The sequence below is a fragment of the Lacinutrix sp. WUR7 genome (assembly GCF_016864015.1).
Taxonomy (GTDB): domain Bacteria; phylum Bacteroidota; class Bacteroidia; order Flavobacteriales; family Flavobacteriaceae; genus Oceanihabitans.
This window is the reverse complement of record NZ_CP045067.1, coordinates 842,400-900,070: the sequence shown is the minus strand read 5'-3', so window position 1 is coordinate 900,070 and position 57,671 is coordinate 842,400. Positions and strand designations below refer to the sequence as shown.

Annotated in this window: 59 protein-coding genes (2 of these 59 cut by a window edge); 37 read left to right on the top strand and 22 right to left on the bottom strand. The window is 32.7% G+C overall.

Annotated features, from left to right (window positions below; translation table 11 throughout):
* Positions 1-231: the 5' portion of a pitrilysin family protein gene (locus tag FG167_RS04040; protein ID WP_203460145.1), read on the bottom strand. 1,833 nt of this gene lie to the left of the window's left edge; only the first 231 of its 2,064 coding nucleotides appear in the window; it begins with the start codon at positions 229-231; the stop codon falls past the left edge of the window.
* A gap of 19 nt (positions 232-250) precedes the next feature.
* Positions 251-1,570 (bottom strand): pitrilysin family protein, encoded by a 1,320-nt coding sequence (locus FG167_RS04035; RefSeq protein ID WP_203460144.1) that lies wholly within the window; start codon positions 1,568-1,570, stop codon positions 251-253.
* Between the two features lie 185 nt (positions 1,571-1,755).
* On the opposite strand from FG167_RS04035, the gene FG167_RS04030 reads away from it, so the two are divergent.
* The 10 genes from FG167_RS04030 to FG167_RS03985 all read left to right on the top strand — a co-directional run bounded on the left by FG167_RS04030 (position 1,756) and on the right by FG167_RS03985 (position 13,134).
* A complete protein-coding gene (locus FG167_RS04030) occupies positions 1,756-2,211 on the top strand; it encodes a DUF4199 domain-containing protein (protein ID WP_203460143.1) in 456 nt (151 codons plus the stop codon).
* Positions 2,212-2,308: 97 nt separating this feature from the next.
* Entirely contained in the window at positions 2,309-2,947 is a 639-nt protein-coding gene (rplU, locus tag FG167_RS04025) for a 50S ribosomal protein L21 (RefSeq protein WP_203460142.1), read from the top strand.
* A 41-nt stretch (positions 2,948-2,988) separates the two neighbouring features.
* Positions 2,989-3,249: a 50S ribosomal protein L27 gene (rpmA, locus tag FG167_RS04020; RefSeq protein ID WP_055442756.1), complete on the top strand. Its 261-nt coding sequence runs from the start codon at positions 2,989-2,991 to the stop codon at positions 3,247-3,249.
* Positions 3,250-3,529: 280 nt separating this feature from the next.
* Positions 3,530-5,041, top strand: coding sequence for a sodium/pantothenate symporter (locus tag FG167_RS04015; RefSeq protein ID WP_203460141.1), 1,512 nt, complete (start codon positions 3,530-3,532; stop codon positions 5,039-5,041).
* The gene (locus FG167_RS04010) at positions 5,016-6,521 is read left to right on the top strand and encodes a class I adenylate-forming enzyme family protein (protein WP_203460140.1); all 1,506 of its coding nucleotides are present in this window, start codon (positions 5,016-5,018) and stop codon (positions 6,519-6,521) included. Before FG167_RS04015 ends, FG167_RS04010 begins: the two co-directional genes overlap by 26 nt.
* Positions 6,518-7,462 (top strand): alpha/beta fold hydrolase, encoded by a 945-nt coding sequence (locus FG167_RS04005; RefSeq protein WP_203460139.1) that lies wholly within the window; start codon positions 6,518-6,520, stop codon positions 7,460-7,462. The genes FG167_RS04010 and FG167_RS04005 overlap by 4 nt, the downstream gene beginning before the upstream one ends.
* 44 nt (positions 7,463-7,506) lie before the next feature.
* Complete coding sequence (locus FG167_RS04000) at positions 7,507-8,922, top strand: hypothetical protein (protein ID WP_203460138.1); 1,416 nt, start codon at positions 7,507-7,509, stop codon at positions 8,920-8,922.
* 159 nt (positions 8,923-9,081) lie between these two features.
* Positions 9,082-11,577 (top strand): TonB-dependent receptor, encoded by a 2,496-nt coding sequence (locus FG167_RS03995; RefSeq protein ID WP_203460137.1) that lies wholly within the window; start codon positions 9,082-9,084, stop codon positions 11,575-11,577.
* An 11-nt stretch (positions 11,578-11,588) separates the two neighbouring features.
* The gene (locus FG167_RS03990) at positions 11,589-12,371 is read left to right on the top strand and encodes an alpha/beta fold hydrolase (RefSeq protein WP_203460136.1); all 783 of its coding nucleotides are present in this window, start codon (positions 11,589-11,591) and stop codon (positions 12,369-12,371) included.
* Entirely contained in the window at positions 12,364-13,134 is a 771-nt protein-coding gene (locus FG167_RS03985; protein WP_203460135.1) for a 3-hydroxybutyrate dehydrogenase, read from the top strand. The genes FG167_RS03990 and FG167_RS03985 overlap by 8 nt, the downstream gene beginning before the upstream one ends.
* A 654-nt stretch (positions 13,135-13,788) precedes the next feature.
* On the opposite strand, the gene FG167_RS03980 is transcribed toward FG167_RS03985, so the two are convergent.
* Together FG167_RS03980 and ahcY are read right to left on the bottom strand one after the other, a co-directional pair.
* Positions 13,789-14,253 carry a DUF1569 domain-containing protein gene (locus FG167_RS03980; protein WP_203460134.1) on the bottom strand — a complete coding sequence of 155 codons (465 nt, stop codon included), beginning with the start codon at positions 14,251-14,253 and terminating at the stop codon, positions 13,789-13,791.
* A 937-nt stretch (positions 14,254-15,190) separates the two neighbouring features.
* Positions 15,191-16,507, bottom strand: coding sequence for an adenosylhomocysteinase (gene ahcY, locus FG167_RS03975; RefSeq protein WP_203460133.1), 1,317 nt, complete (start codon positions 16,505-16,507; stop codon positions 15,191-15,193).
* A gap of 133 nt (positions 16,508-16,640) precedes the next feature.
* Here ahcY and FG167_RS03970 point away from each other — a divergent pair, with 133 nt between their 5' ends.
* The 8 genes from FG167_RS03970 (at position 16,641) to FG167_RS03935 (ending at position 24,199) form a co-directional block, all read left to right on the top strand.
* Complete coding sequence (locus tag FG167_RS03970) at positions 16,641-17,270, top strand: 4'-phosphopantetheinyl transferase superfamily protein (protein WP_203460132.1); 630 nt, start codon at positions 16,641-16,643, stop codon at positions 17,268-17,270.
* Between the two features lie 86 nt (positions 17,271-17,356).
* Entirely contained in the window at positions 17,357-18,082 is a 726-nt protein-coding gene (locus FG167_RS03965) for a geranylgeranylglyceryl/heptaprenylglyceryl phosphate synthase (protein WP_203460131.1), read from the top strand.
* Between the two features lie 85 nt (positions 18,083-18,167).
* Entirely contained in the window at positions 18,168-18,428 is a 261-nt protein-coding gene (locus FG167_RS03960; protein ID WP_203460130.1) for a hypothetical protein, read from the top strand.
* Positions 18,412-19,044, top strand: coding sequence for a nicotinamide riboside transporter PnuC (pnuC, locus tag FG167_RS03955; RefSeq protein ID WP_203460129.1), 633 nt, complete (start codon positions 18,412-18,414; stop codon positions 19,042-19,044). The genes FG167_RS03960 and pnuC overlap by 17 nt, the downstream gene beginning before the upstream one ends.
* Entirely contained in the window at positions 19,005-19,574 is a 570-nt protein-coding gene (locus FG167_RS03950) for an AAA family ATPase (RefSeq protein WP_203460128.1), read from the top strand. Before pnuC ends, FG167_RS03950 begins: the two co-directional genes overlap by 40 nt.
* Positions 19,571-21,127, top strand: coding sequence for a DUF4301 family protein (locus tag FG167_RS03945; protein WP_203460127.1), 1,557 nt, complete (start codon positions 19,571-19,573; stop codon positions 21,125-21,127). The genes FG167_RS03950 and FG167_RS03945 overlap by 4 nt, the downstream gene beginning before the upstream one ends.
* Positions 21,127-21,534, top strand: coding sequence for an alternative ribosome rescue aminoacyl-tRNA hydrolase ArfB (arfB, locus tag FG167_RS03940; RefSeq protein ID WP_203460126.1), 408 nt, complete (start codon positions 21,127-21,129; stop codon positions 21,532-21,534). The genes FG167_RS03945 and arfB overlap by 1 nt, the downstream gene beginning before the upstream one ends.
* Before the next feature lie 481 nt (positions 21,535-22,015).
* Positions 22,016-24,199 carry a TonB-dependent receptor gene (locus FG167_RS03935; RefSeq protein ID WP_203460125.1) on the top strand — a complete coding sequence of 728 codons (2,184 nt, stop codon included), beginning with the start codon at positions 22,016-22,018 and terminating at the stop codon, positions 24,197-24,199.
* Between the two features lie 624 nt (positions 24,200-24,823).
* Here FG167_RS03935 and FG167_RS03930 read toward each other — a convergent pair.
* Complete coding sequence (locus FG167_RS03930) at positions 24,824-25,267, bottom strand: hypothetical protein (protein WP_203460124.1); 444 nt, start codon at positions 25,265-25,267, stop codon at positions 24,824-24,826.
* A 258-nt stretch (positions 25,268-25,525) separates the two neighbouring features.
* Between FG167_RS03930 and greA the strand changes: the two genes are divergently transcribed.
* Entirely contained in the window at positions 25,526-25,999 is a 474-nt protein-coding gene (greA, locus tag FG167_RS03925) for a transcription elongation factor GreA (protein ID WP_055442735.1), read from the top strand.
* Between the two features lie 197 nt (positions 26,000-26,196).
* A complete protein-coding gene (locus tag FG167_RS03920; RefSeq protein WP_203460123.1) occupies positions 26,197-26,586 on the top strand; it encodes an HIT family protein in 390 nt (129 codons plus the stop codon).
* Between the two features lie 138 nt (positions 26,587-26,724).
* On the opposite strand, the gene FG167_RS03915 is transcribed toward FG167_RS03920, so the two are convergent.
* Positions 26,725-27,087 carry a hypothetical protein gene (locus FG167_RS03915; protein WP_203460122.1) on the bottom strand — a complete coding sequence of 121 codons (363 nt, stop codon included), beginning with the start codon at positions 27,085-27,087 and terminating at the stop codon, positions 26,725-26,727.
* A 2-nt stretch (positions 27,088-27,089) separates the two neighbouring features.
* Positions 27,090-28,265, bottom strand: coding sequence for a PAS domain-containing sensor histidine kinase (locus FG167_RS03910; protein ID WP_203460121.1), 1,176 nt, complete (start codon positions 28,263-28,265; stop codon positions 27,090-27,092).
* Positions 28,266-28,423: 158 nt separating this feature from the next.
* Here FG167_RS03910 and FG167_RS03905 point away from each other — a divergent pair, with 158 nt between their 5' ends.
* From FG167_RS03905 to ppk2 (FG167_RS03885), 5 genes are all read left to right on the top strand, one after another.
* Positions 28,424-29,278, top strand: coding sequence for a flavin reductase family protein (locus FG167_RS03905; RefSeq protein WP_203460120.1), 855 nt, complete (start codon positions 28,424-28,426; stop codon positions 29,276-29,278).
* Between the two features lie 45 nt (positions 29,279-29,323).
* The gene (locus FG167_RS03900; protein ID WP_203460119.1) at positions 29,324-29,701 is read left to right on the top strand and encodes a DUF3127 domain-containing protein; all 378 of its coding nucleotides are present in this window, start codon (positions 29,324-29,326) and stop codon (positions 29,699-29,701) included.
* A gap of 99 nt (positions 29,702-29,800) precedes the next feature.
* Positions 29,801-30,427 (top strand): leucyl/phenylalanyl-tRNA--protein transferase, encoded by a 627-nt coding sequence (aat, locus tag FG167_RS03895; protein ID WP_203461049.1) that lies wholly within the window; start codon positions 29,801-29,803, stop codon positions 30,425-30,427.
* Positions 30,428-30,483: 56 nt separating this feature from the next.
* On the top strand, positions 30,484-31,332 hold the full coding sequence (gene ppk2 / locus FG167_RS03890; protein ID WP_203460118.1) for a polyphosphate kinase 2: 849 nt from the start codon (positions 30,484-30,486) through the stop codon (positions 31,330-31,332).
* Position 31,333: 1 nt separating this feature from the next.
* The gene (gene ppk2, locus FG167_RS03885) at positions 31,334-32,116 is read left to right on the top strand and encodes a polyphosphate kinase 2 (protein WP_203460117.1); all 783 of its coding nucleotides are present in this window, start codon (positions 31,334-31,336) and stop codon (positions 32,114-32,116) included.
* Positions 32,117-32,204: 88 nt separating this feature from the next.
* Here ppk2 (FG167_RS03885) and FG167_RS03880 read toward each other — a convergent pair whose 3' ends face one another.
* Positions 32,205-32,768 carry a DNA-3-methyladenine glycosylase I gene (locus tag FG167_RS03880; protein WP_203460116.1) on the bottom strand — a complete coding sequence of 188 codons (564 nt, stop codon included), beginning with the start codon at positions 32,766-32,768 and terminating at the stop codon, positions 32,205-32,207.
* A 182-nt stretch (positions 32,769-32,950) separates the two neighbouring features.
* Here FG167_RS03880 and FG167_RS03875 point away from each other — a divergent pair, with 182 nt between their 5' ends.
* Entirely contained in the window at positions 32,951-33,547 is a 597-nt protein-coding gene (locus FG167_RS03875; protein WP_203460115.1) for a thioredoxin family protein, read from the top strand.
* Positions 33,548-33,681: 134 nt separating this feature from the next.
* On the opposite strand, the gene FG167_RS03870 is transcribed toward FG167_RS03875, so the two are convergent.
* The 6 genes from FG167_RS03870 to FG167_RS03845 all read right to left on the bottom strand — a co-directional run bounded on the left by FG167_RS03870 (position 33,682) and on the right by FG167_RS03845 (position 37,531).
* Complete coding sequence (locus FG167_RS03870) at positions 33,682-34,350, bottom strand: hypothetical protein (RefSeq protein WP_203460114.1); 669 nt, start codon at positions 34,348-34,350, stop codon at positions 33,682-33,684.
* A 96-nt stretch (positions 34,351-34,446) separates the two neighbouring features.
* A complete protein-coding gene (gene truB, locus FG167_RS03865; protein ID WP_203460113.1) occupies positions 34,447-35,139 on the bottom strand; it encodes a tRNA pseudouridine(55) synthase TruB in 693 nt (230 codons plus the stop codon).
* A 1-nt stretch (position 35,140) separates the two neighbouring features.
* Positions 35,141-35,935 carry an undecaprenyl-diphosphate phosphatase gene (locus tag FG167_RS03860; protein WP_055442722.1) on the bottom strand — a complete coding sequence of 265 codons (795 nt, stop codon included), beginning with the start codon at positions 35,933-35,935 and terminating at the stop codon, positions 35,141-35,143.
* A 59-nt stretch (positions 35,936-35,994) separates the two neighbouring features.
* Positions 35,995-36,264: a DUF3098 domain-containing protein gene (locus tag FG167_RS03855; RefSeq protein ID WP_055442721.1), complete on the bottom strand. Its 270-nt coding sequence runs from the start codon at positions 36,262-36,264 to the stop codon at positions 35,995-35,997.
* Between the two features lies 1 nt (position 36,265).
* The gene (locus FG167_RS03850; protein WP_203460112.1) at positions 36,266-36,598 is read right to left on the bottom strand and encodes a hypothetical protein; all 333 of its coding nucleotides are present in this window, start codon (positions 36,596-36,598) and stop codon (positions 36,266-36,268) included.
* A 57-nt stretch (positions 36,599-36,655) separates the two neighbouring features.
* Entirely contained in the window at positions 36,656-37,531 is an 876-nt protein-coding gene (locus tag FG167_RS03845; RefSeq protein ID WP_055442719.1) for an ABC transporter permease, read from the bottom strand.
* Positions 37,532-37,771: 240 nt separating this feature from the next.
* Here FG167_RS03845 and leuS point away from each other — a divergent pair, with 240 nt between their 5' ends.
* The 5 genes from leuS (at position 37,772) to FG167_RS03820 (ending at position 43,220) form a co-directional block, all read left to right on the top strand.
* Entirely contained in the window at positions 37,772-40,600 is a 2,829-nt protein-coding gene (gene leuS, locus FG167_RS03840) for a leucine--tRNA ligase (protein ID WP_203460111.1), read from the top strand.
* Positions 40,601-40,682: 82 nt separating this feature from the next.
* Positions 40,683-41,201, top strand: a complete 519-nt coding sequence (locus FG167_RS03835) for a hypothetical protein (protein WP_203460110.1) — start codon at positions 40,683-40,685, stop codon at positions 41,199-41,201.
* A 34-nt stretch (positions 41,202-41,235) separates the two neighbouring features.
* The gene (locus FG167_RS03830) at positions 41,236-41,595 is read left to right on the top strand and encodes a hypothetical protein (RefSeq protein ID WP_203460109.1); all 360 of its coding nucleotides are present in this window, start codon (positions 41,236-41,238) and stop codon (positions 41,593-41,595) included.
* Positions 41,596-41,692: 97 nt separating this feature from the next.
* Positions 41,693-42,403, top strand: coding sequence for a zinc metallopeptidase (locus tag FG167_RS03825; RefSeq protein ID WP_370568401.1), 711 nt, complete (start codon positions 41,693-41,695; stop codon positions 42,401-42,403).
* Between the two features lie 91 nt (positions 42,404-42,494).
* Complete coding sequence (locus tag FG167_RS03820) at positions 42,495-43,220, top strand: Bax inhibitor-1 family protein (RefSeq protein WP_203460108.1); 726 nt, start codon at positions 42,495-42,497, stop codon at positions 43,218-43,220.
* 47 nt (positions 43,221-43,267) lie between these two features.
* Here FG167_RS03820 and FG167_RS03815 read toward each other — a convergent pair whose 3' ends face one another.
* The 4 genes from FG167_RS03815 to FG167_RS03800 are packed head-to-tail and all read right to left on the bottom strand — an operon-like array spanning position 43,268 to position 45,834.
* Positions 43,268-43,945, bottom strand: a complete 678-nt coding sequence (locus FG167_RS03815) for a response regulator (RefSeq protein ID WP_370568399.1) — start codon at positions 43,943-43,945, stop codon at positions 43,268-43,270.
* A complete protein-coding gene (locus tag FG167_RS03810) occupies positions 43,938-44,726 on the bottom strand; it encodes a sensor histidine kinase (RefSeq protein ID WP_203460107.1) in 789 nt (262 codons plus the stop codon). Before FG167_RS03810 ends, FG167_RS03815 begins: the two co-directional genes overlap by 8 nt.
* Positions 44,708-45,364, bottom strand: a complete 657-nt coding sequence (locus FG167_RS03805) for a hypothetical protein (protein ID WP_203460106.1) — start codon at positions 45,362-45,364, stop codon at positions 44,708-44,710. The genes FG167_RS03810 and FG167_RS03805 overlap by 19 nt, the downstream gene beginning before the upstream one ends.
* 8 nt (positions 45,365-45,372) lie before the next feature.
* Positions 45,373-45,834 carry a hypothetical protein gene (locus FG167_RS03800; protein ID WP_203460105.1) on the bottom strand — a complete coding sequence of 154 codons (462 nt, stop codon included), beginning with the start codon at positions 45,832-45,834 and terminating at the stop codon, positions 45,373-45,375.
* A gap of 176 nt (positions 45,835-46,010) precedes the next feature.
* On the opposite strand from FG167_RS03800, the gene FG167_RS03795 reads away from it, so the two are divergent.
* The gene (locus tag FG167_RS03795) at positions 46,011-46,538 is read left to right on the top strand and encodes a phage tail protein (RefSeq protein WP_203460104.1); all 528 of its coding nucleotides are present in this window, start codon (positions 46,011-46,013) and stop codon (positions 46,536-46,538) included.
* 83 nt (positions 46,539-46,621) lie between these two features.
* Positions 46,622-50,482 (top strand): T9SS type A sorting domain-containing protein, encoded by a 3,861-nt coding sequence (locus FG167_RS03790; RefSeq protein ID WP_203460103.1) that lies wholly within the window; start codon positions 46,622-46,624, stop codon positions 50,480-50,482.
* 54 nt (positions 50,483-50,536) lie between these two features.
* Here FG167_RS03790 and FG167_RS03785 read toward each other — a convergent pair whose 3' ends face one another.
* Together FG167_RS03785 and FG167_RS03780 are read right to left on the bottom strand one after the other, a co-directional pair.
* Entirely contained in the window at positions 50,537-51,007 is a 471-nt protein-coding gene (locus FG167_RS03785) for an Lrp/AsnC ligand binding domain-containing protein (protein WP_055442709.1), read from the bottom strand.
* Between the two features lie 182 nt (positions 51,008-51,189).
* Positions 51,190-52,554 carry a saccharopine dehydrogenase family protein gene (locus FG167_RS03780; protein WP_203460102.1) on the bottom strand — a complete coding sequence of 455 codons (1,365 nt, stop codon included), beginning with the start codon at positions 52,552-52,554 and terminating at the stop codon, positions 51,190-51,192.
* A gap of 77 nt (positions 52,555-52,631) precedes the next feature.
* Between FG167_RS03780 and FG167_RS03775 the strand changes: the two genes are divergently transcribed.
* From FG167_RS03775 to FG167_RS03765, 3 genes are all read left to right on the top strand, one after another.
* Positions 52,632-53,024 (top strand): DUF423 domain-containing protein, encoded by a 393-nt coding sequence (locus FG167_RS03775; protein WP_203460101.1) that lies wholly within the window; start codon positions 52,632-52,634, stop codon positions 53,022-53,024.
* Between the two features lie 63 nt (positions 53,025-53,087).
* Positions 53,088-54,701, top strand: a complete 1,614-nt coding sequence (gene pckA, locus FG167_RS03770; protein ID WP_203460100.1) for a phosphoenolpyruvate carboxykinase (ATP) — start codon at positions 53,088-53,090, stop codon at positions 54,699-54,701.
* A gap of 91 nt (positions 54,702-54,792) precedes the next feature.
* Complete coding sequence (locus tag FG167_RS03765) at positions 54,793-55,761, top strand: T9SS type A sorting domain-containing protein (RefSeq protein WP_203460099.1); 969 nt, start codon at positions 54,793-54,795, stop codon at positions 55,759-55,761.
* A gap of 72 nt (positions 55,762-55,833) precedes the next feature.
* On the opposite strand, the gene FG167_RS03760 is transcribed toward FG167_RS03765, so the two are convergent.
* Both FG167_RS03760 and FG167_RS03755 read right to left on the bottom strand, forming a co-directional pair.
* A complete protein-coding gene (locus FG167_RS03760; protein ID WP_203460098.1) occupies positions 55,834-56,583 on the bottom strand; it encodes a uroporphyrinogen-III synthase in 750 nt (249 codons plus the stop codon).
* Between the two features lie 21 nt (positions 56,584-56,604).
* Positions 56,605-57,255 (bottom strand): DUF4271 domain-containing protein, encoded by a 651-nt coding sequence (locus tag FG167_RS03755; protein ID WP_203460097.1) that lies wholly within the window; start codon positions 57,253-57,255, stop codon positions 56,605-56,607.
* 107 nt (positions 57,256-57,362) lie between these two features.
* Here FG167_RS03755 and FG167_RS03750 point away from each other — a divergent pair, with 107 nt between their 5' ends.
* Positions 57,363-57,671, top strand: partial view of a polyprenol monophosphomannose synthase gene (locus FG167_RS03750; RefSeq protein WP_203460096.1) — the 5' end (the start) only. Its footprint extends 414 nt past the window's final position; only the first 309 of its 723 coding nucleotides appear in the window; it begins with the start codon at positions 57,363-57,365; its stop codon lies off the right edge, out of view.

Below are 57,671 nucleotides of genomic sequence, written 5' to 3'. Positions count from 1 at the left end.
TCCTTCTTTAATAGGCTTATTATCTATGGATAAACTGTAAGAAACACGAGGTAATTTATGGTTTTCTACAACAAGTACTTTTAAACCGTTTGGTAATTCAAATTCTCCAGGTACTTCTAATGCGATTTTTGGAGCTGGTCCTGCTTTTGGTTGTTTTGATCTGTCTATTTGCGCTTGTAGGCCAATGGACATTAAAAACAATGATAATATGGTAAATATTTTTGTCTTCATTTTGTATGAATTTAATTTTTTATTGCTCTTTTTCTTCTGGTAAATATTCCATTTCTAATCGTTGATTAGCGTTTAGGTATTTTTTTGCTACCGCTTGAATATCTTCTCTAGTAATAGATCTATAGATTTCAATTTCTTTATTAATTAAAGCGGTGTCACCATATAACATGTAATATGTTGCTAATGATCCTGCAATACCTTCTACACTAGAATTGGAGTTTACAAATTGGTTTTCAGATATGTTTTGAAGTTTTTGGTAGTCTCTTTCAGAAATCAATTCATTTTGAACTTTCACAATTTCTTCATCTATTTCTTTAAGTAAATCTTCAAGTTTAACATCTCCTAAAGGCATTCCGTATAAAATATATGTTCCATAATCTTCTTGACTGTTATTAAACGCTCCAACTTGTAGTGCCATTTTTTTCTCGTCAACTAATTTCTTGTATAATACAGAACTCTTACCGCTACTTAAATAAGTAGATAACATATCTAACGCATAAGCGTCTTTATCTTTCATTGAAGGTGTTCTGTAAGCAGCAACAATTGCAGGTATTTGAATGTTGCTATCGTAAGCAGTTGCTTTAATAGGCGTTGTAATAGGGTCTTCTTTAGGGAAGTTTCTTGTGATTTCTTCTCCTCTAGGAATTGGGCCAAAATAATCTTGAATCATTTTTTTTACAGCAGGAACATCAATATCTCCAGCTACCACTAAAACAGCGTTGTTTGGTACATAGAATTTCTTGTTGAAAGCTTGAAACTCTTCTAGAGTAGCAGCGTCTAAATGTGCCATTTCTCCAATAGTTGTCCATCTGTATGGGTGTTTTTTAAACATGTTTTTCTTTACATTTTCAAAAAACTTACCATATGGAGAATTGTCTACACGTAAGCGTTTTTCCTCTTTAACAACTTCGTTTTGGGTGTCTACACCAACTTGATTAATAATAGGATGCATTAATCTTTCCGATTCCATCCATAAACCAAGTTCTACACTATTAGAAGGAAATACTTCGTAGTAGTATGTTCTGTCGTCTGTGGTGTTGGCATTGTTGCTTCCTCCATTAGAGGTAACTATGTTAAACCAATCTCCTCTTTTAATGTTTTCGGTTCCTTCAAATAAAAGGTGTTCAAAAAAGTGAGCAAAACCAGTACGTTCTGGGTTTTCATCTTTTGCACCTACATGATACATTACAGAGGTTGTTACTACAGGAGCAGAGTTGTCTTTATGTAAGATAACGTGCATGCCGTTATCTAAGTCGTACTCTTCATACTTAACTTCTTGAGCGGTTGCTGTTAAGCCAGCTAAACATAAAGAAGCTAAAGCTAAAATGTGTTTTTTCATTGTGTCTTTGGTTTATATAATTTTAATGATTTGTCCTTAACTATTAAGAATAGTTACAGATTTTCAAAAGTAATATTTAAAAATATTTTTAACGTTAACAATATCAAAAAGTTAGTATTAAATTGTATTAATTGGAATTTTTTCACGAAATTTAAAAAGAGTATAACCCTTAAAGCTTTATTGATATGAATTCTTCTTCATCTGTGGCTGTTAAATATGGCGTTTTTACAACTATAGCGCTTATAGCATATTTTCTAATTATTAAATTGTTAGGACTGCATACTAATCCCTGGTTTAGAATGGTAAACGGATTATTTATGGGGTACGGAATTTATCTATCTATTAAAAAGTATAAAACGATATCACATGGAGAATTTGACTATGGAAACGGCTTTAAGGTTGGAATAATTACTGGTTTTTTAGCAACGTTTCTTTTTGCCTTGTTTATGGGGATTTATATGTTTCATATAGATATAGAATTTAAGAATACCTTATTGAAAGATTGGTTTAATGATGGTGGGTATGGTGGCGGAATTTTAATCTTTGTAATTCTTGTTGAAGGTTTAGCATCTTCAACAATTTTAACACTTACTTTCATGCAGGTTTTAAAAAACAGCACAAAAGTTGTTCAAAAGCAATAAAACGTTTGTAGTTTAATTAATTAGCAGTATATTTGCATCCGTTTTCTAAGGAAAATGAGATTATTTTATATAAATTAATTAATAAAAACGTTACGCTATGTACGCAATTGTAGAGATAGCAGGGCATCAATTCAAAGTTGAAAAAGACCAAAAAGTTTTTGTTAACCGTTTAGCATCAGAAGAAGGAAAGACAATGTCTTTCGATAATGTTCTTTTAATTGCAGATGGTAGCAATGTAACTGTAGGCGCCCCAGCTATAGATGGAGCACAAGTAAGTGTGAAAATCTTAAAGCACCTTCAAGGTGATAAAGTTATTGTTTTCAAAAAGAAAAGAAGAAAAGGTTACCGTGTAAAGAATGGACACAGACAAGCCTTAACTGAAATCGTGATTGAAAGCATTGTAGCTTCAGGAGCTAAAAAAGCTGCTCCAGCTAAAAAAGCCGCTGCTCCAAAGGCAGAAGCAAAACCAGCTGCTAAAAAAGCAACAGGTAAAGCAGATGATTTAAAGAAAGTTGAAGGTATTGGACCTAAAATTGCTGAAACATTAGTAGAAGCTGGAATCGCGACTTTCGCAGATTTAGCTAAAACAGATGCAGCAAAAATTTCTGAAATCATTGCAGGTGTTCGTGGTAATCACGTAACAGATACTTGGCCAGCACAAGCTAAATTAGCTGCTGATGGTAAGTGGGACGAGCTTAAAAAATGGCAAGACGAATTAGATGGTGGTAAAGCTTAATTGCGAAACTACTGAAGTATAACAAATAAAACCTTAAGACAATGGCTCATAAAAAAGGAGTTGGTAGTTCGAAGAATGGTAGAGAATCAGAATCAAAACGTTTAGGCGTGAAGATATTTGGTGGACAAGCTGCTATTGCTGGAAATATCATATTAAGACAAAGAGGTAATACGCATCACCCAGCGGAGAACGTATACCAAGGAAAAGATCACACTTTACACGCTAGAGTAGATGGTCTTGTGAAATTCACTAAAAAAAGAAACAATAGATCTTATGTATCTATTGAGCCTTTCGAAGTTTAAGAATTTTATAAATCCTTAAAAATTTAAAACACCTTTACTTATCTAATAAGTAAAGGTGTTTTTTTATGCGCTATATGTAAAAAAGATAAAATGGAATACTAATAATATTCCTGTAATAATAGTTGTTGTTATAAAAGTCACATAATCTATTTTTGTATATAATACAATGTGTTTGGTTATTTCTGTGTTTTAATTTATAAAAGTCATACCTTTATTAAGATGAATATTTGAAATCAAAATAATATAAAGTTTGTTATTTGTTTTAAAGACAAAAATAGAAATGATAGCATCAGACAAGTTAGTGACTTATATGTGGATTTTATTAGCAGTGTATGCTGCAGTAATATTATTTTTCGTCATACGTGGTGCTCGAAAAAACACAAGCATAAAAGATTATGCCGTTGGAAATATAGGTTTCCCTTCTTGGGTAGTTGGTTTGTCTTTGGCGGCTTCTATGACAAGTGCTGCAACCTTTATTATTAATCCCGGATTTATTGCGCTATACGGAATTTCAGGAGTAATCTCTTTCGCTATTGTATTACCAATTGCTGCATTTGTATCGCTTATTGTTTTTACCAAAGGTTTTGTAAAGCAAGGTAATTCTGTGAAAGCCACAACCATGGCACAATGGATAGGGAAACGGTATAAAAGTAAAAGCTATGCGTTTTTCTTCGGTATTATAGCACTCTTACTCATTACTTTTATTGTGCTAATTAATGTTGGATTAACACAGGTTATTTCTAAATCCCTAAATGCAGATCCTTTTTATGTGCTTATGGGAATTACCACATTTGTGTTTGGTTATATGATGTTTGGTGGGGCAAACTCTATGGTGTATACCAATACTATTCAGGCGATCATTATGTTTGTTGTTGCTATTATTTTAATTAGTTCTGGGTCTGAATATTTTACTGATGGTATTTCTGGTTTCTTCGATAAATTAAATGCTATAGACCCTAATCTTACTAAACCAACAAACCCATCAAGCTTTCTTTTTCGAGATTATTTTGAAATTATTTTTACCCAAATAGTAATTGGTGTTGCTATTGTTTGTCAGCCACACATTATTACAAAATCACTATTATTAAAAGATTCTTCAAAAATAAACACCTATTTGTTTAGCGGGATTGCTTTTATGATTGTTTTCTTTTTAGTGGTAATTGTTGGTTTGTATGCTCGAATTAGTTTTCCTGACTTTATGGTCAATGGAGAAAAACTAAGAATGGATGAAATTATACCAACCTACGTTGTTACTAAGTTTTCTGTAGGTATTGGTTTAGTTATTGTTGTGGGTTTAATTTCGGCAGGATTATCGACCTTAGAGAGTTTGATTCAATCGTTGTCTATTACCATTACTTCAGATATCATCAATCCTTTGTTTAAGGATAGGTTTACCGAAAAAACAATTTCAATCAATAAAGCAGTTATTGTTGTCCTTGGTGTTGTGAGCTTTTTATTAAGTTGGCAACAAATTAAAAACCCAGACGTTAGTGTGGCTATTTTTGCTCAAAACGGGGTCTATGCTTACTTTGCAGCTGCTTTTGTGCCTGTTCTGTTTGGAACATTTTTAGATAATGTTTCTTTAAGGGCTGTTTTTATAGCAAGTGTTACGGCAATAGTGGTACATTTTGGTATTTACTACGGAAGGATAACACCGTACATGCAAGAACCGGTTAATAATCCTGGGGTTTCTGCGGCAATAGGAATAATAACATCCCTAGTGATTGGGTACATTATATATAAAATAGATTTTAATAAAGAAGCAAGTGGACGCACTAGATTGGACAGCTAAATGGGCAGATTATACGCCCGACAAAATTGCATTAACATCGTATGACACTAATATTAGTTATACGTATAATGACTTGCATATCTACGCCAATCGGTTAATCCATAAATTTACAGAGCTTCATTTGGAAGAAGGCAATAGAATCGCTGTTTTAGCAGAGCATAGCCTGGAATATATGGTGCTCTTTGTGGCTTGCCAACGTATGGGATTGGTAATGGTTCCTTTAAATTATCGCTTACCGGTAAGTGAAATAGCAAAACTTCTTGTAGACTGTATACCTTGTTTATTTATATATAATGAAAATCATCAAGATAAATTAGCGCAATTACCACTAGAAAAGATACAAACAATCTCTGTGGACAAACTAGAACACTTTTTTCATAATGAAGAAAATCATGCAGTAAAAACTTATTCTATTAAAGAGGATAATGCCTTATTTATATTTTATACTTCGGGAACTACAGGTGCGCCAAAAGGGGTTATTTATACCAATAAAATGTTGTTTTGGAATAGCTTAAATACATCGATGCAGTTGGGGATTACCTTTCGAGATTCCACAATAAATACCTTGCCGCCGTATCATACATCTGGATGGAATGTTTTTATAACGCCACTTTTGCATAAAGGAGCACATATTGGTATGTTAGAAAAGTTCGATGCAGAAAACATATTATGCCTTTTAGAACGCAACAAAACGACTTTGTTTATGGCTTTGCCAACCATGCTATTAATGATGCAGAAAACGGCAGTTTTTAAAAATGTAAACCTAGAAAAAATGCGTTACATTATTTCTGGTGGTGAAAAAGTGCCATCCGAACTTGTTTCTTTCTGGAAAACAGAAAAAAATATTTACATAAGACCAGGCTATGGTTTAACCGAAGCTGGTCCAAGTATTACTTCGTTACATCATAAAATGGCAGTGCTTAAACCAAATTCTATAGGAAAGCCTAATTTTTATTTAGATCTAAAAATTGTGAATGCCAAAGGAGAGACCGTTAAGACAAATGAAGTTGGTGAACTCTGTATTAAAGGGAATATAGTAACTCCGGGATATTGGAATAATTCCGTTAAAACCAGCAGTAAAATAAAAAAAGGATGGCTGTTTACTGGCGACTTTGCGTATAGTGATGCAGAAGGTTTTTTGTATATGAAAGGACGCAAAAACGACATGTATATTTCTGGTGGAGAAAATATTTATCCGCAAGAAATTGAGGTGCAGTTGGAATTAATAAAAGGAATAAAGAAAGCAGTAGTTTTAAGTGTGAAGGATGAAAAATGGGGAGAATGCGGCATAGCATTTGTAACCACAGAAAATGAAGATCTTTCCGTGACCGCAATTCGGGAAGTTTTAAAAACGAATCTGGTAGCTTTTAAGCATCCAAAACATCTTTTTATTTTAGATGAAATTCCGCTAACCAGTTTGGGTAAAGTTTCTAGAAAAAAATTATATAATTATTTTAATACTATTAAATCAGAACAATGAAAAGACTTACGCTATTATTTATTTTCACTTTAATTAGCACCATTATGTTTTCGCAAAAATCAGATAAACTTATGAAAGAAATAATTTCTCAATATGATTTTAAATCACATGCAGTGGTAATTGACAGCACGGAAATAAGTTATATTAAAGAAGGAATTGGTGAAAAAACAATCTTGTTTGTACATGGATTAAGTAGTAATTCGGATGCATGGTCTGAAAATATTAAGGACTTAAAAGATCATTACACCTGCGTTGCTTTGGATTTACCAGGATACGGAAGATCCTCTAAACCTGAAGTAGATTATACGCCAACGTACTTCGCTGAAATTTTACATAAATTCATAGCGGAATTAGAATTGAAAAATGTGGTTCTTGTTGGACATTCTATGGGCGGACAAGCAAGTGTTAAACTAGCGACTTCTTATGCAGCAGATATTGAAAAACTAATTTTGATTGCTCCAGCAGGATTAGAACAGTTTTCGGAAGCTGGTTCTAATATGCTAAAAAGTTTTTTCACTGTCGATATGGTGAAAAACACAACAGACGAGCAAATTGAAAAAAACTATGCCTTAAACTTTTACCAGTTGCCAGAAGAGACATCTAGAATGATTGCGGATAGAAAGGAAATTAAATTAGCTACAGATTTTGATGCACATTGTACCGCTATTGTGAGTAGTATTTCTGGAATGCTAAACGATCCGGTGTATACAGATTTAGAGAATATTGCAAAAAAGACATTAGTTGTTTTTGGTAATAAAGACATGCTTATTCCTAACCGTTATTTAAATCCCACCTTAACTATTGAAGATGTTGGTGAGATAGCTTCCCAAAAAATAAAGGAAGTAAAAGTCGCGTATGTAGAAGATGCTGGTCATTTTGTGCAATTTGAAAAACCGATAGAGGTTAATCAGCTTATTCAACAATTTATGAATGCTAATTAATACAAAACTAGAAATAATAATTACTTAATTTCATTTGGTGTTTAATGAAAACAAAGCTTAAAAAATTTACAGAATTTAGTAAAACCATACTGCCAAATGAAGCCAAATATCTGCAAACTAGATATCAGTTTACAGATGTAGAAAAACTTCAAATTATGGAGTTGATCATCTCTAATGCTCTATCTCAAAAGGCATTTGTAGATTTTGATACCACCATTAACAAGCGTAAATATTCCTATATTAAAGATTGGATTGAAAAAAAATTAGCCAATATTGATGTAGATGCAACCATTGGTTGGTTAATGTCTTTAAAGCAAAAAATACTTACCGATGCCATTGCGTCTAGTGAAGAAAAAGAATTTCTACATTACATTTCAGGATACAAAAACATTGAGTTTAATTTTCAGAATTTATACGACTTAGCTAAAGAATATAAGTCTTATTTGTTGGTTAGAATGCGCTATAAAGACCATCAAATAATAGCAGATTTCATTGAAACCTATAAAGAGAATTATACAGAGGTTAAAGAAATTAGCGAAAAACTCTACACAGCAACTACAGAAATCACCAATCAATATACGCTAAATAATAACGAGACAAAGCACTTAGAAACTTGGTTGCTCGCTGTTTTTAATGATAAAAATATTGATGGAAAAAACAGGTATCAAGCATTTGTTTTGCTCGCTTTTATCTATACAAATTATAATGAAAATGATAAGTTAAAAGTCATTTTCGACCAAATTGACTATTATTTTAGTCAAGGTGAAATGTATTCTAGACGCTTGCTTTCTAATTATTATGCAAGTCGAGTATTGTTGCATTCTAAACAAGACGAATTTGAAGAAGCAGAATTTTATGGGTATTTGTCTATCCGTCAAAATAATAATGATACCCTAATGTATTTGAATAATTTGGTCGCTATTTTATTGCGAAATAACAGACCAGATAGAGCTTTTACATTATTAGAAGCGTATCAAGAATTGTATAAAGAAACACATAATTACCATCAAAAAATTGGGTATTGTTCCTATCAAATACGTGTATTATCCGAACTTCAAAAAAACGATCTAGCCGAAGCGACAGCAAAAACATTTTTAATAAAATATAAAAAGGAAGTGCTGAAGCATCGTTGGCATCACTTTTTTACATCGTATATCAATGTGCTAGTAATACAAGAAAAGTACGAAGAAGTGCTGAAGCTTGCTGCAAAATTCAATTTGATAGAAAAGGAAAGCGAACGACAAAAGCAAAGTAACTATGTGCCTAATATTTCATGGAGTATTTCGCTTTCAAGATATATGGAAGGCAAAATAAATTCTACACGTTTGTTAGACGAAATTAAAGCACCAATTAAAGGGGTACAGCCTACAAAAAATCAGAAACAATTGATGATAAAGGTGATAGATACGCTTTCAAATAATTTACCGGAAGCGTTTTTTAAACTAAAGTCATACATTTAAAATTCTGCTCTAAAACTCCCTTGTATATGGGTTTTTTTGATGTATTTTTTTGTTTTTTAATCCAAAGTCATACTTCTCATTGCTAATTTTTAGTACTGTTTATTTTCTTTTTCACAATAGATTGCCATCATAATCTAACTTAAAACATCATTTCTAATTATGAAAAAACTACTATTCTTATTAACCTTGATTAGCTCTTTGGTTATTAATGCGCAAGATTCAGGAAGCGTAAAAGGAACAATTACGGAAGCAAGTGGTATGCCTTTAGCTGGAGCAGCAGTATATATTAAAAGTTTAGACAAAGGAGGTGTTACCGATTTTGATGGTAATTTTACTATTGAAGATGTTGCAGAAGGTACACATACCGTGTCTATATCTTATATTGGTTTTGAAACGCTAGAACAAAGTGTTTCAGTAACTGCTGGAAAAACAACACAATTAAACTCACAATTAAAAGAATCTAATAGTGTTTTAGATGAAGTTATAATCACAGCAGGGAAAAAACCACAAAAAATTACAGATGTACCAGCTACCGTTAATGTAATTACCGCTAGAGATATTGAAGAGTTTCCTAGTTTTAATATTGGGGAATTAGCGGCAAGACAAAAAGGTGTTGATTTTGTACGTACTGGTGTTCTAGGAACTGGTATTAATATTAGAGGATTTAACTCTGCTTTTAATTCTAAAAACTTACAAGTAACAGATGATAGATTATCCACGTTAATTGCTACTGGATTACCAATGGGGTCTTTTTCTACAGTAACTAAAGATGACATCTCTAGAGTAGAAATTTTATTAGGACCTAACGGAACGCTTTATGGTCCAAACGCACATAACGGATTGGTAAGTACAATTACTAAAAATCCTAGACAGTCGGAAGGAACTACATTTGCAGTAGGTGCTGGTAACCAAAACGTGGTAACTGCAAGATTAAGACATGCGCAAGTACTGAATGATAAGTTTGCTTATAAATTTCATTTTGAAAGATCCCAAGGAACAGAGTTCAACTACGCAGATAGTGTATATGTAGGAACAACAGCATATAAAGAATTAGATCTGGACCGTGATTTTGACTCACAAAAATATGGCGCTTCTTTATTTTATAAGCCAACAAAAAGTTCAGAAATAACGGGATACTACGGACACAGTAATAGTAATAACATTGGAGTTACTAGTGCAGGTCGTAACCAAATTAAAGATTGGAGTATCGATGTAGCACAAGTAAAATTTGTTTCTAAAAACTTTTTTGCAAATACCTATTACACATGGAGTAAAACAGATGAAACCTACGCCATGAACCAACGCACACAAAATTATGTGTCTTTTATAGATAATGGTTTTTCGGAAGAAGAAGCTAGTGAGCGCTCTTTTACAGAGCAATGGTTTCAAACGGGTGCTAATTTTGGAGATGGTATTGTATTGCAACGTGGTGCTCTTTTTAAAGATGCCTCTAAACGTTTCAATGCAGAAGCACAATACAATAACAATTGGAACCAATTCTATTTAACTTTAGGTGCGCAATACCAATTAGATATGGCAGATTCTAAGGGTACATATCTTTTTGATGAAGGCGGAATTGATTTAGATCAAACAGGTGTGTATACACAAATGGAATATAAATTAAGCGATTCTGGATGGGGATTCTTAGTAGGAGGAAGAATAGATAATCATGAATTATATGGTTCTAACTTTATACCAAAAGCTGCAATTACTAAAAAAGTGAAAAGCGGAACATTCCGTTTAACTTACGGTAAAGGTATTGCTGTGCCATCCATCTTAAACCTTAAAGGAAACTTATTTGGAGGTTTAGTTATCGGAAATGGTGAAGGATTCACATTAACAGATGGAACAAAAATTGGAAAATTAGATGTGGAAACTATTAATTCTTATGAAATAGGATACAAAGGGAAATTATCAGAAAAACTATTTATAGATACTAATGCGTATTATAACCAGTCTGATAATTTTATCAGTCCGTTAGTGAATATTGCAGATGCCGCAAATGGTAATAATGTAACCCATGTAGGGGATACGCCAATTGGAGATCTTGTAGATGGTTCTACTGGAGCTTTTGTATTAACCTATTTAAACTTTGGTCATGTAGATACTTACGGTTTAGATGTAGGACTAAACTACTACTTTAATGATAGTTTTAGAACTTCTGTTAATTACTCCTATTTTGATAGAAGTCTAGATACAGATGATATGGATAATGATGGTAATTTAGACGGACAAGTTTTAGAAAGTGAATTGCCAATTAATACACCAAATCATAAATTTAGTGTTGGTCTTCATTACGGAAAAGGTAAATTCTATGGTGCACTCTTCGGAAGATATGTGCAAAAATATGATTTCTTCTCTGGTATTAATGTAGCTGCAGAAACACAAGATCAAGATGGAGATGGTATCAATGAAATTGTTGAAAACGCTCAGGTAGGAAGAACTTGGAATTACGGACAATTAGGTGGTTTTTCCGTAGATGCAAATGCAGGATATAACTTTAATGATAACTTATCCTTGGGTTTAAGTATTACAAACTTATTTAATGCTAAAAATAGAGAATTTGTAGCTTCTCCAGTTATTGAAACATTGGTTTCTTTTGAGTTAAAGTACAAAGTAAACTTCTTTAAAAAGAAACCAGCAACTATTAACTAAGCTTCCAAATCATGTCAAAAATACAAGTTAATGATATAGAACTTGATTATGAAGATTATGGAAAAGGAAAGGTACTTCTGTTACTTCATGGTTTAGGATCCACAAAAAAAGATTGGGACGGTCAAGTCCCTTTCTTTTCTGAAAAATATCGAGTTATTGCCTTAGATTTAAGAGGTCACGGAGATTCTACAAAACCATTAGATGCGTATGGTGTAGAATTAATGACCGAAGATGTAAAGCAGTTATTAGATAAACTAGCGATTAAAAAAGCAACTTTTGTTGGTTTTTCTATGGGTGGCGCTGTGGCTTTTGAAATGGCTGCAAAACATCCAGAATACTTAGATAATCTAGTGATTGTAAATAGTGGTCCCGATTTTAACGATATGGGAAAAACGGGAGAAGAGCTTTTAAAAAATCGTACCGAATTTCTACAAACAAAAGGTGTAGAACCATTAGCCAAAGAAATTGCATTTAATATGTTTCCCGAAGCACATCAAGTAGCTATGCGAAACCAATTTGAAGAACGTTGCAAAAAGAATGATTACAATGCGTACTTCAAATCTTTTGTAACCTTAATGGATTGGGGATTAGGAGATAGAATAAAAGACATAAATACAAGAACTTTAGTGGTAGCATCCGATATGGATTATACGCCAATTGCCTTTAAGCAAGCTTATGTAGATACATTACAAAACGCTTCCTTGGTGGTTATTGAAAATTCTAGACATGGTGTTGTTATCGATCAGCCAGAAGCTTTTAATGTCGCACTTGAAAAATTTTTAGAAAATGAATAAAACCGTTCTTATTACAGGGAGTACTAGCGGAATTGGTTTAGGAATAGCAAATCAATTTGCGAAAGAAGGATATGCTATTATGTTTCATGGTTTAGAAAAAAATGGAGCAGAAATCGCAAAGGAAGTTGGTGAGAAATATAAGGTAAAAGTGGCTTTTTCTAATGCGAATTTATTGCAAGCGGAAGCTATTGAAGGTTTAGTAGAGGAAACTATAAAGACCTTTGGAAGCTTGCATGTATTAGTAAATAATGCCGGAATACAATTTGTTTCGCCTATAGAAGATTTTCCAAATAGTACATACGAAAATATTATAGCCATAAATATGAACGCTGTTTTTTACGCTTCTAAAGCGGTTTGGAAACAGATGAAAAAACAAAGTTTTGGTAGAATAATAAATGTCTCTTCGGTGCATGGTATTCGTGCTTCCGAATTTAAATCGGCTTACGTTACCGCAAAACATGGTGTTATTGGTATGACCAAAGTCTTGGCTTTAGAAGGCGCACCTTTTAATATTACGTGTAACGCTATTTGTCCGGGTTATGTAAAAACACCTTTGGTAATCGGACAAATAAAAGACCAAGCCAAAGCACATAATATGACCGAAGAGGAGGTTGTAGAAAAAGTGATGCTTAAAAAGCAAGCGGTAAAACAATTTGTACCTCTAGAAGCGATTGCGGATATGGCAATATTGCTAGCAAAAGATAGCTCCACAACCATAACAGGTTCCTCCTTTGTTTTAGATGGAGGTTGGAGTGCACAATAATTTTTGATTAGTTGGTAAAAATGCTTTTCTGGAAACAGAAAGGCATTTTTTTTGTTTCTGAAAAGCTTGTCGTAAAGTGCTCCTTCCTTTAGTTAAAGGAAGGTGGGTTTTATTGTTAGATAAAACACGGATGGTTTGTAGTAAAATAAATGGGGCGTATTTTTTAACTCCCCTTTCTTAAAATTTATAAAGGGGAAATTTTAATTCATTCTCCTCTTTAAGCAAAGAGGAGAGCTACTAAAAACGGACTTTTAAATTTGCGATAATATTCGCAGAAATCAAGAATGCTAACTTTTTAAATATAAGTGTATCCGGAAGTGCTCCTTCCTTTAGTTAAAGGAAGGTGGGTTTTATTGAGAGATAAAACTCGGATGGTTTGTAGTAAAATAAGTGGGGCGTATTTTTTAACTCCTCTTTCTTAAAATTTCTAAAGGGGAAATTTTAATTCATTCTCCTCTTTAAGCAAAGAGGAGAGCTACTAAAAACGGACTTTTAAATTTGCGATAATATTCGCAGAAATCAAGAATGCTAACTTTTTAAATATAAGTGTATCCGGAAGTGCTCCTTCCTTTAGTTAAAGGAAGGTGGGTTTTATTGTAAAATAAAACTCGGATGGTTTGTAGTAAAATAAGCATAGCATATTTTATAAAACGATTACTTCTTCATAATATCCTCTATAATTTTCAAGTGATGCGTGGTATGTAATACCAAAAATTTAGTAACTCTTTTTTTATTAATATGACCAAATAACGGATGCTTAAAATAAGCGTTCTTGTCTAAGTTGGCTATTGTACTAACATTCGTTTTTGCTAGTTGTAATTGACTAACAAGATCTTCTTTTAGAATTACTTCTGGAGGTTTTACATATTTTGGAGCTTTTGCTTTTCCTCTCGGGAAAAAGCCAAGTGTAAAAAACACCTTTCCTAAAAGGCTAAAATTATTTTCAAAGGTATTTGGATCTGATTTTTGAAGTGAAATAACAACGCTATTAATTACTTTTAGACTGTGATCTATATGCCAAGCGATATCACTTTTAGATACTTTTGGGTTAGATACACTATGGTTTTCTAGATGAGATTCTAAGGAGGTGATAGCAAGGTTTGTTTTTTCTATAGACATAAAGTTGTTGTTTATTAGTGTGAAGATACTTATATAAAAACGAAAATGGTAAAACTATGTATTTGTAGTATTATGTTTTTTAAGAATATGTTATTTATTAGTAAGCTCCTTTATTTAGAAAAAATAAGATGGGTTGTTTTTTTAACTCCTCTTTCTTAAAATTTCTAAAGGGGAAATTTTAATTCATTCTCCTCTTTAAAAGAAAGAGGAGAGCTACTAAAAACGGATTTTTAGACTTACTATACTACTCTCAGAAATCAATAAAGTTTCTTTTGTAAATATAGGAGTATCAAGAAGTGCTCCTTCCTTTAGTTAAAGAAAGGTGGGTTTTATTGAGAGATAAAACATGGATGGTTTGTAGTAAAATAAGTGAGGCGTATTTTTTAACTCCTCTTTCTTAAAATTTCTAAAGGGGAAATTTTAATTCATTCTCTTTTAAAAAAAAAGAGGAAAGCTACTATAAATGGACTTTTATATTTACGATAATACTCTCAGAAATTAATAATGTTCCTTTTTTAAATATAGGTTTATCCAGAAGTGCTCCTTCCTCTAGCTAAAGGAAGTTGGGTTTTTATAAAATAAAAACTCGGAAGGTTTGTACTAAAATAAACGAAGTGCATTTTAAGTTTTAGAATATTATAAACAAAATGCCGAGTTGTAAACGTCTCGCAATGGCCATAACGGATTGCCCGCAATAAGGATTGATGCGGTTAGCTTTTGTAAAACTTCCATTTAAGGTTTTACAAAACTAGTAGCGGAAAGCCTGGTTGGTTTTGGCTTTTCTGCCAAAAGCAAATTGCCCAACTTCTCGATACATCCCGATAAAAATCGGGACACTCGAAGTGACAATAAAAAAAAATCCCAAACACGAATGCTTGGGATTTTAGTATAATTTAGTTTCAATTAATGAGATTCCCACTTTCGTGGGAATGACAGATTAATATCTGTAGTGTTCTGGCTTGTATGGACCTTCTACCGTTACACCAATATATTCTGCTTGGTAAGGTTTAAGTTCTGTAAGCTCTACACCAATTTTTGCTAGGTGTAATTTTGCGACTTTTTCGTCTAATATTTTTGGTAACATGTACACATCGTTTCCGTATGCTTCTTTGTTTGTCCAAAGTTCAATTTGCGCTAAAGTTTGGTTTGTAAAGGAGTTACTCATTACAAAACTTGGATGACCTGTTGCACAACCTAAGTTTACTAAACGACCTTCGGCAAGTAAAATAATGTCTTTACCATCAATGATATATTTGTCAACTTGTGGCTTAATTGTATCTTTAGTATGACCATGCTTTTCGTTTAACCATCCTACTTGGATTTCGTTATCAAAGTGACCAATATTAGCAACGATTACTTTGTCTTTCATTGCTTCAAAATGCTCCGCACGTACAATATCTTTATTTCCTGTAGTAGTGATAATAATATCTGAATTACCAACAACTGTTTCTAATTTCTTTACTTCAAAACCGTCCATTGCTGCTTGTAAAGCACAAATTGGATCGATTTCAGTAACAGTTACAATACTTCCTGCACCTTTAAAAGAAGCAGCAGTACCTTTACCAACATCACCATAACCACAAACAGTTACACGTTTTCCAGCTAGCATAATATCTGTTGCACGACGAATTGCATCTACTGCAGATTCTTTACAACCGTATTTGTTATCGAATTTAGATTTAGTAACAGAATCGTTAACGTTAATTGCTGGCATTGTTAATGTTCCGTTTTTAACACGCTCGTATAATCTGTGAACTCCTGTTGTAGTTTCTTCAGATAATCCGTTGATTCCATCCGCTAATTCTGGGTATCTATCTAAAACCATGTTGGTTAAATCACCACCATCATCCAAAATCATGTTTAATGGTTTTCTGTCTTCACCAAAAAATAAGGTTTGTTCAATACACCAGTCAAATTCTTCTTCAGTCATGTCTTTCCATGCATACACAGCAGTTCCTGCATCTGCAATTGCAGCAGCAGCTTGATCTTGTGTAGAGAAAATGTTACAAGAACTCCAAGTAACTTCTGCACCAAGAGCTTGTAAAGTTTCAATTAAAACAGCAGTTTGAATAGTCATGTGTAAACATCCTGCAATACGAGCTCCTTTTAATGGTTGCGTGTTTTTGTATTCTTCACGTAAACTCATTAGGCCTGGCATTTCCGCTTCTGCTAATTTAATTTCTTTTCTTCCCCAAGCCGCAAGCGACATGTCTTTTACCTTATTAGGTACGTAAGCAACAGTTTTTGTACTCATATTATTTTTTATCTTGTTTTAAAATTGCACTTGCCTTTGGGTTTATGGCTTAAATAACTAAATTCGCTATATAAATATGAGCCAATTTCACCTTAGGTGATGCAAAGATAATCAATAACTTTTAGAATATTAAATGCCTCTTTACAAAACTCTTACGCCAAACTCACAAACTACTGTTAAAATCTGGAAGATTACAGAGTCTTATGAAGATTTACTAACACCTATAACGTTGAATCCAGAAAGTATGCAACGTGTTTTAGGAATGAAAAGCGAATTGCACAGACGTGGTTTTTTAAGTGTGCGTCATTTGTTGGCGGCATTTGGTTATACCGATGCGGATTTAATTTATGATACCAACGGAAAACCACATTTAAAGGATGGTAAGCATATTTCTATTACGCATTCCTTTACGTTTTCGGCAGTGGTAGTAAGTGATGCTGTTGTTGGTATTGATATTGAAAAGCAACGAGAAAAAATTGGTGTGATTGCGCATAAATTTTTAGATTATGAAAACGCATATTTAGATAAAGAGGCAACAGATTATATTAATAAACTAACTGTTATTTGGTGTATTAAAGAATCTTTATATAAGTTATTTGCGACTCCAGGTTTGAGTTTTTTACAGCATACGTTAGTCATTCCGTTTACCGTTGAAGAAGGTGCTACTATTGCTTGGATTGATTACGAAGAAAAAAAACATAGATACCAAACTACATTTTTTGAGTTTGAAGGATTTACTTGTGCTTATGCTTTACCAGCTTAATGTTTTTTAGAGCAAAGAAAATAGACTAAAGATAAGATAACCTATTAAGAGAAATAAGAAGAAAAACATTTGTGTATTCCTAGGTAATGAAAAGTATTTATAAAAACATATTACAGTCTATTGAAAAAGGGGAAAAGCTCTTAGCGGTTTTAATAGATCCGGATAAAACAAAACCAGAAGGTTTAGACGGTTTTATGCAAAAATTAAACAGCTCGGTTGCTACACATATTTTTGTTGGTGGAAGTACTGTAGAAGCATTTGCAACAGAAAACCTTGTTTTAGCATTAAAAAAACACACCAATTTACCAATCATATTATTTCCAGGAGATGTATCGCAAATTACCAATCATGCAAATGCTATATTGTATTTATCTTTATTGTCTGGTAGAAATCCGGAATATTTAATAGGAAAACACGTAGCCTCGGTTTCTAAATTAAGAAATAGCAGTTTAGAAGTGATTCCAACGGGTTATTTGCTAATCGAAAACGGAAAAGAAACAGCAGTGCAAAGAGTTACCCAAACAAAACCAATGCCAATTAATAATTTGCAAGCTATTGTAGATACCGCTAAAGCGGGAGAGTTGCTTGGTATGCAACTTATCTATTTAGAAGCGGGAAGCGGTGCAGAAAACGCGATACCAACATCTATAATTAGTGCCGTAAAAAAAGATTTAGAAATCCCTTTAATTGTTGGTGGTGGCATACGAAGCAAAGAGCAATTAGATACAGCATACCAAGAAGGAGCAGATTTGGTGGTTATTGGTACGGCTTTTGAAGAGGATGAAACATTCTTTAATGAATTGAAACAATAAAAAGATTGCTAAACTGTAAACAGTTACAAGTAATATAAATACTAATGTTTAATTAAAAATATTCCCGTTTGTACGGGAAATAAATATGGAAATTTCTGTAGATCTTACACTTTCTCCTTTGCAGGATGATTATGAAAAACACGTAATTAATTTTATAAAAGCATTACGAAACTCCCCATTTAAGGTTTTAGAGAATCCGCTAAGTACACAGATATTTGGAGATTACGATGCATTGATGCCTTTTTTGAATACCGAAATAAAGCGTTCTTTTCAAGACGTAGATATTTCTGTACTAACCATGAAAGTGGTTAAAACAAATAGAAGCGACTATGAACCCCATTTTTGATTTTTTATTCGGTCAATATTCAGACTACCAGACATTAGATGTTGTGTTGGAAATTGTAGCCGTTATTTTCGGGTTTCTATCGGTTTGGTTTTCTAGAAAAAACAATATTTTAGTTTTTCCCACTGGAATGATAAGCACTTGTATTTTTGTGTATTTATTATTAAAATGGGGACTTTTAGGGGATATGATGATTAACGGATATTACTTTATTATGAGTGTTTATGGTTGGTATATTTGGACACGTAAAGTAGATGCTAGTCATATGACACCAATTTCTAGAACAACAAAAAAGGAGAAGAAAATAAGTGTGGCTATATTTTTAGCAACGCTAGTTTTTGTTTTTATTATTTATAAGGCATTTGATAAATGGAACGGCTGGGTTGCTTATGTAGACACGGTAACTACAGCGATATTTTTTGTAGGAATGTGGCTCATGGCCAAGCGTAAATTAGAAAATTGGATCTACTGGATTATTGGTGATCTTATTTCTATTCCTTTGTATTTTTATAAAGGATTTACCTTTACTAGTTTCCAGTATTTAGGATTTACATTTATAGCAATTTTAGGATATTTAGCATGGAAGAAAAGCTTAAGCAACAACCAAGTGACTGCATAAAAGTAGTTCTTTTTGGCCCTGAATCTACAGGAAAAACAACCTTGTCAAAACAGTTGGCACGTCATTATAATTCGGTTTGGACGCCAGAGTTCGCTAGAGAATACCTTCAAGATAAATGGAATGATGAGCGTAAGACTTGTGAGCCAAAAGACTTGTTGCCAATTGCTATAGGGCAAATGAAATTAGAGAATGATTTAGCACTGAAAACCGATTCTGTTTTAATTTGTGATACCGATTTACTGGAAACTAAAGTATATTCAGAAACGTATTATTCAGGGGTTTGTGATCCTAATCTTGAAAAATATGCATTAGAAAATAAATATGATGTATACTTTTTAACGTATATTGACACACCTTGGGAAGCAGATGATTTACGAGATAAACCAGAAGAGCGTTTAAGTATGTTTCAAGCTTTTCAAGACACGTTAATAAAGTATAAAAGACCTTATGTTTTGCTAAAAGGAGATAAGAAAATGCGTTTAGAAATAGCAGTAAAGCATATCGATGAATTATTAAAACGAAAGAAGTGAAATTTACAGAAAAAGATATAGAACAAATAGCATCGAAAAACTTAACAGTTGAAAAAGTTAATGCACAAATACAACTTTTTAAAACAGGAGTTCCGTTTGTGAATTTAAAAGATGCTGCAAATATTGGTAATGGTATTCTGAAATTTTCTGAAACAGAAAAAAATCAAGCCATTCAGTTTTTTGAAAATAGAAGAAATGAAAAAGCAATTTTAAAGTTTGTTCCAGCTTCTGGAGCTGCCACAAGAATGTTTAAGTTTTTGTTTCAATTTATTCAGGAATATGATGCCGATCAAGAAAGTATTAATTCATATATCAATAGAAACAAAGCTTCAGAGTTGTCTTTGTTTTTGGTAGGTGTTGAAAAGCTTCCTTTTTATAATCAAGCACTTTCTAAAGTAAAAAAATTTATTCCAAATTTTAATACGCTTTCACAGGATGAAAAAAAATTAGAATTTATTAAAATCATTTTAGAAACAGATAAACTTAATTATGGTTTCTATCCAAAAGGATTACTTCCTTTTCATCAATATAAAGATCATGTTTCTACTGCTTTTGAAGAGCATTTATTTGAAGCAGCACTTTATGCATCTTCTAATAAGGAGGCTGACTTACACTTTACTATTTCAGAAAAACACAAGAATATTTTTGATGCAGAATTTAAACGTATTGAAGAAATTGTGGAGGCAAAAACAAAGACCAAATTCAATATTTCATTTTCATACCAATGTCAATCTACAGATACCATTGCAGTAACACCAAAAAATGATGCCTTTAGAGAAGATAATGGTAATTTACTATTTAGACCTTCTGGTCATGGCGCTCTTTTAAACAACCTGAATCAATTAGATGCAGATGTTATTTTTATTAAAAACATAGATAATATTGTAGTCTCTAAATACGAAAATGAGGTGGCAGAATACAAGAAAATGTTGGGAGGTTTGTTAATAGAATTACAAGAACAAGCATTTGCTTATTTACATAAACTGGAAGAAAATGACCTTTCGGAAAAAGAACTAATCACCATTGCCGAATTTTTAAATACTAAGTTGCATGTTGTTATTAATATAGAATTTGAAAAGTATTCAAAAACCTATCAAATAGAATATTTAAGAGAAAAATTAAATCGACCAATTCGTGTTTGCGGCATGGTAAAAAACGAAGGCGAACCCGGTGGAGGACCCTTTTGGATAAAAGACGAAAGCGGAAACATTTCATTACAAATTGTTGAATCAGCTCAAATTGATAAGAAGAATAAATCGCAGAAAAGAATATTAAAAAATGCAACACATTTTAATCCTGTAGATCTTGTTTGCGGAATTAAAAATTATAAAGGTGAAAAGTTTGATCTTAATAAATATGTAGATCCAAAAACGGCATTTATAACCATGAAAACCAAAACGGGAAAAGACTTAAAGGCATTAGAGCTTCCTGGACTTTGGAATGGTTCTATGGCATATTGGAATACCATTTTTGTAGAAGTTCCATTAATCACTTTTAATCCTGTGAAAACCGTTACGGACTTATTAAAAGCTACACATCAAATTAACGAGTAATGTTTAGTGAAAAGCAGTTAATTAGCGAGTTAAATTATAAAGCAATACGAAGTTCTGGAGCAGGTGGGCAACATGTAAATAAAGTGTCTTCAAAAATAGAATTAACCTATAATTTAGAAGACTCTCAGGTTTTTAATGAAGAGCAAAAAGAACGTTTAAAAAGTAAACTATATTCCAGACTTACCAAAGAAAATGTACTTATTCTACAATGTGGCGAAAGCCGAAGTCAGCATAAGAATAAACAAATAGCTATAAAAAGATTTCTTCAAATTATAACGGAAGGTTTAATTATACCAAAAAAGCGCAAACCAACTAAAATTCCTAGAGCAGTAAAAATAAAACGCTTAAAATCAAAACGTTCTAATTCGGAAAAGAAAGCCAATAGGAAAAAACCAAACTTAGATTAAAGGGAAGGTTATTTATAGTTATTTCCTTTTTTATAAAATTATTTCAAGAAGTCTTTATTAATTCATAATTCGTCACTACATTTGCGTCGTTCTCAAAAAAGGGGTGCTATTTATAGTTAGTAATCATTTCGATTTTTAACTTATAAAGGCTGAGATCATACCCATTGAACCTAGAACAGGTAATGCTGTTTAGGAAGCGAGTGTTAAAAAAATGTCCAGTGGATATTTTTAACGAGTGCGATAAGGTTATCGATGATTATAAGTAAGACATTAAAAAAGGTCCAGTAGACATTTTTAACGAATACCAAAAAGTCATCGATGTTAATTTACTTCAGAATCAGAACATGTTTAAAATTATACGTGTAAGGATTTAAAATGTAGAGTAGCATTTTCAATATCGTATTAGTTAAAGCTCAAAATAAATCAATTAATAACTAAAGAATAATTACCTCTTTTTATTCGATTATAAACCATAATCGTAATGAAAAACCTATTTCTTTTTTTAACACTTTTGGTGTTAACCGTCTGTGCAAACGCACAAGAAAAATCACAAGATTCTACACAGGTAGAACAATTAGAAGAAGTCTTAATTAAGGCTGTTCGCGTAAATGCAACTTCACCAATTACCCACACTAACGTAAGTAAAGAAGATCTTGAAAAGCGAAATTTAGGACAAGACATTCCTGTTTTGTTAAACTTCTTACCGTCTGTAGTTACAACCACAGATGCTGGAGCAGGAGTTGGTTACACCTACATTCGTGTTCGTGGAATTAATGCACAATCTACCAATATTACGCTAAATGGTATTCCGTATAACGATTCCGAATCGTTGGGAACTTTTTGGGTAAACCTTGGTGACTTTGCATCTTCTGTAGAAAGTCTGCAGTTACAACGTGGTGTTGGTACATCTACCAATGGTTCTGGTGCTTTTGGAGCTAGTATTAATGTACTTACAGATGCAGTTTCAGAAGTTGCAAATGGCGAAATTTCTAATTCCTTCGGAAGCTATAATACTAGAAAACACAACGTGAAATTTAGTACAGGAAAACTAAATAATCACTTTGAAATCGCTGGGCGTTTATCGCAAATAAAATCCGATGGTTATATCGATAGAGCAAGCTCTGATTTAAAATCGTATTTCCTTCAAGGTGCTTATGTAGATGATAATCGTTTAATAAAAGCAATCACGTTTAGTGGTCACGAAGTTACCTATCAATCTTGGAATGGTTTGGAAGATTTAGATCTTTTAAAAGACGATAGAACGTTTAATACAGCAGGAATGTACACCGACGAAGCTGGTAATACGCGTTTTCATAAAAACGAAGAAGATAATTACCAACAAGATCATTACCAATTGCATTATACAGAAAGAATAAACAATAATTGGTCTACTAATTTAAGTTTAAACTATACGCATGGTAATGGTTATTTTGAGCAATACAAAGAAGATCAAGATTTTGAAGATTATGATTTAGAGGAAATTATGGTTGGTAGCGAAACCATTAATACTACAGATTTAATAAGAAGACGTTGGTTAGACAATGATTTCTATGTGGTAAATGCGAATGCTAATTTTAAGAAAAATAAACTAGATATGATCTTTGGTGGAACATATAGTAGTTATGATGGAGATCATTTTGGGGAAATTATTTGGGCAAGAAATGCAAGTTCTAGCGAAATAAATGACACCTATTATAATGGAAACGGAAAGAAAGAAGACCTAAGTTTCTTTACAAAAGCAACCGTTAAATTAAATGATAAACTTAGTCTTTTTGGAGATTTACAAATGCGTTTAGTAGATTATAAAACTACAGGGTTAACATCAGATAGAGTTGCTTTAAGAATAGATGAAAGTTATAGTTTTTTTAATCCGAAAGCAGGAATTACGTATGAGTTTAATACCAATAACAATATCTACTTTTCCTATGCTAGAGCAAACAGAGAACCAAATAGAGATGATTTTGAAAATAACGAAATGGTTAAACCAGAGCAGTTAAATGATTTCGAATTAGGTTTCAGACACCAATCGGAAGTATTTAGTGTCAACACCAACTTGTATTATATGCTGTATAATGAACAGTTAATTTTAACAGGAGATAGAGATAATGTTGGTAACCCAATACGTACCAATAGTGGGGAAAGTTATAGATTAGGTTTAGAAATTGAAGCTGCAGTAAAACCACTAGACTGGTTAACGATACAGCCTTCTATTACAGTAAGTTCTAATAAAAACAAGAGTACTGTGGTTTCAAGAGATGGTGGTTTAGCCGATTTAGGGAAAACAAATATTTCCTTTTCTCCAGAAGTAGTGCTGTCTAATGCATTAGTGTTTAACCCAGTAAACAATCTTAATTTTTCTTTGTTAATGAAGTATGTTGGTGAGCAGTTTATGGGAAACACAGATAGTGCGGCATCTAAATTAGATAGTTATTTTGTAAATGATTTTAATGTGTCTTATAAAATAGATACCAAAGCATTTGTGAAGTCCATAACTTTCTCTGCTTTAGTAAATAATATTTTTAATGAAAAATATATTTCTAACGGTTATTATTATACCTATGATGATACTTGGTCTGCACCAGATGTAACTACTACCATTGAAGGAACAGGATATTACCCGCAAGCAACTAGAAATTTTTTAGTGGGTGCTACGTTGAAGTTTTAAAACCTAAGGTTATAAATTGTTATTCTGAAATTGTTTCAGAAACTATAAAAAAAACTCTCCAACATACATGTTGGAGAGTTTTTTAGTTATACCTATTCATTTAAAAGTTATGTAATAAAAAACGGATGGTTTATTCTAGACAAAAAAAAAGCCATTCTAATGAAAGAATGGCTTTTCAATTAATTAACACTTTTAATTAATTTTAAAATTCCCAAGTCTAAGATACAAAATAATATAGAATATTTTCTATAGAAGTTGAGTATTTTTTACTGATTAGTTTTAAGTAAACAAAAAATCTTTTCTTTTTAAAGGTGTGTTCTATGTACAAAATGGAAATATACCAAGGTTCCATTCCTGTAGAAACCTTATAAAATAAAAACCCACAACCCAATGGGTTTGCGGGTTTTTATTTGCAAAAAGGATTGGGCATCGATAATATTTTATAATAATGAAATAGTAAATGCAGAGCATTTGTGGCGACATTCTATTTATGTCCGTTGTTAGTTCGAGTGTCCCGATTTTTAACGGGATGTATCGAGAACAAGTTAAAAATACTAGTCTTCCGTTAGCAGGTAAAACAAAGAGCCTGGTTTTAAAACCTTATTTTTAGGTTTTAAAATTTGCCTAATTATTGTATACCCTAATAATATTACCACTTACTTCTACAAAATAGGGTTTTAACCCATAAGCACCCGTAGTTCCATTTTGAGGTTGTCCAGTTACAATTTCGTAAGAGTTGCCATCCTCACAATCACAAGAAGCAATGATACCTTCTATAGTTAAAGTAGAACAAGATTGTATATGGTGATTTGGATCACTTAGCTCGAAAGCAGAATAAGAGATTCCAGAATAATAAACCACAATACCATTTATACCATAATTAGGAACTACTGCATAGTTTCCAGGAATGTCTAAATCACCATAAGGTGAAGCGACTAAACCTGTATTTATTAAATTTCCAGTATCAAAACTATAGTTTTGTAAATATTCGTTATCATTATTGTTATCATTTTTACTACAAGCAAATAGTAAAAAGCTAGTTACTACTGTTAAAATAAGCTTTTTCATTAGGTGTTTTTTTTTGTTTAGCAAGGTACAAAAAATGTACTTTGAATTAAATATTTTGTATCTTTCCTCAAGGCATTTTAATTTTTAAAATACTTGTTTGAGCTAAAGTTCTTTTAAGTACAAATCTCAATATGTAATTAAAAATTTTGTACTTTTGTAGTACAATCTCGTGTATGCGAGATTTTTTTATGCTGAACTCTTAAACAGCCCATTGTCTAAGATTATTTCAGCATCTTTTATTTAATAAACGAAGAAGTTATGAGTAAAGTATCTTATTATACAGCAGAAGGATTAAAAAGATTAAGAGCAGAGCTTAAACAACTTAAAGATGTTGAGCGCGTAAAGGCTTCTAGAGCAATTGCTGAAGCTCGAGATAAAGGAGATTTAAGTGAGAATGCAGAATATGATGCAGCAAAAGAAGCACAGGGTATGCTAGAAATGCGTATTTCTAAATTAGAAGATCAGCTTGCTGGTGCTCGTGTTATTGATGAGTCTCAAATGGATAATTCTAAAATCTTGGTGCTTTCTAAAGTGAAAATAAAAAACCAAACTAATGGTATGGAAATGCTATATACTTTGGTCGCAGATGGTGAAGCAGATTTAGCTTCAGGTAAAATATCTGTGAACTCCCCAATTGGTAAAGGTTTGTTAGGTAAAGCTGTTGGTGATGTTGCCGAAATACAAGTGCCTAGTGGTATTATGAAGTTTGATATTATTGAAATTTCTAGATAAATAATAGTGTGAAATTTGTCTAAGAAATGGTATCATTTCGACCAAAGTGGAGAAATCTATATTCTTAATTTACTAGATTTTTCGACTACGCTCAAAATGACAGTAAGGCATAACAAAACATCAAGATTCCTATTTAAAACTGAAAAACGATTCGGTTTTAAATAGGAATTTTTATATTTACAGATATAACTTTTTTTATGGCTTCTATATTTACAAAAATTGTTCAAGGCGAAATACCTTGTTATAAGGTTGCAGAAACCGAAGATTTTTTAGCGTTTTTAGATGTAAATCCGAATGCTAAAGGACATACACTTTGTATTCCTAAAAAGGAGGTGGATAAAATCTTTGATTTAGACGAAGAAACGTATATAGCTTTAATGCGATTTTCGCGTAAAGTAGCTATTGCACTAGAGAAAGCGGTCGCTTGTAAACGCGTAGGTGTTTCGGTAATTGGTTTAGAAGTACCTCATGTACATGTACATTTAATTCCTTTAAATACCATGAAAGATGCTAGCTTCATGCACAAAACAAAATTAACTACCCAAGAGTTTCAGGATATAGCAAAAGCAATTCAGTCTTATTTATAAGACCGATTTAATTTTAAAACTGCGTATTTTTAATCCTAATTATTTTTTGTTCATATAATGTAGAAAATCAAAGCATCCCCTTAGTAACGGCTTTCTTTTATATTGAAATATGGACAAATAAGAAACAAATTATATCCGTTATTTTGTGGTTAAATTGGTATAGAATACTGCTAGTAATATTCCTGCAAGAACAAAGACGCTAAAAAGTGAAATAAGTAACCAAGCTTTCTTTTTTAGCTTGGTAGATGCTTTTTTAGGTACAAACGCTTTTTGTTGATACGCAAAAACACGCTCAATATCTTCGGTCCACATCACAGGAAAAATATCTGTATTACAGGTTTTACAATATATTGCTTGTGTGGTTTGGTTGGTAATAGACCTGTAAAGTGATGTTTCGGTAAATTTTTGCTTAAAAGTTAATTCTAAACCATTGGTATTATAGCATTCCGGACAATTATTAATTAAGTCGACTTCTTTTATTGTAATCCATTTTTCGTCCATATTTAAATGCTCTTTAATGTAATTTGCATGGTTGTTCCTTTGCCAATTTCCGATTGTAATACTTTAATTTTACCACCATGAAATTCTTCAATAATACGCTTTGCTAAAGAAAGCCCTAAACCCCAACCTCTTTTTTTTGTCGTGTAACCAGGTTCAAAAACATCCTTAAATTGATTTTTTGCTAATCCTTTTCCAGAATCTGTAATATTTATACTGATGTTGTTTTCTAATTGTATAATTTCAATTTTAAGTTTTCCTTTTCCTTTCATAGCATCAATACCATTTTTCACCAAGTTCTCAATGGTCCAACTATATAGTTGTTTGTTTAAATTTACAAAAATTTTGTTTTCTGGCACAATTATCTCAAAATCAATTAGTTTGGATAGTCTGGTTTTTAAGTAATCTGTAGTTGCTAAGGTTTCGGCAACAATATCTGTTTTCTCTAATTTTGGTAAAGAACCTATTTTGCTAAAACGCTCCGTAATGGTTTGTAATCTGCTAATATCTTTTTCAATTTCTTTAATATATTCCGGATTAACGTTTTCTATTTTTAAAATTTCGGTCCAACCAATAAGTGAAGAAAGCGGTGTGCCAATTTGATGGGCAGTTTCTTTTGCCATTCCTGACCATAATTTGTTTTCGATTGCTGTTTTATTACTTCGGTAAAAAAAGTAAACTACAGCAGCAAATAAAATAATTATTAACAATAAAGCTAGCGGATAATATTTTAGTTTGTTTAATAAAGGCGAGTTCCCGTAATAGAGTACTTGTCCTTCATAATTTACATCTACAGGTACATTTTCACCACTAAATTGTGTGATTAATTTTTTTACGTTTTTTATAACAAAAATAGAGTCTGATTTTTTTCCTTTCCCAATATTATTAAAAGTAACGATGGTAGAATCTTTATCCACCACAATCATTGGTGTTGTGTTATTGCTACTCAGGATTTTTAAAGTTAAATCTAAATTAGAAGAAGCGTTTTCATCTGTAGAAAGTTCACTTACTACTTTTAAAAATTCATTTTGTGCAAAAGACCAGTTTTCCATTTTAACGCGTTCTTCTGCTTTAAATTTCTGAAAGAAAACATACGTATTCCATAAAATAAGGGAAATAATAGCAAAAGAAGCAATTATAATAACCCACCGAATAAGATTTCTATTTTTTGAAAAACCCATAATTTAGTTTGAAAATATTTTTAGCGGCATCCAGAACTTGTTTCCGGATTTAAATTTTAAATATAATGCTATTCTGTTAATATTATTGTGTAGTTGTTAGTAAATAGGTTTTTTGTTGCGCATCAAAAGGCTTATTTTTGTATAAATTATACTATATCATGTTATCATTTAAACCAAAAGAGCTTACAACAGGAAAACTGCATGGGTATTTATTAAGTGCCGTTGCACCAAGACCTATTGCTTTTGCTAGCACTATAGATGCAGCTGGTAATCCTAATTTATCGCCTTTTAGTTTTTTTAATGTGTTTAGTGCCAATCCGCCAATATTAATATTTTCACCTGCACGAAGAGTGCGAGATAATACTACCAAACATACACTTGAAAATGTAGAAGCGACTAAAGAAGTAGTCATTAATGTGGTGAATTATGATTTGGTACAACAAATGTCTTTAAGTAGTACGGAATATCCTAAAGGAGTAAACGAGTTTGAAAAGGCTGGATTAACCATGTTGGCATCAGACTTAGTAAAACCTTTTCGAGTTGCAGAATCTCCAATACAATTGGAATGTAAAGTAAATGAAATTGTAAAATTAGGAACCGAAGGAGGAGCAGGAAACTTAGTGATTTGCGAAGTAGTAAAACTACATATCTCTGAAGCTGTTTTAAACGAAGACCAATCTATTAATCAAGAACTTTTAGATTTGGTAGCAAGAGCAGGAGGAAACTATTATAGTCGTGCAAAAACTGGTTTCTTCGAAATCCCTAAGCCGCTTTCAACCTTAGGAATAGGTGTAGATAATTTACCGGATGCAATTAAAAATAGTACCATATTAACAGGGAATGATTTAGGGATGTTAGGGAATGTTGAAAACTTACCGGAAGAAAAAAGCATTCAGGCTTTTAAAAGCGAACATAATTTAAGTTCTTTATCCACGGAAATAAAACACCAAAAAGCAAAAGATTTTTTAAGTTTTAATGATGTGGAAAGCGCTTTTAAAATGTTATTATCGTAACTTTGCGATATCAAATTAGACGAATATTTAATAATTATATAGAAGATGGAAGTACAAGGAAAAGTAAAAATGATTGGAGAAACTCAAACTTTTGGAAGTAATGGGTTTAGAAAAAGAGAATTAGTAATAACAACAGACGAGCAATATCCACAACATATTTTAGTAGAGTTTGTGCAAGATAAAACAGATCTTTTAAACAACTACCAAGCAGGACAAGCTGTAAAAGTGAATATCAATTTAAGAGGTAGAGAATGGGTTAATCCACAAGGAGAAACTAAATATTTCAACTCTATTCAAGGTTGGAGAATTGAAGCTGTACAACCAGGAAGTGCATCTGGCGAAATGCCTCCAGTACCACCTGCAGATGCTTTTGAGCCTGCAACTAATGTAAAAGAAGAAGATCACGACGATTTACCTTTTTAATCCGTGAAAAATTGTCACAATGAACACAATTAAAGTGTTCTTGTTGAAATAAACAGAACCTCAATGGCAAATGTCATTGAGGTTTTTTATTTTTATCCCATGTACGTATTAGATCAAAATATTATATTTCCAGATGTGCAAGAAGCAGATGATGAAGGCTTGCTTGCTATTGGTGGTGATTTAAGTGTAGAACGACTTTTATTAGCGTATAAAACTGGTATATTTCCTTGGTTTAATGAAGGTGATCCAGTTTTATGGTGGTCTCCAGATCCTAGATTTGTGTTGTTTCCAGAAAAATTGAAAGTTTCTAAAAGCATGAAACAAGTGCTTAAAAAATCAGATTTTACGGTTACCGTAAATCAGGATTTTATGGGTGTTATTAAAGCTTGTTCTCTTGCAAAACGCGAAGGGCAATCGGGAACATGGATAACAGATGCTATGGTGCAAGCCTATATTAAACTACACGAATTAGGTTATGCAAAATCTGTTGAGGTTTGGCAAGAAGAAGAACTCGTTGCCGGATTGTATGGTTTAGATTTAAACAATGGTGTTTTTTGCGGAGAAAGCATGTTTACCAATGTTAGTAATGCAAGTAAAGTGGCTTTTATAACCTTTATTCAAAACACCAATTATAAATTGATAGATTGCCAAGTATATACCAGTCACCTAGAAAGTCTTGGTGCAGAAGATATTTCTAGAGACGATTTCTTGTCGTTCTTAAAATGATAATAATCATTTTTTATTCAAACTAATTTTATGAACTTAGATGTTTAATTTATAATATGATAACACAAGAAGATTTTCAAAAAAGTAATAATAAAGAAGAATTTAAGGCATTGCTTCGTAATAAATTATCTGACGAAGCATATAAAAGTTTAATGGATTCTGTTGCTTACGAAAATCAATTACTTCAACTACAAGCTGAGTTGGTGGATTTACAGCAATGGGTGGCAAAATATAACAAACGTGTTTGTATTATTTTTGAAGGTAGAGATGCCGCAGGAAAAGGTGGTACAATACGAAGGTTTACAGAACATCTAAATCCGCGTTCTATGCGCGTTGTAGCACTGGCTAAACCAACAGATGTAGAACGTGGTCAATGGTATTTTAGAAGGTATATTAAAGAGTTGCCTAATCCTGGTGAACTGGTTTTCTTTGATAGAAGTTGGTATAATCGTGCTGTTGTAGAACCCGTAATGGGATTTTGTTCTGAAGAAGAATACAACAAGTTTATGGTGCAAGTCACAGAGTTTGAACATATGCTTTATGAAGACGGAGTTGTGGTTATAAAATTTTGGTTTTCTCTCTCTAAAGATGAGCAAGAAAGAAGATTTGAATCTAGGTTGAAAAATCCTTTAAAACAATGGAAGTTTAGTGAAGTGGATAAAGAAGGACAAAAGCTTTGGAATAAATATACGCACTACAAAGAGCAAATGTTTGGTAAAACACATACTTCCTTTAGTCCTTGGATAATATTAAAAACAAATAATAAAAAGGAAGCTCGATTAGAGAGTATTCGTTACGTGTTATCCAGATTTGATTATGATGGAAAAGGTAATTCTGGAACCACCACACTACCAGACCCAAACATTGTACAACGCTATCATAGAATGATTAAACAAATTGACTAATATGACAAAAATATCAGAGAAAAGCTTAAAAGGATTAAATACCAAAAAAGGCTTAAAGTATTTTTTATTAGAGGAGAATATGACAGCTATAAAAGCAGTTAGATTATTGAACTATGAAAGTAGGCTTAAAAAGTTACAAGTAGAGCTCAGAAAACTTCAAGAATGGGTTGAAAATAGCGGGGAAAAAGTAGTTGTTATTTTTGAGGGACGAGATGCAGCAGGAAAAGGTGGAGCAATAAGACGTATTACAGAACATCTAAATCCTCGTGAATTTAAAGTGGTTGCATTGCCAAAACCAACGGAAGAAGAACAAGGAGAATGGTATTTTCAACGGTATATAAACAAGCTTCCTAGAAAAGGAAAAATGGTATTTTTTGATAGAAGTTGGTATAATCGTGCTGTTGTAGAACCGGTAAATGGCTTTTGTACTGAAAAAGAATATGATATTTTTATGAACCAGGTTAATGATTTTGAGCGTATGCTGATTGAGTCGGGAACTAGAGTTATAAAATTTTATTTTTCCATTTCAAAAAGTGAACAAGCAAAGCGTTTTGCAGATATAAAATCTAGTCCAATAAAAAAATGGAAATTTAGTAAGGTAGATCAAAAGGCATTAGAGCTTTGGGATTCTTATACAGATTATAAAAACATCATGTTTGAAAAAACAAATACAGAAATCTCACCTTGGATTATTATAAAAGCGAATAGAAAAAGTCAGGCTAGAATTGAAGCGATGCAGAAAGTATTAGAATTAATTCCATACAAGGCTAAACAAAAAGCATAATAATATGCGTCGTATTTTAAATTCCAAAAGCTCAAATTTAGATGTCAGCTTTTGGAGTTATTTTATTTGAATTTTTCGAGTTTCTGCGCTATACTTCTTCGTATCTAAAACAATCAACCTCATGGTCGTTTATCATTCCAGTTGCTTGCATAAAAGCATACATAACGGTAGAACCCACAAACTTAAAACCTCGCTTTTTTAAATCTTTACTTACAGCATCGCTAATTGCGGTATTTGCAGGAGCGTCTTTGTAGTTTTTGTGTTTGTTTTTTATTGGTTTACCGTCTACAAAAGCCCAAATATAGTTAGAAAAGCTTCCGAATTCTTCCTGGATGTCCATAAACAATTTTGCATTTGTTATTGTGCTTCTTACTTTTAATTTATTTCTAATTATTCCAGCATTTTCAAGTAGTTCCTGTACTTTGTCTTCTTTGTAATTCGCTATTTTTTTGTAGTCAAATTGATCAAAAGCATCAAAAAAGTGATTCCGTTTACGTAAAATAGTAATCCAACTTAAGCCCGCTTGAAAAGTTTCTAAAACTAAAAATTCAAAAAGTGTTGCATCATCATGCACAGGGCTTCCCCATTCTTGATCGTGATATGCTTCGTATAAATCATCTCCAACACACCAACCACATCTATGTTTTGTCATAACATTGTCTTTTAAGAAATCCACTTCCGCATCAAAAGTAAAAGCTTTAGAAGTAAATAACTTCTTTCGCTAAATGTGTATTATGGATTGTAAGTTTTTGATATAAAGATAGACATAGATATGATAAAAGTCATGATTTATAAATACATATACAAGTATTTTTACTTTAAGAAATTAAGAAGATGAACAATATAATTAAAGATAGTTTAGCGAAAAGTATTAGCTATACCGAATACACCACCTTAGTAAATAATTTAGTAGAAAATAAGGATACTACAGGAACAGATAAATCTGAAAATCTTGTAGAATATACCATGCTTAATGCAAAACGAATGAAACGTTGGGATAAAACGTTGAAAGTAAACGAGGCTGTTAAAGAACGCATTGAAAAAATAGATAAAAAAATAACTTGGTTAGTACTAACCGAAAGCTGGTGTGGTGATGCAGCGCATGTAGTTCCTGTAATGCAAAAAGTGGCAGAACTAAATCCTAATATTAATGTAAAAGTGGTGTTGCGTGATGAAAATGAAGACCTAATGAATAACTTTTTAACCAATGGCGGGAAATCAATACCGAAATTAATTATGGTAGATGAAACTTCTGGTGAAGTGATAAATACTTTTGGACCAAGACCAAGTGGAGCAACACAATTAGTTAACGATTATAAAGCGAAACATGGGATGCTAACTCCAGAGTTTAAAGAAGATTTACAGCGTTGGTATAATAAAGATAAAGGACAAAATGCGGCTAATGATTTGGTAGAATTATTAAGCGTTTAATTAAAAATCGCTTTGCTCTTTTACTTCAAACCTTCCAATTTTGCTTGCACAAAATACACCATCCTTTAGCTAAAGGAAGGAGCGCATATGAGAGGGTTTTTAATAAAACTACTCCTTAATTTATATAGGAATTATTATTTACCTTCAAAATAAAAAGTAATGGTTCCAATTTGTGCTCCTTCTGAAGAATTACGATTAAATTTTGCTTTTTCAGCATATTCTAAAGCGTGTTCTATAAGACAGTTATTGGATGAGTTGGAAGCGTTATTATAAGAGGTACCTGTAACTTTTCCAGAAGTATCTACCGTAATATTTATTACTATTTTACCACTAGCTTCGCATAAATAAATAGGTGTTGGCAAGTATTTGTGCTTTCGGTTTACTAAAGAATAACTAACAGAGCTTTTCGCATTATTGTTTTCATCCAGTTGCTTTTTAAGCACCTCATTTACTTTGCTAAAAGAGTTTAATTCGTCTTTTTCTACACTGGATTCTTTTTTAGAGATATCCTTTTTCTTAGAAATCCCATAATCCGAATGACTTAAATCAGGTCTTACATAATCTTCTGGAGGCGCAATTCTTCTTTGAGAATATGCATAGCTTTTGCTTTTCTGGTTTTGATTGTAAGCTTGATTGGTTTCGGCTTTAGCCGTTTGTTCTTTTTCTTCTAATTCGGTTTCTGTGATTTCCTTTGCTGGTTCTATTTCGTAGAAGGTTTCTGCAACTTTTTCCGTATGTTTTAAAATATGAAAATTAAACATGCCGAGAATTATCGTTCCTGAGATAAGAAACGTAATAGACATCGCTTTATGTTTATTGCTAAATTGCATGTAGGTTAATAACGTATTTTATTAAGTGGTGGCACTTAAAGATACGTTAAAAATGAAAAAATAGATTTTTTAAGAATCTAATTCTTCTATAAAAGCTTCGATACTAACGGCGTTATCTACATTGTAATCGCCAATTTTTATTCTTCTTAAAACCGAAAGATGTCCTCCAGATTGTAGCGCTTTTCCAAAATCGTGTGCTAAAGATCGAATGTACGTTCCTTTACTGCAAACCACTCTAAAATCGACTTCGTTGTTTTCAAAACGTGTAATTTCAAAAGTTTCGATAGTAATTTTTCTAGATGGTATTTCTACTTCTTCTCCAGCTCTTGCATATTCGTATAAACGTTTTCCGTCTTTTTTTAATGCGGAAAAAATTGGTGGAAATTGATCAATCTCCCCAGTAAATTGTTTCGTAGTTTCTTCTACTAAATCTTTTGTAATATGATCAATAGGAAAGGTTTCGTTTATTTCGGATTCTAAATCGTATGAAGGTGTTGTGCTTCCTAAAACAATAGTTCCTGTATATTCTTTAATCTGACCTTGAAAAGTATCTATTTGCTTGGTCATTTTCCCTGTGCAAATAATAAGTAAACCAGTAGCTAAAGGATCTAAAGTTCCTGCATGACCAACTTTAATTTTTTTGATATTATAGGTTTGTCTAATCTTCCAACGTAGCTTGTTTACCACTTGAAAAGAGGTCCAATTTAAAGGCTTATCGATTAATAAAACCTGTCCGGATTTGTAGTCTTCTTCAGTTAGCATATTAGTTTAAAACGGAATAAATGATAGCGATAACACCAACAATTGCACAATAGTAAGCAAAATACGAAAGCTTACTTTTCTTTACCAATGAAATCATCCAAGTACAAGCAAATAATCCTGCAATAAATGCAGCAATAAATCCTGCGGAAAGTGATGTTAAGTTATGGGTTTCATTAATTAAATCACCACTTAAAAGGTCTTTAGCGATTTTTCCGAAAATTAAAGGAACAACCATTAAAAAGGAAAAACGTGCTGCTTTCGTTTTATCGTTTCCTAAAAGAACAGAAGTAGAAATCGTTGCGCCAGAACGAGAAATTCCTGGTAACATGGCAATTGCTTGTGAAATACCAATCACAAATGCATTTTTAAAACTTACTTTTTTATCTGTGTCTTTTGCTTTGTCGGCTAAAAAGAGTAGCGCTGCTGTTACTATTAGCATACATCCTACAAGCATAATATTACCTCCAAATAGTGCTTCCAATTGTTTTTCAAAAAACAAACCTACTACAACTGCGGGAATCATAGAAAGTGCAATTTTTGATACAAATTGTAAATCTTCATTCCATTCGAATTTTAAAACACCTTTAAGTAAACTAAGGATGTCTTTTCTAAAAACAACAATGGTGCTTAAGGCAGTTGCAAAGTGTAATACTACTGTAAATAGTAGGCTTTCTTCTGGAACCGAATTATCGCCTAGTATGGCTTTACCAATTTCTAAATGGCCACTTGATGATACAGGAAGAAACTCTGTTAATCCTTGTATAATTCCTAAAATAATGGAGTCTATAACATTCATGTCGGCAAAAGTATTAAAATACTATTACCAATTGTTATTTTGTACTTGTAAATTAATAGTTAAGAATTAGAATCTTTACTTTTATTCGGATTTAACAAAATAGCGTAAACCTGAATTCCAAAACCAATAAGTACTAAAGTTGGTGCTAATCGAATACGTCTCCAGCTAAAGATATCTGGACTAAAAACATTTGGATCATCGCTACCACCACCAGACATTAAAATAAAACCTAGCGCAATACAAGCTAAACCAATAAACATGAATTTATAGTTTTTTCTACCAAAAATAAATTCGCTTTTCGTTTCTTCTTTACGTTTTTGTTCTCCCATTTTATTTAAATTCTGTGTAAATAATTTCGTCACCTAGCGTTAATTGGGCAATGTGCTCTGAAGTAGCGCCGCCAATTAATTTTGCTAGATGCAAAGTAACGGTTTTATTTAAAACTTTAGCGTTAAGAGAATCTAAATTTAATCCGTTTTCTAATCCACGATTTATATAGTAGAAGTCCGAACCGTTATCATGAAAAACAATGTCCTTAACGCCTCCTTGTGTAATTTTAGTAATTATAATGTTTTGTTTTACAGTGTTTTTTAATGAGTTATTCTTAACCATACAAGAGGTCAGTAGAAAGAATAAAAAGAGAATAGGAATTAGTTTATGCATAATTCTTAAAGGTTGGTTGTGATAAAACCAACGTGTAAATGTATGATTTATTGCAAATTAATACAGTTGATCGGTTTTTAAATTTAAGAAACGCTGTGTTGCAAAAAAAGTAGAAAACCAAGTGATTATTATACCTAAAAGAAAAACACCAGCAAATAAAGCGCCAATTAAAATAGGGTTACGCATTAGGTCTAGTTCTGGGAAAGTCAGGTTTAAGTAATATAAAACCACTGCCATTCCTAACATGGCAATAATTGCTCCAATAATTCCTAATTGCACACTTTTCCAAACAAAAGGTCTGCGAATAAAACGTTTTGTAGCACCAACCATTTGCATGGTTTTGATGGTAAATCGTTTTGCATAAACCGCTAAACGAATAGAACTGTTAATTAAAAGGACAGCGATTAAGGTGAAAATACCACTTAGGATTAAAACCCAAAAGCTTATTTTTTTAACGTTGTTATTCATTAAAGTTACTAAGTCATTATCATAGCGGACTTCATCAACAAAGTTTTTATTTAATGCTTCTTTAGATATGTCTTCTAAATGTTCTGAGGTTACATAATCTGCCTTTAGGTGTACATCTATTGAATTTTGTAAAGGATTGTATCCCAAAAATTCCATGAAATCTTCGCCGTTTTCGGCTTTCATAGATGCTGCAGCTTGTTCTTTAGTTACATAATCTGTAGATTTTACATAATCTGCTAAAGCCAAACTTTTCTCCAATTGCTTTGTCTCTACCTCTTTTGCACTATCTTTTAAGTAAATAGTTACCACCACTTGCTCTTTAAAATGATCGGAAACCTTTTTAGCATTAAGAATTAGCATACCTAATAGTCCTAATAAAAATAAGACTAAAGCAATACTTAATACCACCGAAAAGTAAGATGAAATTAATTTACGTTTCTGATATTTTTCAAAAGATGCGCTCATAAAAAGGATTTGTTAATGCTGTAAAAATAATAAAGAAAATGAAAAGAAACTTTAAAAGGTGCAAGTCTTTTGAATTCAAATAAAATGTCTTTCCTGAGAAATCGGGAATCTTTTTATTAGAAACTTAATTTACGTAACTAATTAAGTAGTTTTAATTCGTTTATTATTATAACGTTTAAACTTTTAATAGTGTTGTAATAAGTTTAAATTTGTGCCTTCATTAAGCGATAAAACACAAAAATGCAATACCATTTTAATACTATTGAAGCCAAATGGCAAAAATATTGGGCAGAAAACCAAACGTTTAAAGCCTCAAATACTAGTGAGAAACCAAAATATTATGTTTTAGATATGTTTCCTTATCCGTCTGGAGCAGGATTGCATGTTGGTCACCCATTAGGGTATATCGCAAGTGATATTTATGCGCGATACAAACGTCATAAAGGTTTTAATGTTTTGCATCCACAAGGATATGATAGTTTTGGTTTGCCTGCAGAACAATATGCTATTCAAACTGGTCAGCATCCTGCAGTTACTACAGAAACGAATATAAAAACATACAGACGACAGTTAGATCAAATCGGTTTTTCTTTCGATTGGTCTCGCGAAGTGCGTACCTCAAGTCCAGAATATTATAAATGGACACAATGGATTTTTATTCAGCTTTTTGAGTCTTGGTATAATAATGAAAGTAATAAAGCGGAAGAAATTTCTAGTTTAATTGCTGTTTTTGCTTCCGAAGGAAATGCAAATGTGAATGCCGTTTGTGATGATAATATCGAAGTGTTTACAGCGGAAGCATGGAATAATTTCAGTCAAAAAGAACAAGAAGAAATTCTTCTTAAATATAGATTAACCTATTTAGCAGAAACTGAAGTGAACTGGTGTCCTGCTTTAGGAACCGTTTTAGCGAATGATGAAATAGTAAATGGTGTTTCCGAACGTGGTGGACATCCAGTACTGCGTAAAAAAATGACGCAATGGTCGATGCGAATTTCTGCTTACGCAGAACGTTTACTTCAAGGTTTAGATACTATTGATTGGACAGATTCATTGAAAGAAAGCCAACGTAACTGGATTGGTAAATCGGTTGGAGCATCTGTAACTTTTAACGTGAATAATCATGAGGAAGTTATTGAAGTTTTCACAACAAGACCAGATACTATTTTCGGAGTAAGTTTTATGACTTTAGCTCCAGAGCACGAATTAGTATCTCAAATTACAACTCCAGAGCAAAAAGCAGAAGTAGATGCGTATATTCTAGCAACTGCAAAACGTAGCGAACGCGATAGAATGGCAGATGTAAAAACCATTTCTGGTGCATTTACAGGAGCCTATGCAGAACATCCTTTTAGTAAAGAACCAATTCCAATTTGGATTGGAGATTATGTTTTAGCGGGTTACGGAACAGGGGCAGTAATGTCTGTACCTTGTGGTGATCAAAGGGATTACGACTTTGCAAAACATTTTAATATTGCGATTCCTAATATTTTTGAAGGCGTAGATATTTCTGAAGAAGCGTATGCTGCTAAAGACAATGTGAAGATTGTAAATAGTGATTTCCTTAACGGAATGAACTATAAAAAAGCGTCTAAACGTGCTATTTACGATTTAGAGCAATTGGGTCAAGGAGAAGGAAAAACAAACTACAGATTACGTGATGCTGTATTTTCTAGACAACGTTATTGGGGAGAACCATTTCCAGTATACTATGTAAATGGAATGCCGCAAATGATTGATAAAGCGCATTTGCCAATCACATTACCAGAAGTAGAAAAATATTTACCAACCGAAACTGGCGAGCCACCTTTAGGTCGCGCAGATGTTTGGGCTTGGGACGTAAAACAGTGTGCAGTGGTCAGTAATCAGTTAATTGATCATAAAACAGTATTTCCTTTAGAACTAAACACCATGCCAGGTTGGGCAGGAAGCTCTTGGTATTTCTTTAGTTATATGGAAGAAAAAGCCAAAAGAGGAGAAGACTTTGCTAGCGAAGACGCACTTAACTATTGGGAAAATGTAGATTTATATATTGGTGGAAGCGAGCACGCAACCGGACATTTATTATACTCTCGTTTTTGGACGAAGTTTTTAAAAGACAGAGCATTTGTTGGCGTGGATGAGCCTTTTAAAAAGTTGATTAACCAAGGGATGATTTTGGGGACTAGTGCTTTTATTTATCGTGAAGATGGAACGAATACATACCTTTCTCAAGGTTTGATTAAAGATAAGAAAGTAGCACCAATTCACGTAAAAGTACAATACGTGAATGCATCCGATGAATTAGATATTGAAAGATTAAAAAATGATGCGGAGTTTGGCGCAGATTATAAAGACGCAGAATTCCTTTTAGAAAATGGTGTTTATAAAGTAGGTCGTGAAGTCGAAAAAATGTCGAAATCCAAATACAACGTCGTTAGTCCAGATGCGATTTGTGAGCAGTATGGTGCAGATAGTCTTCGTTTATACGAAATGTTTTTAGGTCCGTTAGAACAAGCAAAACCTTGGAATACATCTGGAATTACAGGAGTACACGGTTTCCTTAAAAAACTATGGAAATTGTATGTTGGAGAAAACGGATTAAACGTTACGGATGTCGCAGCAACAAAAGACAACTTAAAAACATTACATAAAACCATAAAGAAAGTAGCAGAAGATATCGAGAATTTCTCTTTTAATACTTCGGTTTCTACCTTTATGATTGCTGTTAATGAGCTTACTGCACAAAAATGTACAAGCAAAGAAGTGCTAGAACCTTTATTGATTTTAATATCTCCTTATGCACCGCATATCGCTGAAGAATTATATAGTCAGTTAGGTAATGAAGGATCGATAGCTACAGTAGCTTTTCCTAAATTTGATGCAAGTCATTTAGTAGAAAGCAGCAAGAATTATCCGATTTCGTTTAATGGTAAAATGCGTTTTACTATCGAATTACCAATGGATTTGAGTAAAGACGAAATTGAAAAAGCAGTAATGTCTAACGAAAAAACCATCGCGCAATTAGAAGGAAGAACACCTAAAAAAGTAATTGTAGTTCCTGGTAAAATTGTAAATATTGTAGGTTAATAAATCTGTAGTATTTTATATTTAATGGATTCTTTCGAAAGAGAGAATCCATTTTTTTATATTTTAGAGTAAAATAATAATTATGAAAGGACTTCCATTTCTCATCGTTTTACTTTTTTGTTTTTCCGCGAAAGCGCAAGACAAAGTTTTTCCAGAAGATTATTTCGGTATCTATAAAGGCGATTTAGAAATCACCAATGCTAGAGGTAAGCAAACTATTGGTATGGAATTCCATTTAATGGCAACAGATTCTGTAGACACCTATACCTATAAAATTGTATATATTGCTGAAGGAAAAAGAAATGATCGTAATTATACGTTAAAAGCAATAAATAAAGAAAAAGGTGCATTTGCTGTGGATGAAAATAACGGCATATTATTATCTGCAAAATATATAGACAATACCTTGTATAGTATTTATGAAGTTCAGAAAAACTTATTAATTACTACCGAGCGATTTTATGCCGATAAAATGATTTTTGAGATTGTATTTTCTGGTAAAAATCTGGAAGAAAAAAGTGGAGGCGTGCGTGAAGAGATTCCAGAAGTTATTAGTTACCCAGTAGCAGTAACACAAAAGGCAATACTTATCAAGCAATAAATTGACATTAAACTAAATTTTTCAGAATACATATATGTGGTTAAAACTAAAGAGGAATGATAAAATTGGACTGTTTTTCTTTGTAGCTTTTGTACTTAGCACCACATTAACATGGCTTTTTGAAGAACGTTTTAACCAACAGCAATGGCAAAGCGAACGTACTACACGATATAAGTTGGCAGAAGATATTATTAAAAGTAAAATGCTGATAGCGAAAACCAAAGAAGAGGTTATTCTGTTATTGGGCCCAGCATCCCCTTCCTCGCTTACAGGAAGCGATCATTTGGTATATACTTTAGGAAAACCACCAAGTTTTTTTGAAGCAAAAGAAGAAAAACTTGTTATTATTTTTAAGGAGAATCGAGTTATAGAAGTGGTACATTTTGAAGAGTAGTTTCTTTAAAAAGAACTTCCTCAATCTGACAAAATGGATCACAATTAAATTGGCTTACTTTTTGCTATATTTAAACTATTAACTTAAAACGAATAATATGATGTTAGGGAATATGGGTTATTACATTTTAATTGGTGTAATTGGCCTTATAAGTAGTTTAGTAAGTGGAAAACTAAAAAAGAAATTCGCATTCTATTCAAAAGTACATCTTCGTAATGGTATGACTGGAGCGGAGATTGCTAAAAAAATGTTAGCTGATCATGGTATTACAGATGTAGAAGTCATTTCTGTTAACGGACAATTAACAGATCACTACAATCCAGCAAATAAAACCGTTAATTTAAGCGAAGTTGTTTATGGTCATGCCAATGCCGCTGCAGCCGCTGTAGCAGCACATGAAGTTGGTCATGCTGTGCAACACGCAACTGCATATAGATATTTAACAATGCGTTCTAAATTAGTTCCGGTGGTGCAAATAACTTCCAAAATGTCTACCTATGTTATCTTTGGTGGTCTTGCTTTAATGGCAAGCCAAGCAATGGGAGTAATGGGAACCTATGTGGCAATTGCAGGATTAATAATGATGGGAGCAGCAACCTTATTTAGTTTTATTACGTTACCAGTAGAATATGATGCAAGTAACAGAGCATTAGCTTGGTTGAAAAATAAAAACATGTTGACGCAAGAAGAATATGCAGGATCTGAAGATGCACTTAAATGGGCAGCAAGAACCTATTTAGTTGCAGCAATTGGTGCATTAGCTTCTTTGTTATATTGGGCAGTTCAAATACTGGGAAGAAGAGATTAAAAAATATAAGAAGTACGAAAAAGAGACATTAGTTGATAATAATGTCTCTTTTTTTATTACTTTTCAAAACCAAACCTAACAAAAAAAAAATATGGAAAATCAAAATATAAATCCTTTTCAAGAGGAACAACCTAAAGTACTTGTAGCAGCATTAGAACAAGTAGACCGAGTTGCTTTTTATAAACAAACGTATGCACATGTTGCTGGTGGCGTTTTAGTATTTATTCTTTTTGAATATTTATTATTGCAAAGCGAGACTATTGTAAATTTTGCACTATCCATGACCGATGGTTTTAAATGGCTAATCATGCTAGGAGGTTTTATGTTTATTACTAATTATGCGGAAAAAATGGCTTTAAAGACGCCAGATAAAAACAAGCAATATTTAGCATATGCATTATATATTTTAGCCGAAGCATTTATCTTTGTGCCAATGATTTATATGGCAGCTTTTTATATGGATTCTGGTCCAGAAATATTACAACAAGCAGCAATAGTAACCTTATCCTTATTTAGTGGTTTAACCGCTGTCGTTTTTGTAACTAAAAAAGATTTTTCGTTTTTAAAAACGGGCTTAACAATTGGCTTTTTTATAGCTATAGGTTTAATTATAGCAGGAACACTTTTTGGGTTTAACCTAGGATTATGGTTTTCTGTAGGAATGTGTTTACTAGCAGGAGGTTCTATTTTATACCAAACTTCTAACCTTATCAATAAATATACAGTAGATCAATATATTCCAGCTTCGCTTGGTTTATTTGCATCTTTAATGCTATTGTTTTGGTATGTATTACAGATTTTTATGTCTAGAGATTAAGACTTGAAAATATTAATAAAAAGCTCCTCTTGTAGGAGCTTTTTATTTTAAAAGCTATTGTTATCTAGGGAAACAAGCTTGTTTTTTAATGCATAAATAACCAGTCCAGCAACATTTTTTGCTTCGGTTTTAAGCAATAAATTATTACGATGACCTTCTACAGTTCTCGGACTAATAAATAGTGTTTCGCCAATATCATTGGTGGTGTATTGTTTGCAAATAAGTTCTAGAACTTCTATTTCTCGTTTTGTAAAGTAATTAGTGTCAAATGTAGATTTTGTGTTTTTGTCTTTCGGATTTGTAATACTTTCATGAACGTATTGCATCACTTTTCCGTCGTAATAAAAACCTTTATCATAAACCTCTTCAATGGTTTTAATCATTAATGCTGGTGTGCTGTTTTTTGCTAAATAAGCAACAGCTCCAATAGAAATCATGTTTAATATAAAAGGTTTGCTAAAGTAACTAGTAAGTGCAATTACTTTTATGTCTGGAAATTCTTTGTGAATAATTTTAGTGACTTCCACGCCATTTAAATTAGGCATTTTAAGATCTGTTACTACAATTTCAGGTAGGGTTTTTGCTTCGCGTAATTGTTGTACTAAATCCTCTCCATCTTGAGCAGTAAAAAGAATATTGATATTTTCTTCATTACCTAAAATTGCTTTTAATCCTTGTAAGAATAAAAGTTCATCATCTGCTAATGCTATATTTATTTTATCCATGATATGTACATTGTATTATAAAAAGGCTACCATTATTTTTGGTGCTTTCCATTTTAAGAAACCCGTTTAAAATTTTAACACGGCTATTTATGTTTTGTAAACCAATGCCACTTTTTTTACTAATTTCTTTCACATTAAAACCAACACCGTTATCTTGATAGCGCATTTTAAACCCTGTTGGGTTTTGTTCCATATATATCGCTAATTCATTTGCTTTTCCATGTCTAATAGAATTATTCATTAGTTCTTGAATAATTCGAAATACATGCAATTGATTATTTCTAGATAATTTACTTAAATTTTCAATATTATGCTCTATTTCTAATGTTGTATTTGCCGAAAAATCATCGAATAATTCTTCTAAAGCAACCTTAAGTCCGAACTCATCTAAAATTGGAGGCATTAAATCATGCGCAATCTTTCTTGAACTCTCTAGGGTAGTAGCGGTTATTTCAAGGATTTGGTTTAATGAAGCTTTCTGTTTATCATTAATAGATTTATCTGTTAAAAGCACGTTGGTAGACAAGCTAATAATGTTGAGTTTAGAACTAATGGCATCATGTAAATCTTGTGCAATACGTTTGCGTTCTATTTCTTGAATAGCAATAGAGGTTTGTAATATTTTTTGTTGACTTTCAAGTTTTAATGCAGCTTTTTCAAGCTCTTTTTGCACTATTTTTTGTCTGGAATAATGAAAAAACAGAATTAATCCAGTAGTTATTAAAACCAAAAAGATGATTCCGTAAACCAATGCTTGAATAATTAATTTTTCGTTTTCCATAAGCTCTTTTTCCATTCTATTAAAATTAGTATTAAATAGCCTACATAAAATACTCTATTTAAAAACCATACATTAAATGCTAATGTATCATTGATTTTTGGAACATAATTACCAAGGAAAAATATAAGTGTACTTATAGATAAGTAAATTAATACTCCTGCATTTATATACATGTATTTACCAGGTTTGCTTAACGAGTTATATAAGTGAAAAATGGAATATATTACCAAAGGAAATGATGTGATTAATATTTCTAATAAATTAAATTGAGAAAATAAAGCAGTGTTTAAAGTGTATTGAATTATTAATACTAAAAACACTAAAATACTTATAGAATTTAAATATTTTTTCTGTTTTTTATTAAATAATTGACTGTAAAATAACGACAGAAAAATAAATTGAAAAATAAAATAGAAATGGGATAAGTATAAATTATTTAATTCAAAATTAAATTTTCGCTGAAATTGCACAATTAAATTACTACCTATTAAAACACAAAAAGTAAGTGTTAAATAGATAGCAAAATATTTAATAGCTTTGTTTTTGTAGCCTTTTAAATAACTATAAGTATATAATGTTGCATTTATAAAAAGTAATATTTTACCAAGTTGTTGAATTGCTTCATCAAATTCCTTCATTTCACTTTTTAAGGATTATATAATGGGCTGTTTGGATCACAAGTGGTTGGGCAAGGATCTGTAAAATCAAAAATACCGGTACCAATTAATTTATGAGGTGGCGGATTTTTAATGTCATATCCTTCTATAATATCTCTATGTATTATTTTATTAGTGCCATCTACTTCTTTAGTTGTTGCTACAAGTACTAGTTTTTCGGTTTCGGCACTTTGCATGTCGTCTGAAGCTGGTCTGTCAATTCCCATATAGGCTCTAATACCTGCAGAGTCTACAAGACTCGTGTTAATACAAGAGAGGTCTTTTAATATCTCCATTTCTATTAGGCAATCAATAAGATCACCAGCTGGTATTAAAAAGGCTTTGGCATGTTTTAGACCACCTTTCTTGTTCGTAGCACTGTTTTCGGATTGCCATTTTTTCACATAGATCTGTGCTTCTAAAACGGGTATGGATTTCGTTTTTATACTCATGATTTAAGATTTATTAATTAATAGACTTTAAAGCTACAAGATATTTTTATTAAAACATATAAAAATAAAAAATCAGGTATTTCTACTCGGTTCTTATATCAAGTAAAATCGCTTACGTCTAACTATCTAAAAATCAGTACTTTTGACTTGTTATTAACCAATTAAATAAATATATTATGGATCCATTTATTGCACAAATTATTTTGTTCGGAGGGACTTTTGCACCACGAGGATGGGCATATTGCGACGGGCAGTTATTACCTATTTCGCAGTACAACGCTTTATTTTCTTTATTAGGAACTACTTATGGAGGTGATGGTAGAACAACTTTTGCTTTACCCGACTTAAGAGGTAGAGTTCCTGTACACCCAGGGTCAGGTCCTGGACAGCCAACCATAAAGCTAGGGCAAAAAGGAGGGGAAGCAGCTGTAATTCTTAATGCTAACCAAATGCCTACACATAATCATACTGCTGTTACTAACGCTGTGAGTCCAATTCCTAGGGGTGGAGCTACAGTAACAAACCCAGCAAATGCTTACAATGCAGAAGGTGGGGTTTTTGCAACAGGAGCAAATGCACAAATGGCTGCAGATGCTACAGTTATTGGACAGTCTGGTGGTAATCTACCGCATAATAACATGCAGCCTTTTACAGCCTTAAGTTATATTATAGCATTACAAGGTGTCTTTCCAAGTAGAAACTAAAAAGATAAACAAACTAAATAAAAGGATACCGCCAAATTGTTTTTTGACGGTATCCTTATGGTATTAACATAAATATATTTATTATGAAAAAGAACTACAATTTAAAAAAAGCAATACTCAAAAGCATCCGTGTTTTTTGTGTCTTATTGCTATTTAGTTATTCTGCTATTGCTCAGAATATAAATTTCACAATTGATACGGCACAGGATGATGGCGTTAGTATTACAGAAACACTAATGGTAGGGTCTGATACGTATGTATTGTTAATTGATGTTCCTGGTTCAGGAGCTGAGACTTTATTTGAATTAAGTACTGGAGATTGGGCTTTTTATTATGGTAGTGGCGGGGCTAATGCAAATACATTTACTCTTACACTTACTAGGAATGGGATTCCTACAAACTTTAATTTAAATGGAATTGATTATGATACGGTAGAGACCGGATTTATATCCATTTTAAATCAAGATGATACCGAGATTTCAATAAATCAACAATATGTAGTAGGTTCTGGTGCAATTAATATAACGAATCCAGCTAATGCTGCAGATATTAGTGCTTTTAAGATTATTCAACCAGATTTTTCAGATAATACTGATTTTGCATTCCATAATATTAATGTGAGTATAGTAGAAGCTTGTGTTCCTCCAGCAGGAACAGCAAATTTTGTGAGTCAAGATTGTGGAGCAGGAACATTTATGGCTGATGTAAATATTACAGCTTTAGGAAGTGGAACACCATCTATTTTTGATGGTACAACTACTACAGCAGTTACTGCAACGGGTGTTTATAATTTTGGGCCTTACCCAACAGGAACACCAGTAAATTTCACTTTACAACACGGTAGTGATGCTTTTTGTAATGTCGATTTAGGAGCCGTGACAGATACATGTCCGCCACCTTGTTTACCACCAGCAGGAACAGTAATGTTGAATTCACAAGATTGTGTAGCAGGGACATTTTTGGTAGATGTAAATGTAACAGATTTAGGAAGTGGAGGAAGTCCAGTAATATATGATGGTACTACATCCTCTCCAGTTACGGCAACAGGTATTACAACACTTGGGCCTTATGCGGCTGGTACAATTATACCAATTACCTTACTACATGGTAGCGATAGTACATGTAATGTGGATTTAGGTATTGTAAAAGATACTTGCAATGAAATAATTTTTACTATTGATACCGCAGTAGATAATGGTACAAATATTACAGAAACTATTGTTGTTGGCGCAGATACGTTTGTGTTAACTGTAGATCATTCTGGTAGTGAGGCACTTCTTGGAGTAGTTGGTAATCCATCCGATTTATTCTTTTATCATAGTACGACGAATCCGCTTGACCCATTTGTTTTATCGGTAACAAGAAATGGTTTTCCAGCAAATTTTACTTTAAATGGAATAGATTATGACGCAGCGGGAACAGGAAGTATATACGTTCGAAACCAGGATGATCAAGTAATTTCCGCATATACATCGTATGATGCTGGGTCGTCTGGAGCTTTAAATTTTACTAATGTTTTAAACGGTGTAAATATTTCAAGTTTTAAAATTGGTACGAATAATACGGATGATTTAAATCTATTTGGATTCCATAATATTAGCATAGATATCGAAGAAGGTTGCGTGCCACCAGTAGGAACAGCAACTTTTGTAAGTCAAGATTGTGGAGCAGGAACGTTTCTTGCGCAAGTAAATGTAACCGATTTAGGAGGTGGTACACCATCTATTTTCGATGGTACAACTACTACGCCAGTTACAGCAATAGGTGATTACGATTTTGGACCATATCCAACAGGAACACCAGTCAATTTCACTTTACAACACGGAACGGATATTACCTGTAATGTCGATTTAGGAGCCGTGACAGATACTTGTCCGCCACCTTGTTCCCCTGCAGCGGGAACCGCGCAATTGGATACACCGTTTCAAGATTGTGATGCAGGTACTTTTTATGCAGTTATAAATATCACGGATTTAGGTAGTGGAGGAAGTCCTGTTTTATTTGATGGTACAAATTCTATCCCTATAACAGGTACAGGAACGTTTGGTGTTGGAACCTATCCAATAGGAACACCAGTAACCTTTACGTTGCAACACGGAGTAGATCCAACATGTGATGTGGTAATAGGTACCGTTTCTAATACCTGTGACGAGGTGATTTTCACTATAGATACAGCAGTAGATGATGATACGTTAAATATTATTACAGAAACAATAGTTAAAGATGGAGATACCTATGTATTAACTATTGCGCATTCTGGGGATGAAGATCTAGAAGAATTACCTGGTCTACCAGGAGATTTTGTGTTTTTTCATAGTTTTGGAGATCCGCTAAATCCACACGTTTTGTCCATAACTAGAAATGGATTTCCAACCAATTTCACTTTAAAAGGTATGGATTATGATGCTTTGAATCCGGGTACCATATTAGTTACCAATAACGATGATCTTGAAATATCTAGTCCTACATCTTATCCTTTAGGATCTGGAGCTATCGCCATTACCAGCGTGTTAAATGCAACAGATATTTCGAGTTTTAATATTTCGGCCCCTGTTAGTGGGGAATTAAATAGCTTTGGCTTTCATAATATTAAAGTAGATATTGTAGATACCTGTGCGGCAGGAGCTGCAACCGCAACTCTTGGCACTCAAGATTGCGCAAATAGTGGTTTTTATGTGGATGTAAATGTTACCGATGTAGGTAATGGTAGTCCGGTAATATTTGACGGAACTGCATCTACAACTGTTACGACAACTGGTACCTATGAACTGGGTCCTTATGCCTCAGGAACATCTATAAACTTTACCTTGCAACATGGAAATGATGTTGCCTGCGATGTGGATTTAGGAGCCGTAACCTTTACTTGTCCAGCACCTGCTAATGACTTGTGTACAGGAACTATTGCAGTGACATGCGGTGAAACGGTTACTGGTTCAACAGTTAGCGCAACAGATAGTGGAGGTAATCCTTCTAATGATGTGTATTACTCTTTCATGAGTGCTACTTTAACCGATGTAAACTTGTCATTGTGCGGTTCGGATTACGATACTGCTTTTCGAATTTTTGATGATTGTTTGCAAAGTAATCTTATTGCATTTAACGATGATTCCGAAGCATGTTCTGGGGATCAATCTGTACTTACTTTTACTGCGCAACCAAACATAACGTACTTTATTATGATAGAAGGTTATGATGATGATGATGGAGATTATGAAATGGTTGTGGATTGTATTACAAGTGTTCCATCACCAGGAAATGATTTATGTGCTAATCCAACATCTCTTAACTTAGGTGTTACGTTAACAGGTCAAACCACGGCAGGAGCAACAGATAGTACTGTTGGAGAAGATGATGATACAGAATGTGATTCATATACCTTTAAAGCAGATGTGTGGTACACTTTTCAAGGTCCAGCTTCTGGGCAAGCTACTATAGCAACAGTTATTACGGATACGTCTGATCAAGCCAATGTTGCTGTATATTCGTCTTTAGATTGTTCACAATTAGATGTTGATATTATAGCATGTTCTGCATACAATGGAGGGGAAACAGTAGCTTTAACAGGGCTAGTACCAAGTGCTACCTATTATGTTAGAGTTTGGAGTGATGGTGTTGCTGGACCTCCTGTTTCTCCGATAACTTCAGGAAGATTTGAAGGTGGTTTTAGTATTACTGTTACCGATTCTACTTTATCCATTCCAGGAATTGAAGACGAACAATTGTTTAGCTATTACCCGAATCCAGTAAAAGGATTGTTAAACATAACAGCTAAAAAAGAAATGTCTAAGATTGCAGTATTTAATATGCTTGGACAAACCGTTTTAACAGAAATACCAAATACAACAACAAGAAGTTTAGACATGTCTAACTTACAAACTGGTGCTTATTTTGTTAGCGTAACTATTGGTACTGTAACCAAGACGATACGTGTTATAAAAGAATAATTAATTCATAGTTCTTTTTAAATAAAAGCTCCTAAAGAAATTTAGGAGTTTTTTTTATATTTTAATTTGTCGGTCAATCTGTTGATCTAAAGAGATGAAGGTTTCTGTTCTAGAAACTCCAGAAATAGATTGAATGTCTTTATTTAAAACCTGCATAAGATGTTCATTGTCTTTACAAAGAATTTTAATAAAAATACTCCAATTTCCTGTGGTGTAATGGCATTCTAAAACCTCGGGGATTTTTTTAAGTTGTTTTACTGCTTCGGGATTACTCATAGCTTTATCTAGATACACACCAATATATGCCATGGTGGTATAGCCTAATACTTTTGGATTTATTACAAATTTGGATCCAGCAATTAAACCAGACTTTTCTAGTTTTCGCAGTCGTTGGTGTATGGCTGCTCCAGAAATACCAACACCTCTTGCTATTTCAAGAATTGGTGTTCTTGCGTCTTCCATTAAAGCTCGTAGTATTTTCTTGTCTATACCATCAATTTGAATGTTGTTATTTGTTGTTTTCACAGGATCTAGTTTCAGTTAAAAACATAAATGTACAGAATTGATTTGAAATTGAAATCGAATTTCGCGTTAAGGATGGAAATGGTATCCTTTTTTTGCTGCTATATATGGCAAAAAAAGATTTTAATGTACAGCCTGACGCTACTTAGCTTTGGAAAGCTAAGTAGGGAAACGCTATAAAAATTTTAAACGTGTAACGGGTTGTAGCCTAAGTAAGGCACTTCTTTTTCTTTAAAAATAATACCGTAATCTTCTAGTTCTTTTAAAATAGGAGTGTACACTTCTTTGGTAATTGGTATTTGTACCCCTGGCGTTGTGATCTTTTCGTTAAGGATTGCGAGTGTTGCAATTGCTACTGGTAATCCGACGGTTTTTGCCATTGCGGTATAGGTTTGGTCTTCACCAAGTGTTACCATGGTTGCGTCTATTTGGTATGTTTTTCCGTTTAGTGCATAGCCAAATTTATGATACATAACAATCATGTCCTTGTCTTCTGGGTCTAGTGTCCAGCTATCCATTAAAATTTTTTGTAAAATTTGTGCTGGCGTTGCTTTTTTAAGTTCCACCATTTTTGTTCTACTAAAAAGATCTAGTTCTAAGTATTTATCCCAAACTACATCATCTTGGTCTATTTTTAAGGCATGTCTAAATTTAAGCTCCACAGAATCTGTTGGGCTGTATGGTAAAAAGGCATTTACAAAATCGCGGTAGCTCATGTTTTCACTATCGTCTATGGTGTAACTATCGTCTGTCATACCAAGTTGTACAAAAACATTCCAAGCACGAGAAAATCCTACGCGACGCATGGTACCTCTATATAATGTTTTAATGCTGTCTAAGCCATAAACACTTTGGTATTTAAGGGAATCTCTGTTTGCATAGGCTTCAAACCTGCCGTATCCTTCTACTTCTAAAAATTCGGTACGTCTAAAGAGTCTGTTGTAAGGTATGTATTTATAGGTGCTTTCTTGTAAAAATTTCCCAGCGCCACCTTGTCCTGCTAGCACTACGTTTCTTGGGTTCCAAGTAAATTTGTAGTTCCATAGATTGTTATCACTTTCTGGAGCAACTAGTCCACCTGTAAAAGATTCGAATAAAATCATTTCACCACCTTTGCTTCTAATTTTATCAATGACTTGCATAGCACTCATGTGGTCTATTCCTGGATCGACGCCAATTTCATTCATAAAAATAAGCCCTTTGTCTTTTGCAGCTTTATCTAATGCTTGCATTTCTGGACTTATATAAGAAGCGGTTACCATATTCTTATTAAAAGTAATACAGTCTTTAGCAACTTCTATATGAAATCTTGCAGGTAGCATAGATACTACAATATCTGCGTTTTGTATGGCCTCTTGACGAGAGTGTTTATCAAAAACATCTAATAAAATAGCTTGGGCATTTTCATGATCGCCAATTAATTTTTTAGCGTGAGTAAAGTTTATATCGCCAACTATAATTAGTAAATCTTCGGTAATTGATTTTTCTAATAAATATTTAATAAGGTATGAGGATGATTTTCCAGAACCAATGACTAAAATCTTTCGCATAATGAGAATTGTTGAGTAATTTTGTGTTTACGAATGTAATAAATACTGTGGGTAAATTAAACGAAATACATAATTATATGAACAAAAAATTATTAATTTCCGGAGCTGTTTTGGGTATCTTAGGAATTATACTAGGTGCATTTGCAGCACATGGCTTAAAAGAATTAATTTCGGAAGCGTCTTTACAATCTTTTGAAACCGGTGTGCGTTACCAAATGTATCATGCTTTTTTTCTGCTAATATTGGGAAGTATAAATGGGGTACCAGAAAAATCGAAAAAGACTATTTATAAACTGACGTTAGTTGGTGTTTTGTTTTTTTCGGGATCTATTTATGGTTTGTCTACAAATGCATTGACACCTGTGAATTTTAATAAAATCGCATTAGTTACCCCTTTGGGAGGCCTTTTGTTAATTGGGTCTTGGGCGATATTGTTGATAAACTTTTTAAAACTAAAAGCGGATAATTAGGGTTTTAGATGGCTACTTTAAAATAAAGTTTTAATTTTGCATCTTAAACAACACAATTAAAATATGGTTAATCATACTCAAGTAACGAAAACGATTTCGTTAGAACAATATGGAATCAAAAATGCAAAAGTTAATTATCAACTTTCACCAGAACAACTTCAGAATATTACGGTTGAAAAAAAACAAGGAGTTATCGCTTCGTCTGGAGCACTTGCTGTTAATACAGGTGAGTTTACTGGTAGGTCACCAAAAGATAGGTTTATAGTTAAAGATGATGTCACTAAAGATAAAGTTTGGTGGGGAAATATAAATATTCCTTTTGATTCTGATAAGTTTGACAAGCTATACAATAAAGTAGTAGATTACTTATCTAACAAAGAAGTTTATGTAAGAGATAGTTATGCTTGCGCCGATAAAGATTACAAATTAAATATTAGAGTTATAACCGAGACTCCTTGGAGTAACATGTTTGCTTATAACATGTTTTTACGTCCTACCGAAGAAGAGTTAAAAGATTTTTCTCCAGAATGGACCATTGTTAATGCACCAGATTTTAAGGCAGATCCAGAAATAGATGGTACTCGTCAACATAACTTTGCTATTTTAGACTTTACAAGAAAAATTATATTAATTGGTGGAACTGGTTATACTGGTGAAATTAAAAAAGGAATTTTTTCTGCATTAAATTTTATTCTTCCTGTATATAAAAATACATTACCAATGCACTGTAGTGCAAATGTTGGTAAAGAAGGAGATACCTCTATTTTCTTTGGTCTTTCTGGAACAGGAAAAACTACCTTATCTACAGATCCAGATAGAAGTTTAATTGGGGATGATGAACATGGTTGGACTGCTGAAAACACTGTTTTTAATTTTGAAGGTGGTTGCTACGCTAAAGTAATTAACTTATCTCAAGAGCAAGAGCCTGAAATTTATGCTGCTATTAAAAAAGGAGCTATTTTAGAAAATGTAATAATGAATGATAAAGGTGAAGTAGATTTTGCAGATACTTCTATTACTCAGAATACTAGAGTGAGTTATCCAATTTATCATATTGAAAATATTAGAGTGCCTTCTATAGGTAAAAACCCTAAAAATATATTCTTTTTAACAGCAGATGCTTTTGGTGTTTTACCTCCAATCTCTAAGTTAACTCCTGGGCAAGCTGCATACCATTTTATATCTGGTTATACGGCTAAAGTTGCTGGAACAGAAGCTGGAATAGACGAGCCATTACCAAGTTTTTCTGCTTGTTTCGGAGCACCATTTATGCCTTTACACCCAACAAAATATGCCGAAATGCTAAGTCAGAAAATGAAAGACGCTGGAGTAAATGTTTGGTTGGTGAATACTGGTTGGACTGGTGGACCTTATGGCGTTGGTTCTAGGATGAAATTAAAATATACAAGAGCAATGATTACTGCTGCGATGGACGGAAGTTTAGAGGCTGCTAATAAAGGTAATTATCATATACATTCTGTGTTTGGATTAAACCAACCAAGAACCTGTCCTAATGTACCAACTGAGGTGTTAAGTCCGAGATCTACTTGGAATAATGATGAAGGGTATTACAAAACAGCATATAAATTGTCAGACTCTTTTAGAGCTAACTTTAAGCAGTTTGAAGCGGATGCAAATCAAGAAATTCTTGATGGTGCACCAAATGTACAGGAATAAATAGGTAAACTACGGTAATATTTGTTGAAAGGTCTTGTAAGTATTTTTTTATAACCTAACTTTATGATTATAAATTATAAAGCTATTAATTATGAAAAAAACACTACTTTTTATGGCTATTGTTGTAGCCATGCAATTACAAATTCAGGCACAGTCTACTGCTGTGCCGAATACCGATTTTGAACAGTTTCTAGTCGACTTTACCACTATTAATGGACCAGTAGATGGTTTTATATTAGATAGTGAGGCTGCTGCGGTTACTGGAATATTAAGTATTAGTAACACAGCGCCTTACAATGCGATTAATGATTTTACTGGTATTGAAGCATTAACTGGTATAACAGGTTTGGTTATAACGTATAATAGCGCAGTAACTAGTTTAGATGTTTCTGCTAATACCAATTTAACCATGCTTAATACAGAAGGTAGTTCTTCATTAAGTAGTATTGTAATTGGAGCAAGTAATACCACGTTAAGTGAATTTCGTATTCCTGGTTGTCCGGTAGGAAGCCTGGATTTATCTGGTAATACCGGTTTAACAGTGATAGATGTGAGATTAACTGGATTAAGTACTTTAGATTTATCTACTAATGGAGCATTGGTTTCATTGGCATGTAGTTTTAATAGTCTTACAGAACTGGATATGCGTAATGGTAACAATGCAAACGTAACTGCATTTGATGCGCGCTCTAACACTAGTCTAGTGAATATATTTGTGGATGATTGTACTGCTGGTTATTTAACAGCTTTACCTTGGCAAAAAGATGGGACTAGTTCTTTTGTAAATGATGCAACAGGTTGTCCTACACTATCTATTGCTAGTGAAACGGAGTTAGCTTTTGATGTCTATCCAAATCCTGCTAAAAATAGAATTTATGTTACTTCTAACTTACAAGAGTCACAAATTCAAGTTTATGATATCACAGGAAAGTTAGTGTTGAGCAAAGATTTATCATTTGGTAAAAACGCTGTAGATATTAGTGCAATGGCTCCAGGAGTTTATTTAGCAAGAATATTTGCAGGTGGGAAATCACAAACGAAGAAATTAATAATTCAGTAAAAGAATTAAATACTAACCAAAAAAAAATCGCAACATATTATATGTTGCGATTTTTTTTGGAATAGTCTGAGCCTATTTCCCTTTATTTATTTTGTTGATGTACTTTTCTAAAGCCATCGTCATAGAAGGTGTTTCTGGCGTTGGTGCCGAGATGTCTACACGAAGTCCGTGTGCTTCTACCGCTTTAATAGTGGTGTTACCAAAAACAGCTATTCTAGTTTCATTTTGTTTAAAATCTGGGAAATTCTTGAATAAAGAATCAATTCCAGAAGGGCTAAAAAATACTAAGATGTCATAAAATACATCTTCTAAATCAGATAAATCACTTATAACCGTTTTGTAAAAAACAGCCTGTTTCCAATTTACAGCTAAACCATCTAGTATTTCTGGAACTTCTGGTTTTAGTTTGTCTGTTGTTGGTAGTAAGAATTTTTCGTCTTTATATTTTTTTATAGTAGGTGACAACTCAGAAAAAGTTCGCTTACCAACATAAATTTTACGCTTTCTATATACTACATATTTTTGCAAGTAGTAAGCTACAGCTTCCGACTGGCAGAAATATTTCATGCTGTCTGGTACTTTAAATCGCATTTCATCTGCAACTCTAAAAAAATGGTCTACAGCATTTCTGCTTGTTAAAATAATTGCAGTATAATTGCTTAAATCTATTTTTTGAAGTCTTATTTCCTTTGCCGGAACACCTTCTACGTGAATAAAAGGCCTGAAGTCTATCTTCACTTTTTGCTTTTCTTGCAAATCAAAATAAGGCGAATTTTCTATTTTAGGTTCTGGTTGAGATACTAAAATGGTTTTGACTTTCATATAATAGCTAGCTTTTAAACCTTAACTGTAATCTATAAATAACTTATATAATACTAGATAAGGCGAAATTTCAAGAGTGCAAAGATACAAAATAAAATAAAACAAATTGGATTTTATTAAACTTTGATACGTCTTGTAAGATACTATGATACTTATGCAATTTATTAAAATAAAAACAATTACAATAATTTGTAAAATAATAGGGGAAGGTGCTACGCTAAATAATAATATAAAATTAATAGGAATTAATAATATGCCAAAAAAAATTTTATAGCTCATTTTTTGAAATACGTAAAAATCTAAAGTACTCTCTATGTTGAATAAGCTTCCTAGTAAGCGTTCTATAGATGTTTTTGCTAAAAGTAGTATTGCAATTCCTATAAATACTTTAATTAAGAATATGGAGATGTCTTCAATTTCACCTACAAAATTTTTGTATAAAAAAACACTAAAAATAGATGTGGAAATTAATAAGTTTATAAAAAGTAATGCATCAAAACCATCAATAAGTTTTAAGTCTCTAGAGTATACTTTTAAATATCTGAAATTGCCTAGTACATTAGTAAAATCATGAAAACGTTTTGTATACAACACTTTTGTAGTGGCAACTAAAACCAGACAAAGTAGTAGTAATACAGTAAAAATTTCATTAGATATAATTTCGCGAAGCATAATGTAAAATTATTATAAATAATCGTATTCTTCTTCCATTTTTTAAGGAAAATTTAAAAAAAAGTAATTTTTAAATAGCGTACATTTGCTAAAATTAATTGCTTTTTATGCAAGACGCTATTGTCATCATACCAACATACAACGAAATAGAAAATATTGAGGCTATTATTAGGGCGGTATTTTCTCTTGAAAAAGCATTTGATGTTTTAGTAGTAGATGATAATTCTCCAGATTTAACGGCACTAAAAGTTAAAGAACTACAAGAGCAATTTCCGGAACGTTTACATCTAGAAGTAAGAAAAGAAAAATCAGGATTAGGTACTGCATATATTCATGGTTTTAAATGGGGTTTGGCAAGAGATTATGATTATATTTTTGAAATGGATGCAGATTTTTCACATAACCCAAAAGATTTA

Coding starts and splice junctions, on each gene's coding strand:
- FG167_RS04035 (WP_203460144.1), bottom strand. CDS start 1,570: ATGAAAAAACACATTTTAGCTTTAGCTTCTTTATGTTTAGCTGGCTTA.
- FG167_RS04030 (WP_203460143.1), top strand. CDS start 1,756: ATGAATTCTTCTTCATCTGTGGCTGTTAAATATGGCGTTTTTACAACT.
- rplU (WP_203460142.1), top strand. CDS start 2,309: ATGTACGCAATTGTAGAGATAGCAGGGCATCAATTCAAAGTTGAAAAA.
- rpmA (WP_055442756.1), top strand. CDS start 2,989: ATGGCTCATAAAAAAGGAGTTGGTAGTTCGAAGAATGGTAGAGAATCA.
- FG167_RS04015 (WP_203460141.1), top strand. CDS start 3,530: ATGATAGCATCAGACAAGTTAGTGACTTATATGTGGATTTTATTAGCA.
- FG167_RS04005 (WP_203460139.1), top strand. CDS start 6,518: ATGAAAAGACTTACGCTATTATTTATTTTCACTTTAATTAGCACCATT.
- FG167_RS04000 (WP_203460138.1), top strand. CDS start 7,507: ATGAAAACAAAGCTTAAAAAATTTACAGAATTTAGTAAAACCATACTG.
- FG167_RS03995 (WP_203460137.1), top strand. CDS start 9,082: ATGAAAAAACTACTATTCTTATTAACCTTGATTAGCTCTTTGGTTATT.
- FG167_RS03990 (WP_203460136.1), top strand. CDS start 11,589: ATGTCAAAAATACAAGTTAATGATATAGAACTTGATTATGAAGATTAT.
- FG167_RS03985 (WP_203460135.1), top strand. CDS start 12,364: ATGAATAAAACCGTTCTTATTACAGGGAGTACTAGCGGAATTGGTTTA.
- FG167_RS03980 (WP_203460134.1), bottom strand. CDS start 14,253: ATGTCTATAGAAAAAACAAACCTTGCTATCACCTCCTTAGAATCTCAT.
- ahcY (WP_203460133.1), bottom strand. CDS start 16,507: ATGAGTACAAAAACTGTTGCTTACGTACCTAATAAGGTAAAAGACATG.
- FG167_RS03970 (WP_203460132.1), top strand. CDS start 16,641: ATGCCTCTTTACAAAACTCTTACGCCAAACTCACAAACTACTGTTAAA.
- FG167_RS03965 (WP_203460131.1), top strand. CDS start 17,357: ATGAAAAGTATTTATAAAAACATATTACAGTCTATTGAAAAAGGGGAA.
- FG167_RS03960 (WP_203460130.1), top strand. CDS start 18,168: ATGGAAATTTCTGTAGATCTTACACTTTCTCCTTTGCAGGATGATTAT.
- pnuC (WP_203460129.1), top strand. CDS start 18,412: ATGAACCCCATTTTTGATTTTTTATTCGGTCAATATTCAGACTACCAG.
- FG167_RS03950 (WP_203460128.1), top strand. CDS start 19,005: ATGGAAGAAAAGCTTAAGCAACAACCAAGTGACTGCATAAAAGTAGTT.
- arfB (WP_203460126.1), top strand. CDS start 21,127: ATGTTTAGTGAAAAGCAGTTAATTAGCGAGTTAAATTATAAAGCAATA.
- FG167_RS03935 (WP_203460125.1), top strand. CDS start 22,016: ATGAAAAACCTATTTCTTTTTTTAACACTTTTGGTGTTAACCGTCTGT.
- FG167_RS03930 (WP_203460124.1), bottom strand. CDS start 25,267: ATGAAAAAGCTTATTTTAACAGTAGTAACTAGCTTTTTACTATTTGCT.
- greA (WP_055442735.1), top strand. CDS start 25,526: ATGAGTAAAGTATCTTATTATACAGCAGAAGGATTAAAAAGATTAAGA.
- FG167_RS03920 (WP_203460123.1), top strand. CDS start 26,197: ATGGCTTCTATATTTACAAAAATTGTTCAAGGCGAAATACCTTGTTAT.
- FG167_RS03915 (WP_203460122.1), bottom strand. CDS start 27,087: ATGGACGAAAAATGGATTACAATAAAAGAAGTCGACTTAATTAATAAT.
- FG167_RS03910 (WP_203460121.1), bottom strand. CDS start 28,265: ATGGGTTTTTCAAAAAATAGAAATCTTATTCGGTGGGTTATTATAATT.
- FG167_RS03905 (WP_203460120.1), top strand. CDS start 28,424: ATGTTATCATTTAAACCAAAAGAGCTTACAACAGGAAAACTGCATGGG.
- FG167_RS03900 (WP_203460119.1), top strand. CDS start 29,324: ATGGAAGTACAAGGAAAAGTAAAAATGATTGGAGAAACTCAAACTTTT.
- aat (WP_203461049.1), top strand. CDS start 29,801: ATGTACGTATTAGATCAAAATATTATATTTCCAGATGTGCAAGAAGCA.
- ppk2 (WP_203460118.1), top strand. CDS start 30,484: ATGATAACACAAGAAGATTTTCAAAAAAGTAATAATAAAGAAGAATTT.
- ppk2 (WP_203460117.1), top strand. CDS start 31,334: ATGACAAAAATATCAGAGAAAAGCTTAAAAGGATTAAATACCAAAAAA.
- FG167_RS03880 (WP_203460116.1), bottom strand. CDS start 32,768: ATGACAAAACATAGATGTGGTTGGTGTGTTGGAGATGATTTATACGAA.
- FG167_RS03875 (WP_203460115.1), top strand. CDS start 32,951: ATGAACAATATAATTAAAGATAGTTTAGCGAAAAGTATTAGCTATACC.
- FG167_RS03870 (WP_203460114.1), bottom strand. CDS start 34,350: ATGTCTATTACGTTTCTTATCTCAGGAACGATAATTCTCGGCATGTTT.
- truB (WP_203460113.1), bottom strand. CDS start 35,139: ATGCTAACTGAAGAAGACTACAAATCCGGACAGGTTTTATTAATCGAT.
- FG167_RS03860 (WP_055442722.1), bottom strand. CDS start 35,935: ATGAATGTTATAGACTCCATTATTTTAGGAATTATACAAGGATTAACA.
- FG167_RS03855 (WP_055442721.1), bottom strand. CDS start 36,264: ATGGGAGAACAAAAACGTAAAGAAGAAACGAAAAGCGAATTTATTTTT.
- FG167_RS03850 (WP_203460112.1), bottom strand. CDS start 36,598: ATGCATAAACTAATTCCTATTCTCTTTTTATTCTTTCTACTGACCTCT.
- FG167_RS03845 (WP_055442719.1), bottom strand. CDS start 37,531: ATGAGCGCATCTTTTGAAAAATATCAGAAACGTAAATTAATTTCATCT.
- leuS (WP_203460111.1), top strand. CDS start 37,772: ATGCAATACCATTTTAATACTATTGAAGCCAAATGGCAAAAATATTGG.
- FG167_RS03835 (WP_203460110.1), top strand. CDS start 40,683: ATGAAAGGACTTCCATTTCTCATCGTTTTACTTTTTTGTTTTTCCGCG.
- FG167_RS03830 (WP_203460109.1), top strand. CDS start 41,236: ATGTGGTTAAAACTAAAGAGGAATGATAAAATTGGACTGTTTTTCTTT.
- FG167_RS03825 (WP_370568401.1), top strand. CDS start 41,693: ATGATGTTAGGGAATATGGGTTATTACATTTTAATTGGTGTAATTGGC.
- FG167_RS03820 (WP_203460108.1), top strand. CDS start 42,495: ATGGAAAATCAAAATATAAATCCTTTTCAAGAGGAACAACCTAAAGTA.
- FG167_RS03815 (WP_370568399.1), bottom strand. CDS start 43,945: ATGGATAAAATAAATATAGCATTAGCAGATGATGAACTTTTATTCTTA.
- FG167_RS03810 (WP_203460107.1), bottom strand. CDS start 44,726: ATGGAAAACGAAAAATTAATTATTCAAGCATTGGTTTACGGAATCATC.
- FG167_RS03805 (WP_203460106.1), bottom strand. CDS start 45,364: ATGAAGGAATTTGATGAAGCAATTCAACAACTTGGTAAAATATTACTT.
- FG167_RS03800 (WP_203460105.1), bottom strand. CDS start 45,834: ATGAGTATAAAAACGAAATCCATACCCGTTTTAGAAGCACAGATCTAT.
- FG167_RS03795 (WP_203460104.1), top strand. CDS start 46,011: ATGGATCCATTTATTGCACAAATTATTTTGTTCGGAGGGACTTTTGCA.
- FG167_RS03790 (WP_203460103.1), top strand. CDS start 46,622: ATGAAAAAGAACTACAATTTAAAAAAAGCAATACTCAAAAGCATCCGT.
- FG167_RS03780 (WP_203460102.1), bottom strand. CDS start 52,554: ATGCGAAAGATTTTAGTCATTGGTTCTGGAAAATCATCCTCATACCTT.
- FG167_RS03775 (WP_203460101.1), top strand. CDS start 52,632: ATGAACAAAAAATTATTAATTTCCGGAGCTGTTTTGGGTATCTTAGGA.
- pckA (WP_203460100.1), top strand. CDS start 53,088: ATGGTTAATCATACTCAAGTAACGAAAACGATTTCGTTAGAACAATAT.
- FG167_RS03765 (WP_203460099.1), top strand. CDS start 54,793: ATGAAAAAAACACTACTTTTTATGGCTATTGTTGTAGCCATGCAATTA.
- FG167_RS03760 (WP_203460098.1), bottom strand. CDS start 56,583: ATGAAAGTCAAAACCATTTTAGTATCTCAACCAGAACCTAAAATAGAA.
- FG167_RS03755 (WP_203460097.1), bottom strand. CDS start 57,255: ATGCTTCGCGAAATTATATCTAATGAAATTTTTACTGTATTACTACTA.